The organism is Glutamicibacter sp. NPDC090743 (assembly GCF_044769125.1).
GTDB lineage: Bacteria > Actinomycetota > Actinomycetes > Actinomycetales > Micrococcaceae > Glutamicibacter.
Genome location: NZ_JBIVXE010000009.1, coordinates 1 through 55,554 on the forward strand (window position 1 = coordinate 1; position 55,554 = coordinate 55,554).

The following is a 55,554-nucleotide window of genomic DNA, read 5'->3' on the forward strand; positions in this document are numbered from 1 at the left end:
TAGAGATCAGCTTCTTCCTCGGATCTGAAATCGACACTGAACTGATCCTTGAGATTCATGAACCCGTCAATGTCCAGCGGCATCAACGGAATCGATAGGGGTGTACCACCAGGTGGTTCCATGAATGCGAAGGTTTCGACCTCGTCGTTTTCGGGTACGAAGTACCGAATCGCCCAAGGCGGATTCAGAGATTCTTCCACGTCTTCGGGTTCGCCCATGTTCTGGGTGTCGTGGAAGAACTGGATGATACCTTCGTTCGGAAGACCTGTGGGGATGAACCCAGGATCTCCCACGTTCATGGATTCGTATCCGAGGTCGACTTGGGCAATATGCGTGAGCGGTATCCCGTCGGAGCTTCTCGGCCATTCCCGTCCATTCTCAAAGGGTTGACCGCCGAACCAGGAGGCCCCAAACCGAGTAGGTTCCTTATCCAGTTCCTTGCGCATTTTCTTTGGGTTTTTGAACTCCATGATGCCAAGTCCAAGAGAAACCTTAGGTTCGATCTTGACGCTGGGGAATTTTGCCTGAATCAAGGACAGATATTCCTCGGGGTCATGCATTCGCTTGGTGTGCTTCGGTGTCGGGTCCCCAGGTGAGGTCTGCGCGGCGGGCGAGGTGTCCACGATCCAGCCGGTTGTCCTTATAGAGGTCGTTTCCCACTTGAACTTCGGCGGGGATGCGGGGGTCTGTGGTGAAGGTGATGCCAGTTCGGGAGAGCAATTGCAGGTGGGTGCCGTCGATGTTCCAACCCACCCAACGAGCGAACTTGCGCGACCGACTCAATGCCAGGGAGAAGTGGGTGTAGTCGATGACGGGGGAGCCGTCGATCTGTACGAGATCTTCGACAAGGTCAGTGTGGAGTGTGGGGAGGTCAATGGTCGTGGTGAGGAGGTGCGGGTTGAATCCCGCTGGTTCACTGGCTGATGCGGGCTGCTGGCTCATATGCTGGCGTCCTTCCCTATATCAAGACTGTTGAAGATTTATGCTCCACAGTAGGATCCCGACTAGTTCTTGCCTAGACACCGCGTCGCCTGAGGAGCCGCGTTCATCTGTTCCGGGGCCTTGGTAACGGCTCTTGCTGGTTGATTGGTGTTTCTTGCTTGTCGCAATTAAACACTGAAGCATCCCGTGGTGGTTACGGGATGCTTCAGTGCGAAAAGGCTAATTTTCAGTTATAAACAAGACCAGATTAACGCGCAACGCCGCAGGTCAGTCGATAGGTTCTGGATTATCCAGGGAATATTCAGACTCTGGTTTAGCTCATGTGCCTGGACGGATGTTGTAAGAAGTTCGATGTTCTCTGTCGCTGCGAACGTAGCAGGGGATTTCAAAGGTAATTGCACTGTACGCCCAGTATCTAACGCGAAACGTTCTCGCCCCATCAGGTGTATCCTGGCCGATGAATTCGCCCATAGTCTGTCCTTGAGGCTCGGTCGGCACGTTTTCCAATGCAGGGTTTGGCACCGAGACGAACCAGAGGATCAGATGGTCGGCGGCTTCGTCGTAGATCGCGACTACCGAGGATCGTCCGTGGACTGAGACCAGCCCCATGACGTCATCGAGTAGTTCGTCCGGTTCGGCCAGGACGATGGGCATCCCTTCTCTTCAGCCATAGGATGCCAGGTGAATGCGGGCTTGGCGGGAGCCAAGGATGTGTTTGACGTGTTCGGCTGTGTGGGATCGTTGTTGATGGGTGGACATGGCGGACCTCCGCTCTTGTGGCTCTCGCGGTATTTCCAGCTAGAGCCCTACCGCGATGCGTCCTCGGGGATTGTCCAGGTGTTTGGGCAAGCCACGGGTGTTATCGCGCAGTGTGCTTTAGAAGGTACGCGAGATCTTCCCCAAGGGATACCCTACGGTCAAGCAATGCCGTCTATGGAAAGCTAATTAGGAGTCGGGGTCCAGAGAATGATCAGCCTTTAGGAAATTCCTTCATGGGGATCTCACGACTGCGGCTCATGTCGTCAGCCTCTAGCGGTCGTGTTGGCGGTGTTCATCCAGGCGGTGTCAATCATGTCGATCAGGCGATGAATGCTGCGTAGTTCAGGCTGGTTGAGGCGCTCCTGTGCCGAAAGGTATCGACCGTAATGATTAAGGGCTTCAAAGAGGCAGTAGCTGTCGTCTTCGCGGTTAATATCGAGCACAACTTGGTAGGGGATAAAGTTTTTCTCTGAGCTCATGGAATCCGTCCTGAAATGTTCGACTGCCAAAGTTCCGAGGGAAGGCGGCTGTTGACTGAAGTGGACGCTTGGTCCCAGACAATTTTACGCGCTGATGGTGAGCAGTTCTTCACGCCGCGTGTGGGGCAGCGTCGGTGAGAGGGAACTGGCAAGCAAAAAATTCCGTTGCGAACGCTGCGCAAGGGGCATGACCGATCTATGGGTGATGCCATTACGCTTTGTGCACTAGGTGTTAACCTTTTGAATGTGTTGAGCGCTTAGTTGTGCAGGGTCCTGGTATCCGCAAACCTGGATAGAGGACCTAGACCAACCACTAGCCTCGACAAGAGGCCCGATTCTGGCTCACCAGCTGTCCACTAGGACTACTAGCCAGCCGGGGGGATAAGCCAGAACCGGGGGAACAAGGGGCTGATCAGTTTCAGCCTGTGGTGAGAGGTATGGCGGCGTGGCGGCGTGTTGGTAACGCGTAGCGGGTGGCTGCCGTAGTGTTCTGGGACTGCATCGCGGTGCATGTGGGGATCTTGTGCGCGACGGCGGTGTGATTCCAGAATTTCACACGGAACTCGGCGATGGTCGCGGATGACAGGCGCTGGAAGAACTCTCCCATAGTGAGTCGATCTGCGCAGGCCTTAGTGACTTTCAGGGCGACCTGCGGGGGAGTGATGTACAGCATGAGTAGCGCTTCGGTTTGTGGATCGAGCATGGCTATCAACACTGCGCGGCCGTGGATCGATGCCATGCCCATGGCATCGTTAAGGGATTCGGTTGGTTGGGTCATCACGATTGGCATTCCCGGAGCCCAGCCGTAGTTCGACAGGTGAGCTTTGCCTTCACGGGTGGCGAGAAAATCAGCGACTCTGACTGCGGTCTGGGTTCGAACGATTCGACCTGGCATTTTAGATACTTCCCTTTCTTGCACTGCTCATGAAAATAATGATGTCGAAACAGGACTGTGTAGCCAGATGCGCTACACGTCGGGTCCTGCGCCTTGGTGCCGCCGCGCGTCGCGGACGGAGGGTGTTGCAGGTTCTAGGCCATGCTCAAATCTGCCGGGGAGGCATCTGCTTCGCTTCCCGAATTGGTAGTTTCGAGATTCAAGCCAGCGGTAGGAGTGAGCGATGGCGCGGCGAAGGGGTGTTCTAGCCAATGGGTGGGGAGGTCGGCTTCGGCTGCGTGCTCTGGTGTAGTGAGAAGGTTTTCTTTGCCGGTGACGGCGAACTGCAAATTCCGCACCTCAAACTGGACACCGAGCGCCTTCTCCATCTGAGGCAGGAGGGTGTCATTGACGTACTGCATCAGCTCGGAGACGTGTTCCTCGGCCTTAGAGGTACACGCCAAGTTGATGACCAGCTGCTCCGGGGGCCCACTAATGGTGCAAATTGCTGAATGCACGGTGTTCTTGCTGCGGCACTGCTGCGAGCCGAAGGCGGCGATCTGATGGGTTCGCGTGGTCCACGTCTCAGCGGGGGATGTGGTGGTTTCTACGGGAACTGCTAAGGGTTTTTTCATCTTTCACTCCGGTGCTGGTAGCTGTTTCGTAGTACAATATGTTTAGACTGGCTAACTATTAGCTAGGCTACAGTATTGTTTTTTGGTTAGGCAAGCTGGACCTCGGAGAAAAGAGCCATGTGAGCTCGAGAGGTTCACGGACAGCGCGTCCGCATCCAGTGGAGGGAGTTCTCATGAGCAGGTATCAAGCCAGTGGGTATTGGTACGACGAGGGCCGTTCGGTGCCTGAAGCGGTGGATTTGTTGAATCTGATGCGCAGGTATCGTCAGGCGGAGCGGAAGATGCGAGCTGCGACCCGCGGTTCGATGGGAATGAATGAGAACGATATGTCGGCGCTGCGCTTCCTGCTCGCTGCGCACCGTAAGGGGTTGGTTCCCCGTCAGCGAGATTTTGCTGAGGAACTGGGGATCTCCAATGCTTCGGTGTCGGTCTTGATCGACCGTTTGTGCCGGGACGGGTATGCCGAGCGTATTGTGCATCCTGCGGATCGGAGGTCGGTGGGGATTGTGCCCACCGAATACAGTGATACGGAAGTTCGCGGAACGCTGCAGGGGATGCATGAGCGGATGATGGATGCTGTGGGCACGTTGTCCGAGGATGAGCGGGTTGCAGTTGCCAAATTTTTGGAATCCATGATCCGCAGCGTTCAGATCGGTGATGAGCCAAGCCAATCGACCGAAAGGAAGCCTCTGATGGCGCAGAGTGCCGTACCTTCCCGGTAAACGTATGACGCATAACATCTGCTTCACCCGCGGTACGTGAGCTGATTGGTGAATTAGCTAGCAGATCACGCCCGAGGGACCGTTCCTTACCTAGTTTCCTCCAGGGGTTTTTGACTCCTAACGATGTTTTAGCGGGTGATCGTCTGGCTTGCGAAGGGCCCTGTTCTTGAGTTTCTGAGGAAAACCTTGTGGCCGATGTCACGGATGACTCAGGCGCGTACTTTGGAGGAAACCAAAAAATTTAGCCTGTCAAACAATCGAGGATGGTTTAAATGCCCCGAAAGCATATTGATGTCAGTGTCAGTCATGACGAGTTCGAAGATCTGAATAACGCTCTGGAAGACCATCGGGACGGTTTCAATCAGATGGCCGAGGAGGCAACCAATGGGTTCGGGTTGGAGCCTGAATATTGGGCCGGGCGGGCCGAGGAAGTCGAAGGTCTTCGCGAGACGATACATGAGCACAGTAGCGAGGAACCCGAACAGGACCAGGCTGGCGGCGAAGACACACGCACGGGTACCAATACAGAGTCCGCCCGAGATCAGGACTTCGAATCTGATCCTCGTCAATGAACATCGGCACAGGCGCGCGACACATACTCCGAACGGACATAGCAACGGTCCACCACGATTCCGTGGTGGACCGTTGCTATGCGGTTGTGATTAGGCACGCTTGCGCGTGAGCAGTCCCCAGACGACCAGTACGATCAGCGAACCACCAATGGCCAGGAGCCAGGTGGACAGGGACCAGAACTGGTTTACGCCTACGTTGAAGAGTGCTGAGCCGATCCAGCCGCCTACGATTGCGCCGACGACGCCCAGCAACAACGTAGTGAGCCATCCGCCGCCCTGCTCTCCTGGCTTGATGGCCTTGGCGATGGCGCCGGCGATTAGTCCCAGAACAATCCAACCTAAGATACCCACGGGTTCTCCTTAACACGTTTGTGGAGTGCCTCGCTCTTTGGCGGCGACACTTGCTTCTGCTCCAGAAAGATACGCGCAGGTAAAAGTAACAGGCTTGAAGCTGGGGATTTCCTGACGGCCGTGGGAGCGCAAAAGGGAGCGAAAATGACTCTGCTCAGTACCATGTACAGTACATCGGAGGCAAAAGATCTCACACTACGTTGAGTCAAGGATCCGGTTGGCGGGGTAGCAAGGCGTTATTTTCGCCTTAGCGGAAAAGAAGGCCTTGCGTGAGCTTAGGGCGATCCCTTCAGACGAGGCATTACAAGCATGCCCTGGTAGATTGCCCATGCAGGGAACGAGCGGTGAGGCACGGAGTGAAAAATTCAGCTCACTCCCTGTTCTTTGATGAGGTTGTAATTCTGAGCGTTGCTCATGGCATCCTGTTCCGGATGCTCGGACTCGCTCACGACCTTCGACGCCGTTCCAGTGAACGATAGGTGTTCCGGACCCTTAGGAGAACCTGCGCCTTCGCTGGAAGCCCGTTGCGCTGTGTCCAGGGCCCGGTAGCGTGGTGTGGGTACCTGATGGACGAGTTCAAGGGGAGAATGCCGTGGCGCACGATAAAGCAACACACACCGACGACGTGGAAAAGCTCGTCGAGATCATCAAGGACACCAAGGTTGCGATGCTTACGACGCATGGGCCAGACGGGCTGGAAAGCCGTCCGTTGAGCGTCACCGAGGTGGGCAGCGATGCGGACGTGTGGTTCTTCGCCGCCGCTTCCTCGGATGTGGCCGAGCAGGTCTCCAAAGATCAGGAAGTCAACGCCGCATTCTCGGATGACAAGTGCTGGGTGTCGCTTAGCGGCAAGGCCAATTTGGTCACGGATGTCGCCAAGAAGAAGGAACTGTGGAATTCGGCGGTGGCCGCGTTCTTCAGCCAGGAGCCCGAATCGCCGGAGATCGTGCTCATCCAGATGGAATCCGACTCCGCGCAATACTGGGAAAATCCCGGCGGGGTACTGAGCTTGGCCGCCAGTTGGGTCAAGGGCAAGGTCACCGGAGAACCGGCCCGTCCAGGGGATTCAGCGACCGTGGATCTATAGCCAAGAAGGTGTAAGCGGCAAGGGCGCGGAATGTGCCTGAACTGCGATTTTTGCGCCCTTGGCTTTTGTGGGACGTTACGACTATGAGGCCGGCTGTATGTCGTTTTCGATCACCTACTTGTGGTTACGCATCTCCACGTTGGTCATGCTAGGTATGTGCTCGGCGATGGGGACTTCCTCAGTGCCCTCGGGCAGCGGCGCTGCTCGTGGATCCTTCAGGTCCTCGGGTGCGCCCCCACCTGTTGGTCCGAGACTGATTCGTCGCCGCCAGTCGGCCTTTGCGGAGCTGACCGTGTAGGCAGTGGTGTTGGAGGCGCTGGACCCGGTGATTTTGGCGCAGCAGCAAGCCTGAGCGAAAGGGCTGGAATCACTCTTGAGTATTCGTAGTAGCGAGGTTAAATGTGTCCCCTGAGCCTGGCGACTATCAGGCAACGTCAAGCCTGAAACGAGATGTGCTAGCGGTCGCTACAGTTTTTCTATCCAGTAATTCAATGAAAAGGAGTGCATCATGGGTTTGGGTGACAAGATTCAGAATAAGGCTCAGGAGATGGCCGGCAAGGCCAAGGAAGCAACTGGCAAAGCCACCAACGATCCTTCGTTGCGGGCCGACGGAGTCAAGGACCAGGCTGAAGCTCGCGCGAAGCAGGCCGGCGAACACGCGAAGGACGCAGCGAAAGACATCACCGGCCAGAAATAATTTTTGACGGTCCGGACCTTGCTTTGCAAGTCCCGTCACGAGGTCCCGATAGTGTGGTCCATTCTTTGAATGGACCACACTTTTGTTTTAGGAGCGGGCTGCAGTGGTGAGAAACCTTGCCCGCAGTTTGGACCGAGACGCTGCGATGCCTGGTGAATATTCGTAGGTCTGGGTACCACCCGATATTGCCTTCGGGGACCAGGAATATTGCCGTTGGGAGCCCGGAAATTTTCAAGTCAAGTGAGACCAATGGGTGCTAAGCCGACAGCATTTCTTCTCCTTCTTCCTGCTTCACCGGTTCGTTGATCCACGCAGCGTCAGGCAGCTGCAGCTTCTTCGGCAGCCGGGTTTTGCCAAACCTTTCAGGATGCTCATCCCAGGCTTTTTCCAACGCTGCTAAGCGTTGATCATCCACGTGACCAGTCATCCCGAAATGTACGTCTGCCGGAGTATGAAACCCCAGCCCTGAATGATGATGCTCCGTGTTGTATGCCTGAACGAACTGAGCCATGAAGTCCCGAGCATGCTCCAACGAACCGAACCGCTCGGGGAACGCCGGCATATATTTCAAGGTCTTGAACCAGGCCTCCGAATAGGGGTTGTCATTGCTAACTTTCGGCCTGGAATGAGACCGCAACACATCCAAATCCGATAGCAGCGACGTGACCGGCTTCGAAGTCATTGAGGTGCCGCGGTCAGCATGCACCACGCACGGGACTTGATGCACTGCGAAGACGTTCTTCATGAACGCTTCCGCCAACAATCCTGACTCGCGTGCGTGGACTTCGCGGCCCACGATATAGCGGGAGTAAATATCAATCATGACGTACGCATCAAAATAGGTTCCCTTCGATGGGCCAGCAAGCTTCGTGATATCCCAGGAGAACACTTCACCAGGTTGATACGCGACCAGTTCGGGGACTTTCCGGGCTGGATGACGTGCCTACCGGCGGCGTTCAACGACTTGCTTCTCCCGGCGAAGTAGCCGATACATGGTCGAAACTGAACACAAATAGGTTCCCTCGCTCAGCAGGACCGCGTAAACCTGCTCTGGCGTTTGATCTACGAACCGGTCGCTGTTCAACGTGGCAAGGATCCGTGTTTCTTCCTCCTGGGTGAGTTTGTTGACCGGGGCTGGGCGTGGTGCATCCTGTGGTGTTCGTGGATGCTGTCCTGCTCGTTTTTTCCTGGCCATCGAGGCGCGGCTGACCCCAGCTAGGACACTGGCCTGCCTCGTGGTGACCCCTGCAGCGGTGAGCTCGGTGAATACTTGGCTCATGAAGGCTCGGGAGTCTAGTCGGAATCCGCGCTCTTCGAGATCTGTTCCAAGAGCGCGTGTGCTTTTCCCATGATTTCCAAGGCGGTTTGGGTAGTGGCTAGCTTCTGCTCGCTGGCTGCTAGCTGTTTCTCCAACCGGGCGATCTCGGCTTGTTCTTTACTGGGCTTGCCCAGTTTGCTCCGAGTCGTGGCAACAGTATCCGTGGTGCTGTTGTCAAGGATGCCCGCGTCGCGCAGTTTGCGCCATTCAGCGATCTGAGAGGAGTAGATCCCGTTGCTACGCAGGTAGGCACCGCCCTCGTTGGTTTCGATAGCTAGTTCGTACCCATTGAGGTAGACGAGTTTCTGGGCGGGGCTGATGATCCGGCGTCGTGGCTGTTCGGGGCGTGAGGCAGTGGAATCCATGACTCCATTCTCGGACACCATTGGCTCGTCCGTCTGGTCATGGCGGGTTTGGCGCAGGGTGGTGATGCTCATGATCTGCGAGGGTTTCCTTGTTCTCGCCCTGTCTGGGGTGAGGTGGTGTTGCTATGAAAGGGTGGTCTCACTCAAGCCTGACAGACAGGGCCCCCGGATCATTGGTTGGACAGGGGCTAGACACCATGCCGAGGCTGGTGGCTGAGAGTCCCTATGTTCCTCTTGTAGGGGCTGTCAAAAAGATAACGAGGTTCTCCATTTTTCGACAAAGTGCAGGAAATGCACCTTGTCTTTAGTACTTTACATAACGTCGGTTATCGGCGAACGAATTCCGTCCAAAGAAACGGTTGCAGAGGTAGATAAGATCAGCAAAATAGCATGTCAGTAATGATATTAGTGAACACAGTTTTGGATCTAGAGATCTTCCTGGCAAGAGCGCATTTAGATGGATATAGTTCTCTAAAGGCCGTTGCAAGGACAGTCTGTTAGCTGTTTTTCCTGGCACGAACGCGACGCTGATATTTCTGCTGATACATTAAAGCATCAGCCGCGGCAATACACTGATCAATGTTGGTACTACCTGGCTGAGCTGAATAGAATCCCATGGCTGCAGGAATCCCTGCCTCTTCCAAGGAATCTCTGAATACTGAGAAATAAGCCTCTGTCTGGGATGGAGCTACTCCGTTGGCCAAAATCATGAACTCATCACCCCCATATCGAGCGACGCGGCAGGACTCACTGCTTTTGCCTCTCAGGATCTCACCAGCGCGCCGCAACAATAAATCTCCAGCTGCATGACCTTGGCTGTCATTGACCTGCTTAAGCCCATTGAGGTCTATCACAGCAACCGAGACGGAATCGCCAAAAGCATCGAGACGTTCTTGCGCATCGCTGGTGATCTTGTCCCAGCCACGTCGGTTCAACAGACCAGTCAAAGCATCTGTTTGCGCTAGGGCATCGGATAGCTCACAATTTCGCCGTTCTCTATCAGCTACTCTTGCTAACTTCAATTGGGCAGATAGAAGTGAACTGATGAGGGCGACGAGTTCTTCATCTATTTTCTCTCCTTCAGTGAGCGGATCGGTGCGCACCCCGCACAGGACACCAAACATCTCATCCCGGTCATCATTGATGGTGTACCCGGCATAGGCCCCCACCTCGGCTGAAAATCGCATACACGAATAGTCAGGATCTTGTTGCGTATTTTCCACAATATGAGCAGCGCCGTTGGCCATTCGACTGCATAAAGATTCCTCCCACTCAACACGTTGACCAGTTTTGAGCAACTGATCCGGCTGCACGTGCAAGTGGATCTGCTCTCCATCGATTACGCGAGAAACTGACCAATCTGTCAGCGGAGTATGCTTTTTAAGGTAAGAAATAGCCTGTTCGGCCGAATCGGTGAATATCTGAGCACCGTTAAATTCCTGTGCATCTTTCGCAATGCGTGTCATCTTAGGTTTTAACCTCCATGCAGCTCAGGCGATAATACCCTCAGAGCACCATTCGAAATTAATCAAACTTAAATCCTCAACGAGAACAGCGATCTGGTGTGAAACCATTTCCTGCTGAACAGCATAACAACCGTCAGATGCTGAATTGATAACTGCTGAACAGAGATACTGCTGAACCGCGAATTCCACCCTAAACAGAGCGTATCCCGTATAGCACCATGAGGAATTTTGATTCGCTACGGTGTTCTTGTTCATCCTGCTAGCCAGAAAATCTTTGATTATCTCGTCGAATGGGGGAGGGATCTCGACTGGCGATGCCTTGAAAGTAACACTCAGACGTCCGTCATCCGAGTACTCGAACTGGTCTACCTGCAGCGCGGTGATCCTGGATAAAGGCTGCTCGAAAACGAGCAGAAAAATCGTTGCAGCTCGGTCACCCGCGCAGAGCTCGAGGCCCTGCAATGCGTCAAGTATCAGTTATGCCCTTGATAGGTTCGTACGGTGCCGTGGGAGAGGTTTTGGACAGCCCTGGCATGTGAGAAGGAGTCATCAGCGTCCCCGAGAGTCCATTCCCATGAATAGCTGCCGGCGAAGTCAACCAAGTTCATCACGACGTTTCGCCGGGTCCGAATCGTGGCTGGAGCGAAGTCTTTTTGCTCTTTGCTGTTGGGCTCAGGCGTCCAAGACTGTGCTGAGGAAAGCGTCCGGGTCTGATCTTTCTCGCCGAGCCCTGCAAATAGAACATTTTCGTTGTTGCCCATCGACCGTCCTCAGCGCTCGAACTGGATTGCGATTCTTGCACATAATTTGCAAAACTCGCAATAGCTGGCGCGGAAATAGCACGTCAACGCAGACATTTTCACTGAAGTTTTTGCGGCGTCTTGGTCAAGCGACTGCGCCAGACCAATGGAGGCGATTACTGATAAACCTCAGGCCAAGGGAGGGTTGGGGATCGATGCGAGGCGTTACCCCAAAGGTCATTATGTGCGGTGAAAGCAAATAAAGTCTTTTATACTTTACATAAGATAGGTTATCGGCTGATAACTCAGGGGAGCAGAAATGCGGGAAGTGCAACGGGCTGGCCTGGAAACTCAGGTGTGATTGGAATTCTAGGCAGAAATCTATATAGTTTTTGTATGACTACTCTGAGCATCACCGAAGCCTCGCGCTCCGGCCTTTCGGCATTGGTGGCAGCAGCTGAAGAAGGCCAAGATACGGCGTTGTCGCGCCACGGCAAGGTCGTGGCCGAAGTGGTGTCAGCCAAGGAGATCGCTCAGCTGCGCCAGGACCGGGAAACACTTCGCGATGCCGCATTGGTCATGGCGCGCTTCGCCACCGATAGCGGCGTACGCACAACCCTTGATCAAGCCATGGAATTCTTCAACTTAGACCGTGCAGAGCTTGAGGCTGAAAATGCCGAAGAAGCTAAGTCAGAGGATTCGTGAATCCATCTGAAGGCCGGGTGTGCATTGTTCGCCTGACTGAGGACGCAGTGTCCGACCTGCATCGTCTTCACAAGAAAGACCCCCAGATCGTCCGTGCGGTGTTCAAGAAAATGCTGCTTCTGGAAAAGTCGCCAGAAGCCGGCGAACCCCTGCTTGGCGCTCTGGTTGGTTTTCGCAAACTAGTTGTCGGTGACCGGGATTGGCGCATCGTTTGGCGCATCACCGAGGACGCCTCCGGGGTGCCCATTCTTGATGTCTCCGAAATCTGGGCCGTAGGTGCCCGTTCGGATGGCGAAGTCTATGATGAGCTCAACTCTCGGGTTGCGCGCTTGGGCAACAACCCGAAAATTCGGCCTTTGAAAGACGTCATCGTTCAAATGGGCCGGCTCTACGAATCGGTTGAGGCAACAGCAGAGCCCGACCGCACATCCTCCCTGCCTGCCTGGATGATCAGTGCATTAAAAGATCAGCTACATCTATCTGATCAGGAAATCTCGAAGCTCAGCGAGCAGCAAGGCCAGGAGCAGCTCATGGCGTACTGGTCCCGCACGTCCGAGAGCTAAACCGCCTGCCACCACTGCGCTACCTACGTCAGACTGCGTCAATCCCCGGCAGTTGGTGTTGCTTCCCGATGTATAAGCCCAGCTATGATTCCGCCCTTCGGCGACATTCTCGATCATCGCTAAATTACCCACATCTTGGTCGCTGGCACCGGCACCCTCTGAGACCAGCACTCCTCAAAGGAGACTATCGCGCCGGACGGGCATGCAGAATCCTGGAAAATACAACATCACCAGTTGCCAAGAAGTCGCTCCCAGTGCTCGTCGCGTGCGGTATCTTAAGGCCATGACCAGCTGGAACATTTCAAGGCACCCCGAATGGGACCAGCTGCTGCTCGCCGGGATCACCGTGCGGGAAATCGCCGAACTTTGCCACCGCGGTCCTGCCACCATCCATTACCACCTGCGACGACGCGAACATTATGAACCGGGTTTCCGTGCCAAGCACGAAGCGGCAGTGGCCACACGCAACAACCACAGGCCCTCCAGCACATGGCGGCGGCAGGCTAACGAATTAGCAGCATTCCACGCTGAGCACACAAGGCTTCCGCGCAGTACCGGCGACCGCGCCGAACGTTCCTTGCACCACTGGCATCCTGGGTAATGTCCGCTTTGCCGGGGGATCTTCGATGCCGCTACCACGTAATTGCGGGACCGAGGCAGATGATTTCAGACTAACCAGGGCAAATGATGACTAGTTCATTGATTTTTCAATAGTCCTCGTGAAGAGTCGACCTCATGCGCACCTACATGATTGTCATCCCCAGCGTCATTGTCGCGTTTGCCGCCAATGTGGCGCTGGATATTCTTACCGATATCCCGATGCTTCTTCGATGGGTCGTGGCCATCGCCGCTGGCTTGGTCGTGACCCATGTGCTCAGCACCATCGCAAACCGCAGGCAACGGTCAATCAATAGCGATCAGGCGAAGTAACCGCGCCATCAATGCATGCCATGGCAGAGCAGGGCTCAAGGTTCTCCGGGTGTCGAGGAACGCTGGGCCTTCGCCTTTGGCGGGGCAAAGCCTTCCTCCTCGTCGAGCCCATGCGGGGTTTTCTCCCAGACATGCGGAGTGTGTGCCATTTGGTACGCAGCACGCCAGGCAGCGATGGAGTGCAAGACCCAATAGGCGGGGTTCAGCACCGCGAAAACGGCCACTCTGGCCCCGTAGCGGCGCCAGGACACCAGCCCCGAAACCAGAATCATCATGGCATTTCCAAAGAGCATGGTCGCCCAGCCCAGCCCCAGCAAACCTGTGGGAAGTTGCAGCCCTATGAACCGGACACCGACATAGGTGAAGATCGTGAACCCGAGAACCAGCGGATAGGACAAGAATGCCAGCGGAGTCCCGGCAATCAGGCCGATCATGCCCACTACTCCCCCGAGCCCGGTACGCTGAACGAATCGCAGGGGACGACGCATATTGACGGCAGCCGTGATCATGTAGCCCTTGATCCACCGGGTGCGCTGCTTGATCCATGCTGGGACCTTGGAGCAGGCTTCCTCCCAAGTCGTCGAGTCGATGATCCCCACCCTAAATCCCCGCACGCTGGCGCGCAGCCCCAGATCCGCGTCCTCGGTGACATTCCACGGATCCCAGCCGCCGAGCTCACGCAATTGCGCAGAGCGGAAATGATTCGACGTGCCGCCCAACGGCAGCGGGATGCCGGTGCCCTCCATGCCGGGCAGCATGGAGTCGAACCAGTGCGAGTATTCCACAGCAAACATCCTGGTGAGCACGTTGTGCTCGGCATTGAAGTAGTTCAAGGCCGCCTGGACGCACACCAGGGGTCGGGCAGTGGGATCCACGTCGCGCCGAATTCTTTCATCCTCGCGGAAAGCAGCAATGGCCAGTCGCAGCTGGTCCGGTTCGGGGCGGTCCTCGGCATCGTAGATCACGCAGAACTCGCCCCTGGACAGCGCCAACCCGTAATTGCAGGCGCGGGGTTTGGTCTGCGGCACGCCTCGGGGCACCACCAGGATCCGCACGTTCATTGGCGGGGCTGCGGCCTTGGCGGCCGCGATCGTTTCCGCGTCATCTTCCTCCAGCAGCAGCAGGACTTCGAGTTTGGAGCGGGGGTAGTCCAGCGCCCCGATATTATCCAGCAGCTTCGCGATGATATTGGCCTCGTGGAAGGCCGGGATTAAGATGGTGTAGACCGGCAATTCATCATCCGGGATGCGTCCACCGCTATCGACGGCGACCCCCAAATCCTTCCGCCACCGCTGTAGCATCCGCGCGCCCAGGCGTTCGCGGGCCCGTTGGATCGGGGCGTTGACGCTGGCCAGCGTCTTGAACAGGACGCTGGAGGCAAAACTGATATTCGCGATGAACAGCACGACGATCAGCGTAAGCCGCACATCAAGTAGCAATCCGGCGGCCAGCGCCGCGGCCAGCAGCGCCGGCAGCACTTTCTGCCAGGTCGTCAGCGCCACGCGCGCCGACGCTGAGGGCTCCTCGGCGGAGAGCTTATCGGAGGCGTCATAGAGCATTTCACGGCGGAACGCGGACTGCAGCGCCTGCTGCATGTCCCAGTCGGTGGCCGCCACAACCCGCACAGGTGTGCCCAGGAGTTCTTCGGCTTCGGCCACCATCAGCTCGGTCGGACGCTCGCAGGTGACGATGACCGTGCTCTCACCCTCGCGACGGTAGGGTATCCATGCGGAGGACAGTGCCCAGGTGTGGTCGAGTTGCACAAGCAGATCCAGTTGCGGCGGATCTGCCACCAGATCCACCAATTCGGTCTGCCATTGCGCGGCAAGCACCCGGTACATCGCGCGGCGGTCGACCGAGCCGTTGAGAAGCAGGTGGCGGCCCAGCTGGCCGCCTTCGCGGCGCTGGTCCGCCAAGGCGCGGTCGATCGCCGCTTGATCCACCAGACCATGCTCGATCAGCAGCTGCCCCAGGGGAATGGAGGAAGTATTCATCAGTCGTTCCTTTGCAACACGGCATGCGTGGGTGAGCTGTAGACGATGTGGTACTGCGCCCGGACTGACGGCAACCTGGTCAACGCCTGGTCCACAAGATCCACCGGGCCCGAGTTGATGGCGGATCCTTCTTCCTCGACATTGAGCAGTACCCAGCGTGCGTGCGCTGCCGGATTGGCCAGGGCCTGGTCGAACAAATCCCCCGAGGCCCTCAGGTAGATCTGCGAAATGTCGATCCCCAGCAGTGGAATGACCGAATTGCCGCGCGCGCTCTCATCGATAAGCACCGAGCCGCCATCGTAGTGCTCGGAGAGCCAGCGCGCGGCCGCGGTGGAGTAGCGGGTCGAGTCGCGGCTCATCTGCGCCTCGGCCAGCACGGGAGCACGAGCTATCGGCCCATTGGCCCACCAGTTGGCCTGCAGCACGGTCGCGACCAGCAGCATCCCGACCAGCACCCCCCTTGCAGGGCGCGCCGGGAAGCGCGCGAATACCTGGTCCACGGCCAGCGCGGCGGCCACCAAGTACAGCGGCATGGCGGTCATCGCAAAGCGGTTATTCCACCAGGTGCTCGGCAAGGAGTGGGCGTTGTTAATGGCGGTCTGGCCCATGTACATGCTTAGTACCGCGAAGACGTAGGCGCTGGCGGTAAGCCAGAATACCAATCCGGCCGTGGATAAGCGCCAGCGGTAGGCGGCCACGAGCAATCCAGCGCCCGCCATGACCAGCAGCAGAGTCCCCGCGGTTCCCAACACCGAGGCATGGAAGGTCACCAGGGTCAATCCGAGGTTTCCCTTGGTGGGCAGCAGACCGCTGCCACTAATGGAGGACTGCTGCGCGCTGGCCGAATACTGGCCGAACATGAACTCCAGCGGATCGCCGTAAATGCCCCAGTTGTAGGCCAGCCACCAGAGCACCGACAGTGCCGGGATCCAGGCGAATCCGGCGCCCATGATCATGACCTGGCGCACCGAGCGGGTGCGCCTGATGGTCACCAGGATCACGAAAATGGTTCCGGTCAGCGCCAGCATCCAGCCCTCGTAGCGAGAGAGTATGGCCGCGGCCGTCGGCAGGCCAGCGAAGATGGCCAGCTCCCCTGCGCTCATGCGCCGCGTGCCCAGCGCCCATCGGGTGAGACCGGAGAGCGCCGCGACGAGAAACAGCAGGAGCACAGGTTCAGTGAGTGCGGTGGTGTACAGATACAGCACGCTGGGGTTCGCCACGAGCATCAGAACCATGCTCAGCCGCCCGGCACGCCCGATACCGAGCCTGGCCACAATGCGGTAGAGCCCTGCTGCGGTGCCGGCCAGCGAGAAGCTGCCCAGCAGCGCGGCGGCCCACCCCGAATGGAACAGCGGATCGAACTGGACCAGCGGCACCAGCAGCAGGTGCGGCACCGGGAGCCATACAGTGCCCAGCTGGGCAAAGCCCGGAGCCATGGAATCAACGATGCGCCGGGCGATGGTCAGATGGCTTTGCGCATCCGAATAGGCCAGCGCCCACCCGGTGCTGACGGTATATACGCTGGCCCCAAGGGACACTGCCAGCGCGAATCCGGCAATCAGCAGCGTGCCGGGAACCTTGCGGTCTTCCGGCGGAGCATCCAGCAGCTGCCAGGCGCGCCGCCAGCCGCGCCGCCAGCCGCGCAATGCGGGCCGAACTGGCGCCACCGGTGCGGCAGCCGCGGCGGAACTAGAGCTCATCGCGGGCAGCAGATGGGGCGGCGGCCTTCGCCTCGGCTTCTGCCTGCGCCCGTGCCTTGCGGTTGGTGCGCCGGTATACCAGAGCGCCAGCGGCACCGAGTGCTACCAGCACGGCCAGGCCGCCGACGGCCCACCACCCAAAAACCCGGTAGTCATCGGTGCGCGATGACTGGGGCACGACGGAATTGCTCTCCAGCAGTACCGGTTCGGCATCCGGCTGGGCAATGAGCAGATTGCGCGAAAGCGCGGACCATCCGCCTTCGGAAGCGAGCACCTGGTGGGCCAGGTCGGCGTAGAGCGAGCCGCCACCGGCCCGCGACGACTCGGCCGCGCCGGTGGCATCACCCGGGCCCCAGCCCCCGGCGGCCAGGATGGTGCGCGAGTTGCTGGTAAATGCCTGCAGTGCCGCGTACGGCGCCTCGGTGCCGACCCCAGCGGAGAGCATCCCCGCATCGATGGTGCGCATTTCCTCCAGGCGCAGTGGCGCACCCAGCTCATTGATGGTGGCCGCCGAGGCCCCGACAACAATAGCGCTGAGCGGAGAGGACGCCACCTCCTCTTCCGGCAACAGCGTGACCTGCAGCGGAACACCACTGGCCTGCTGCAGGGAGGCCAAGAGCCCCGTGGCCAGCAGGTAGGCATCGGATGGTTCCGCGGACTGGCCAAGTGCCAAGCCGATCTGGCCCGAAGCGGCCTGGGGAAGCATCTCGAAGCCTTGGGTCGCGCTGGTTCCATAGGCCGGGGTGATCGAGCTGGCCGCGCCATCAAGATGCACCTGGACCGGCAGTGATCCGGCGGTGCGGCATTCGGCTCCGACGGCCGCGGCATCCAGCTGGATCCGCAGGCCATTGCGCCCCTTCACCAGGCTTTCGGGCACAGCTATATCGGTGTTGATGGAGGTGTCCTGCGCATCCAGCACATAGGAACCCACCAGGCTGTCGTTCCAATACACGTTCAATGCAGCCTCGGCACTGCTCGGAAGCGCGCTGTGCGTTCCCGCGAGGTGGATCAGCACGCTTTGCACGCTAGCGCCGAAGACGGCTTCGTCAACCCCGGCATACAGCGAGGACTGCCCGTAGCCTTCCAACCGGGGATTCTCAAGCCCCAGATCCTTCAGGCTCAATTCCTCGGGTGGCGCCCACCGCACCGGCTCATCCGGCGTGGCTTTGGCGGTGGCCTCTGTGCCGGTGGCAAGGCTGATGGCCTCCGTGCGCAGCACCGAGTCCAACCCCGCAAATTCCTGTGCATCCCCGGACACGGTCAGGGTCGTGCCCGCCCGGTCTAGCTTCAGCTTCAGCTTCCCGCCAGATGCGTCGAAGCGAACCGTCAGATCAGGGTTCTTGGCCTCCCAAGACACATCGGCGTCGCTGAATGCCGTGGCGATCGCCGGGACGGCGGTCATTGCGGCTGCTGCGGATTGGTCGGTGGCCTGGATGGCAACTCGTTTCGGGGACATGTCGAAGAATTCAGCGATCGACTGCGGGGCGGCCGCCTCGCCCTCGACCTTGATGCGCAGGCCGGATAAGCTGACCTCTTCGGGTTGCGCGGCCAGGCAACGCCCGGCAGAGTCCTCCGGGACCCATCTTGCGCCCACACTCAGGCGGCCGCCGTTTTCCGCGTCCGCCAGCAACGTGCGCGCCGGCTCATCCAGGTCGATAGCGAACTCTCCTGCCTGCTGCGCCGGGAAGGTCTTGAGAATCTTCTGGCCGGCGCGCAGCTGGATTTCTCCACTGCTGGCTGTGGTTTCGATCAGCCCCTGCACCGAACGCGGGCTTTGCCCTTCGGGAATAGCCACGGAACTCGAAGCCCACGCCCCGGTATCACTGGTGGACGCCGGGTTGGGAACGGTCAATGTTTCGTCGGCTGCAGCAGGTCCCAGCGGCTGCAAGACGAGGAGGGCGCTGGCTGCCAGGGCCAGCGCGTAATGGGAACGGGGCAAAGCTACTCCTGGGTTTTCTGCCCGGGCGTTTTGGCCCGGGCTGGCAGATGGGTCCTGGGCAGAGGGGCGGTATCCAAGCGCGCCGGCAATCGTTGCTTGTCGTCATTTTGCGGCGCGACAAAAGTGTTGAGGGTCGAGCATCGGTAGTTCGTAGCTTCCTTGTTCAAGGAAGCAGCAGGACCCTAGCTCCAGAACAGTGCTGTGGTCAGCGACTCGCGTTGGGTCTGCGGTCTCATCCTACCCTAGTCAGCAGCGCGTTCAGGCCCATCCAGCGCTGGCCATCGGACGGGTGCCGCCAGCTGTGGCGTATAGTCGCCGACGAACTCACGCGGCGACGCCCCTCTCGGGTTGCGCGCTTGGGCAACAACCCGAAGATTCGGCCTTTGAAGGACGTTATCGTCCAGATGGGCCGGCTCTACGAATCGGTTGAGGCAGCAGCAGAGCCCGACCGCACATCCTCCCTGCCTGCCTGGATGATCAGTGCATTAAAAGATCAGCTGCATATGTCTGATCTGGAAACCTCTAAGCTCAGCGAGCAGCAAGGCCAGGAGCAGCTCATGGCGTACTGGTCCCGCACATCCGAAAACTAAATCTCCAGTCACCACGGTGCTACCTACATCCGGCTGCGTCAATCCCCGGCAGTTGGTGTTGCTTCCCGATGTATAAGCCCAGTTATGGTGCCGTCTTTCGGTGACATTCTCGATCATCGCTAGCTTATTCCAGCCTTTATCACTGGCCTCGCGACTTGATGGGACCATCGCTCTTCAAAGGAGACTATTGCAGTGGGACAGGAATGCAGAATCCCCAACGAGAGAACATCACCACTTGCCAAGACCCCGCTCCCAGCGCTCGTTGCGTGCGGTATCTTAAGGCCATGACCAGCTGGAATATCTCAAGGCACCCCGAGTGGGATCAGCTGCTGCTCGCCGGCATCACCGTGCGGGAAATCGCCGAACTATGCCACCGCGGTCCTGCCACCATCCATTACCATCTGCGACGGCGCGAACATTATGAACAGGGTTTCCGCGCCAAGCACGAGGCGGCAGTGGCCTCACGCAATCACAACAGGCCCTCCAGCATATGGCGGCGTCAGGCTACCGAACTAGCAGCCTTCCACGCTGAGCACAAAAGGCTTCCGCGCAGCACAGGCGACCGCGCCGAACGTTCTTTGCACCACTGGCTGACGGTACAACGCAAAGAGTTCCAGTCCGGCCAGTTGCCTGCAGCTAAGATCATGCTTCTGCAAGATGTTCCCGACTGGCATATCGACCCTCGTCAACGCGAACTCGACGAACGGTGGAGCGACCGCTTCCAGGCTCTCGTCCAGTACGTTGCAGAGAACGGTCAATTCCCGCGCTACCGGACCTACACATCCGCAAAGGAACACTCCTTGGGTATCTGGCTGCATAATCAGCATCAACGCCGCACCGAAGGAAAACTTGCAGCCTGGCGGCGTGATGCCCTGGATCACGAGTTAGCCGGATGGCGAAGTTACTCTTGATCGCGCCACGGGCTGCTGGAAGTCGATCCCACGGCACTAGATCCAGTCAGTTTTGTATATGTTCCTCAGACAATGGTCGTGTTGGCTGCCTAGCGCCGGCAAGGCATCGGGCAAAGTTCGAGATGAACCCATCATTTAATCCAAATTATGGTTATACTTCTGCTGTTAGCACAGTCACATTTTGGAGGTATAGCCATGATCAGGAAATCCCTTATGCGGATCGCTATGTCAGCCTCGGCGTTGGCGCTTGCTGCTGGAGGTCTAGCCGTTGCAGCATTGCCGGCCCAGGCTGGATATTCCTATCTCTATCCCACTGACTACAAGACGTTCGATGCTTGCAATGCCAAGCGTCTGACGATGAACTCTTCGTGGACGCGAGCGAGCCAGTGCTTTATCTACTACGACACTGATCGCAACGGGAATCGCGTTGGTCCGAACGTCTGGAAGTTCTCAGTAACGGTCAAGAGCTACTAATAGGGCTCCCGAACCGATCGTCCTGCAGGGGCAAGGTTGTCATGGGAATGTTCGACCGCGTCGCCGCCGATATTCCTTTGAGATCTTTTAGCTGCGGGGCCCCGATTTCGGTGCGAGGCTAGCGGACAGAGGAAACGTAGTCGCGGATCTTGTACGGTTCGGTGTCGGTGAAGGTGAAGTAAAACGTCTGCTTCCCTTCACCGGCCCAGGATTCCCCGTCCTTGGTGACCCATTGCCAGGTGGCGGTGACCGCAACCGTGTCTTGCTCGTGGTGCTCGGTCATGAGTTTCACCGTGGGCTTGCTGGTCGCTTTCTTCTCTGCTGCGGTCAGCCATTCCACGCCGGTCGCTGGCCGCTCCGGGGCGATGACTTGTTTGGCCCGTTCGCTGGTCATGAGCTTTCGGGCGCGCATCTCGGCGGCGGTGCGGTTGAAGTCCTTGTTCGGGTCCCAGGTGGTCATGATCGTGGCCGCTTGCTTCGCCAGCTCGATTTTGGCTGGATCATCCACAGCATCCCCGTGCTCGTGGCTGGCACTAGATGACGGCGGGCTGGGGCTGGCCGTGGTGGGGGCAACGCCCGGGATGCTGCTTGGTTCGGTCTCGGTGCTGGCGGGGGTGCATCCGGCTAGGCCTGTTACGAGTCCTGCCGCCAGGGCCATGGCGAGGATTTTGGGGTGTTTCATTGGATGTTCACCTTTTGCTGTCGGAGGATCGGTGCCGGGTCATAGGTTGTGCCGTTGTTGATTGCTGGGCGGTCAAACACGCTGGTTTTCGGGTTGTTGATCTGGAAGTGAACGTGGATGCCGCTGGAATTGCCGGTAGCTCCTGGCTTGCCCAGCGGGGTTCCCTTCTTCACTACGTCGCCGGTTTTCACCAGCAGGGAGTTGTCTTGGGCTTCGTGGAATTCGAACACCAGGTAAGGCGGCTCGGTCATCTGCGCGAAAATATAGTTGCCGTAGGAGCCGTAAAGCTTGTCGATGTTCCCGATGCTGGCATAGGTGATCTTCATGTCCGTAGGAGCGTAGAAGTAGGGGTCTGATCCGGCCAGGTCGATGCCTTCGTGCTTCAAGAGGAACGGCATGCCAGCGCAGCTGGCCAGTGGGCAGGCGCGTGGCCCGAACGGCGAGGTCATGCGTGAATTGGGCATGGGGTGTGCCCATTCATCGGCTTGCAGCTCCCCGAAGTCGAAGCCACCGGGCGCTTCACAGGTGGAGGAATAGTCCATCTGGGCGTTGGCCATGATGATTTCCACGTAGTGGCGGGTTTCTTCGAAGGGCGGGATGCCCCCGTATTTTTGGACGTTGCCCGCTCCGGCGTTGTAGGCGGCCAGGGTGAATTGGATTTTTTCTTTCTCGTTGCTGGCCAGATCCGTGATTTGTCCGGCGAGATGTTTCATGTAGCGGCCTTGGGCATCGAGGCTAGCGAACGGATCGAACTGGTCTTTACCGTTGCCCCATTCCTCCCAAGTTTCTGGCATGAACTGGGCAATGCCTCGTGCTCCCACTGGGGAGACTGCCTTGGGGTTCCAGCCGGATTCCTGCTGGATTTGTGCGGCGATGATACCCACCGGCAGCCCAGCAGTATTGGCGGACTTCTCCACGGCTTCACGGTACTGTTCGGGTATCTTCACCATGGATTCTCCCTTCTCGCCATCGATGGGGGTTCCTTCAATGACACACGGGGCGTTCGGATCGGCTTGTTCACTATCTCCGGCGCCCAGGAAGAGGATGATCGGGGTGATGACCAGTAAAAGAAGGACACCGAGGATCGCCAGAACGATTTTGGCTCCTCCACCCTGTTCTTCCATGACCAGGCCTCCCTACTGGTGCGCGCTGTCGCTGGTCTTGTTGGATCGATAGACGGTGGTGTTCTCCAATTGGGTTGCCACCACATACACCGCGTCATCGGTGACCAGCGCCGGGGCTGGATCTTCGGCACGGTAGTTCGCCCACGTCTTCGGCTCAGCCTCAGAGCTGCCCAGATCCAGGGTGACTGGCCCGTTGTTGCTGTTCGCATAGATCAGGGTGCCGTGGATTGCCGCCAGATCAGCCGCAGGAAGGTCAATGAGTGCCGCCTGGTCGCCGTAGCTGATTCCTACGGTTCCGATAGCTGCGGTTTCCGCTTCGTTGTCCACCAGCAGGGGTTCGGTGGTGTTGGGGATCGCCCGTGGTGCGCCGGAGAAGAGCATTGAACCGGTGCTGGTGTTCAGCACTCCCATGATGCGTTCGGTGTCATCCCAGGCCAGTAGGGCATGGGTGTCATCGAGCGACCACACTCGTGCCGGGTATTTCGTGGCACCTTCTGGCGCGGTGAAGTTCTTCTCTCCCAGGATCGTTCCGGTGTTATCCAGGGTGTAGATGGTGGTGGCGCTGATTGTGGTGATGGTTCCATCGGCTGCCACGTCCAGCACGGTCGATCCGGGCGGGATCATCACATCATGCAGTGTGCCAGCCGTATCGGGGACCCGGATGTACCAGTCCCCCAGTTCGATGTAGGGAGTGTGTGTGTCGGTGCGCGCTGTTTGCCCTGGTTCCAGCCCGATGCTGGTCGGCGCCACGCTCGGGGTGTCGTAGGGCATGTCTACCGGCCATAAGCGCAGTTCGTTGCGTTCTGCAGCGGCATAGACCGGTTTGCCGGCCCAGGTGCCCTGGTGAATGCTGGCCAGGTCTTCCGGGGCTTTGTCCCCGCGCCACACTGGCTGGCCAGTGTCCGGGTTGCGCCCGGTGACGGTGCCTTCTGGATCGGCGGTGAGCAGCCGGTCGGGGCTGATCATGTTGACCGTAGCGCCAGCGAGGGTGGGATGGCTCCACGCGGCGGTCGCTTCGTGTTGCGGTGGCGGCGCGGCTGGCAGCGTAGCCCCGACCCCTTGCGGGGTGTAGACCGGCGCGGTGGCTGCGGGCTGGTTGGCGATGACCACGGCGGTGCCGATGCCGCCGAGGGCGAGCACCGCCAGGGTGCTCGCCCCGGCAATGAACAAGTGTTTTTTCGTGCGCTGCGCGCGTTCGATTTTCGCTTGTTCGGCTTCCTGTTGCGCGGAGAGATCGAGCACTTCCCCATCAGCGGAGATGATCATGTCCCAGGAGCTGTTCGTGGACGCGTCAAGTGCACGCACACGAACGGCCCCGAAGTGGTGGGTGGTGAGTTTGGCGATGACCGCGTTTTTCCCTGCCTCGATGAAATCTTCCTCATCGAGCACGGGGACCGGTGCCCCGTCCAAGGTCAGCATTTGGCGGTCTTCGCTGATTTGCAGCGTATAGACCGGAAAGGCCGGGACTTTCTGGGGATCGATCAGCGTCATCTATTTCGCCACCCGTAGCTTCCTTGGGTTAGTCGGAGGCCTCATCGCTTTTCAGCAAGAAGTCCCGCACGTCTTTCTTCCTGTACCGGCGTACCCTCGACCCGATAGACACCGACTTCAGGCCGTATTCCTTGTTCCATTTCAGAACGGTCTGCGCTTTCACCCGCATCACGTCTGCGATCTCCTCGGTCGTTGCCCACTCCGGCAAATCCGCGATGAGATCTTCAACGGCTTCTGGATCGTTCATGGTCACACTCCAAATGTGCTTCAGTACGAAAACCATGTCAACCCTGTTACGTTATGTTTCCCCATAAAACTATGTTTTACATGTTTTCACAATGTAACCGCTTTACAACATTGACACTGTTTTCTATGCGAGTTAGCGTAAATAGCGAATCACTACATACGGTTGATTACTTTACTGAGGTGAACCCGCATATGTCAGGGATCCCAAACCCTTTTGCGCCTACAAGACCAAATAAGACGCCTGATAGCGGTCATGACGTCCGAGATGACCTTCTCGGCCACGAGCTCATCGTCACCGGGCCCACTGCACCAGGATTGTCTCCCGCACTGGAAGCCCCATCTTCCCCGTGGCCGCAAACGGTCATCGGTCCCTTCGAAGGCCTAGCCGTCATGGGACTGCACGGCGGAGCAGGCGCCACCACCCTCAGCACCCTCCTCGGCGAATCTGCCCTGGATGTAGGCAGAGCATGGCCACTCTCGCAAAGCACCCGAACTCAAGCCCCCTGGCCGCTTCCGGTGATCGCAGTCGCTCGCACCGACCACACCGGCCTGTCCGCCGCGGACCGTTTCGTCCGCTCCTGGGCCAATGGTCAGCTGACCGGTTCCCAGCTTTCAGCCCTGGTGCTGATTGAAGCAGGGCCACACGCCAGTGACGCTCGTAAAAAGGCCACTAAGCGCCTGTTGCGCATGGTTCCCCGAGGCACCCATATCCCATGGATGGATCCCTGGCTCGATGCCCCGCCAGATCCTGCCCGGTTGCCCGGGCGCATCAAGCGAATCATCAAACTCCTGAACACTCCCACCAAATAGAGAGGCACACAAATGTTGTTGCGAACCCTGGCTTTCGGTATCGATCTGGCCGCCACCATTCCCAACCCAACCCCTGAACAGCCACCAGGCACCGAAGGGTTCACCACGATCCTGAACTGGATCGCCTGGGCCGTCATCCTGCTCGGTGTGGCCGGATTCCTCGCCTCAGCCGGGTTTCTGGCCTTCGCTTCCTTCACAGGACGTGAAATCAACGGCTTCAAGGGACTGGTCATCTCCCTGATCGTCTGCATTTTGGCCATTAGCGCCGGAACGATCATCAACGTCTTCGTCTAAGCACCGGTGAACCGTCTAAGAGAAAGAGAAGAATCCTCATGGCTGAAACTGATCCATTAGGCAAGAACTGGAAACTCTGGGGCGGTGTCCTCGCCTTCATCGCTGCGGTGGTGATTGTGGGGTTGATGTTCTTCCCACGCACCACCCCGCAGCCAGAAGCGAATCCTACCGACCCGGCACCCTCGGTGCCGGTGGAATCCGCTTCGGCCCCTTCCTCCCCGTCAGCGTCGGCTTCCAAGCCAGCGACCGGGGATTGCCCTGCGTTAAGCACTGATAATTCATTCCCGAATGAGGCACCGGCCAGTGAATGGAAACGACACCCAGCCGGAATGCTGTTGCCGGTGAATGCTGATCATGGCCCAGCCAAGATGGACGGCGATTTCTGGCGTTGCTTCAGCCACACACCGACCGGTGCGGTACTGGCAGGGTTCACCCTGGTTATTGATTTCTCGGCCGGTGGAGAGATTGATGCTGCCGTTGAATCGATGAATCGCCAACGCCTTTTCGAGGAACAAGGTTCTAGCACGAGCAATGAGAACTTCCCTCCTATGCTCGGATTCCGGGTTATGAATAGCAGTGATGACAGCGCCATTGTCGAATACCTCTCCAAGACCGGCGAGCAGTATGCGGCCATGAGCGTGAACCTTGCTTGGAGCGACAAAGACCATGACTGGCGTTTAGATCTAGCCTCCAGCCCTCCGACATGGGGCGAAGTCAGCGATCCTAGTTCATACACAGAGTTCAAGTAGGCGATTATTGTGGCGAACCAGGATAGTTGTGCATGGTGGCAGGTGAATTGCAACATTGGTGAAGGTCTTAAAAACCTTGCTGATAGTGCGATTACGGACTTCGTGCAGTCGCTCTACGACGGTGCCGTGGCCTTCGTTGCCCAGGTTTCTACTTTCTGGATGGATACACCCAGCCCCGACGTAGACAACGCTGCCGTGGCCAGTCTGCGGGCTGACATGTCTTGGTACGTGGCAGGGTTCGCGATCCTCGGTTTCCTCATCGGCCTAATCAAACTGGTCATGTCCCAGGACGTGAAAAGCAGTCTCATCGGATTGGGCACCCCGATTGTAAATCTGATTCTCGCTGCCACCGCCTATGCAACAGGTATTGGCTTGCTGCTCACCGCTTCGGATGAGTTTTCCAAGTGGATCGTTGAACGCTCTACCGGTGGGGATGTGGATCTGACCCAAATGCTGACCGCTGGCACTGCGCTCTTAGCTAGTCCCGGCACTGCGTTTTTGCTTTTCATCTTGTTGTTGCTCGGTGCGGTCATCAATTTGTTGTTCATGTATTTCCGTGACGTTATGTTCCTGATCCTCTCCGCCTTCATCGTGGCGCTGGCTGCGGCCAGTGGATCAGAGCAGGGCCGGCAAGCATGGCGCAAAGCTAACGGTTGGCTGATCGCGCTGCTGCTCTATAAGCCGGTCGCAGCGGGCATCTATTCTTTGGGATTCCGCATGCTGGTAGATGGCAGTGCCCCTGAAGGTGAGGAAGCCACTGTTCCTGAGGCGATGCACTCCACGCTCATTGCGTTGCTGATCTTGTTGCTGGCGGCGTTGGCGTTGCCCGCCTTGATCAAGTTCATTGTTCCTGCTGCCGGTGTTGGTGCTGGCGCATTCTCCGGTGGCGCGGCGCTGGGCGCTGGTGTCACGCTCGCAGCCGGTGCGGCTGTTGTCGCGGGTACGGGTGGCGCGGCGGCTGCTGCCGGTGGTGCCGGTGCGGCGATGGGCGGCGGCGCGGGTGCCGTCGGTGGTGGCAGTGGGGCCGCCGCTGCTGCGGCTGGTGGTGGGTCAACAGCTGCGGCTGCCGGTGGGGGATCAACTGGCAGTGCAGCTGGGGGTGGCGCGGCCGGTGGTGGATCGACTGGCGGTGGTGATTCTGCTGCTTCAGAAACCGTCAGTGGTACCGATGCTGGTTCCTCAGCTTCGGGTGCTGTCTCTGGTGAGGGGAGCTCCGGTTCTGGTTCTGGTTCTGGTTCTGGTTCTGGTTCTAGTGATCGTGGTGGATCTTCTACCAGTAGTTCTGGCAGCTCCACTTCCGGCGCAAGCTCTAGCAATACTCCTGCGGCTGGTAGCGGTTCTAATTCTGCTGCCAGTGGATCGGATGTTGGAGATGCGGCTCCTGCATCAAGTAGTTCGAGTTCCAATCCAACCGGTGCCGGTGCATCAACTTCTCCTGGTTCTTCTGGCTCCGGTAGTTCGGGTAACAGCGCTAGTTCCTCAGGCTCAGCCCAGAACAGTGCCCCATCCAATGGCCCATCCGGTGCCAAACCCACGAACAAAGCCAACGAGGCAATGCAGAAGATGGGCGACATTAAAGGCATCGCCAACGGGGCGAATCCCAGCAAGCTTGTAGACGAGGACGGCGAATAATCATGGCAACCACCGATGTGCGGATCGAGCCGAATACTTTCGGCAACCTCACCGTGCCCCGCCGCTCAGGTTTGCTGGGCCTGTCGATGGGCCAAAGCCTCATGCTGGTGCCCGTTATCCTCATCGTCATTGTCATGGCAGCTCGCGGCTGGATCATGGCCGCAGTCATCATCGCCCTGGCCACTATCCTCGGGGCGATGCTGTTGCTGGTCACGAAGAAACAAGGCCGATCTATCTACGGGAGATTCATGCTACGTCTAGCGCAGCGGCAGAAAGTCGCATCCAAAAAGCACGTATACCTTTCCGGCCCCACGGGGTTCACCCCCGACGGGCAAGTACGCTTGCCGGGGCTGATGGCCAAATCGCATTTGACCGAATCCATGGATTCCTACGGCAACCCGTTCGGCCTGATCCGTCTCTCATCCCGTGGCCACCACAATTACTCCGTGGTGCTTGAATGCTTCCCGAACGGGGATAACCTCATTGACCAGGCAGACGTGGATAACCAGGTAGCGCACTGGGCGAACTGGCTGACCCAGCGCGGGTTGGATGAAGGAATCCGCGGTGCCTCCGTCACCATCGAGTCGTCCCAGGACTCGGGCCTGCGTCTGCAAAAGCTGCTGGCGGATAACCACCGCGAGGACGCTCCCGAGTTCGCCCAGCGTGTCGTTGAACGTATCGCGCAGACTGATAACTCCACCGCTCCTGAAGTCGTGGCCCGCATTACCCTCACCTTCGACGGTCGCCGCCTCGATGGGAAGGCCGGGGATCGGGGCATGGAAGAAATGGCCGAGGAAATCGGCAACAAGCTCCCCGGCATCATCTCCGGTCTGGCGAACACCGGGGCCGGAGCGGTACGCCCTAACACCGCCCAGGAAATCATGGACTTCACCCGCGTCGCCTATGACCCGACAGCCGCTGTAGCAGTGGAGGAAGCGCAAGCCGCTGGCGGCACCGGCCTTGCCTGGGAGGATGCGGGGCCGTCCTTCGCCTTGGACGCGTTCGATCACTACCGGCACGACCGGGCGGTGTCCAAGTCCTGGACGATGTATGAAGGCCCGCGCGGCGCATTCATGTCCAACTCGCTGGCCCGCTTGACTGCACCAAGTGAAGGCGCGCTGCGCAAGCGCGTGACCTTGCTGTATCGTCCGATCCCAGCGGATCAGACGTCAACGGTAGTGGAGAACGAGCAGAAGGATGCGATGTTCTCCGGCTCGCAGCAGCGCGTTTCCGTGCGTGCCCGCCAGCGTTTGGCGGCAGCGCAGAAAACCGCCCAGGAAGAAGCCTTGGGTTCCGGGTTGACCCGCTTCGGGCTGATCATAACGATCAGCGTCAAGGATGAGGCGGAACTGAAGAAGTTCGACCGCACCGTTCCCGGCTTGGTGTCCCACGCGAAACTGCGGGTACGCGAGGCGTTGGCGAACCAGGCAGTGACCTTCCAGGCTGGCTTGCCTTTGGGCATGGTGGTGCCTGATCACATGATGATCCCCGACGAGCTGAAGACGTGGTTCTAATGACTCCACTGATCCAGAAAAAGCGCCAGCACCCCTCCCCAAAGGACTTGGAACAGTCCCATAGCCTCACCCTGTCCAAGCGCGACGTGGCCCGTTTGGAACGCGCTGCGAAGAAGGCAGCACCCAAGCCAGCCAAGGAACCAGGCTTGCTTTCCCGACTGCTGGCCGAAGGTGCCCAGTCCCGGCATGTTCCAGGCGATGCAGGGTGGAACCGCCGTGGCGGCGGGCCGGTGAACTACATCGAAAACCCTGTGGAGATTCAAGGCTCTGCCGTGCAGGTGTGCGGGTTCTGGCCCTTCGTCAACGGTGCCGGGCTACCGACCATTGGCGCACCTCTGGGCCGCCATCTGCTGCGCAACACCCTGGTGACCGGTGACCCGATTTCCTGGTTCCTCAACGGCATCATTTCCAACCCTTCCGCGTTCATCCTCGCCCAGCCAGGACTAGGCAAGACCTCGCTGGTGCACCGCCTCTTGGCGGTGCTCTCAGCCTGGGGCGTGGTGCCGATGATCCTGGCTGACTCGCGCCCCGACTACGTGCCGCACATCCGCGCCCTGGGCGGGCAAGTCATTACCTTCTCTCCTGGCCAAGGACACCTCAACCCCTTGGATCTTGGCCCGCTGGTGGCCAGCCTGAACGAGATTGAGAACGAGAAGGCCCGCGAGATTGCGATCCAGGAAATGATCAGCCGCCGCCGCTCGCTCATGGAAGGCATCGCCTCCATGATGCTGGGCCGGCCTCTGAAACCGCACGAGTCCACCTGCCTGTCGGTGGCGATCAACGAACTCGACCCCGAGCTGCGTGATGCCCCGTTGATTGGTGAGCTGGTGGATTTCATCCGTTCCCGCCCTGAGGTGCTGCGCCAGAACGTGCTCGCCTACGATGATGACCACGAATACGACCAACGCCTCCAAGCCCTGCTGGACGCGTTGATCAACCTCGGCCCCTCCGGCGCTTATGGGGATATGTTCGCCAAGCCTTCGGATGCTCATATTACCCCTGGGGTGCCGGTGGTGTTCGATATTTCCGGGGTCAACGAAAACGACTCCGTGCTGGTCGCGGCCGTGCAGTCCTTGTGCTGGAACCTCGGATCAGCCACCGTCTCTGCCGAGCAGCACCTGGCGGCAGCGGGCAAACGCCAGCGGCGCACCTACTTCCTGGTCATGGACGAGCTCTGGCGCATCCTCAGAGCATCAGATGACATGGTGCACTTCATCGATACGATCACCCGCCTGAACCGTGGGCGCGGCATCGGGCAAGTCATGATCACCCACACCATGAACGACCTCAGGCTATCCAAAGAACACCTGACAGCGACCGCCTGGGGGTTCGTGGAACGCTCCGCGCTGGTGTTCCTCGGCGGCTTGGCGCCCTCGGAGATGGGCAACCTGGAAGAAGTGTTCGCCCTGTCCTCCAAGGAAAAAGCGTTGATGACTGACTGGACCGGCGAAGCCGTCGTTGATCCGAAAACCAACAAGGCCTCCCGCCGCCCCGGGGCCGGCCACTTCATCATGAAAGTCGGCAAGAATCCCGGTACTCCGTTCGTCACGCAGCTCACCGATCTGGAATTCGAGATTTCGGATACCAACCGGGCTTGGGAGATGGTCAAATAATGTTCAACGCTGATCCGCGCTCAGGGCGCAAAAACCAGCCAGCCAACGACGAAGCCCTATGGATCATCGGCGGCGGCATCCTCACCCTTGGCATCATGGGGGTGCTGTTGTGGACGTTCGGCGCGATCCTCGACCCGAACGTGCCACAGTCCTCGAATAATCCCGTGCAGATCCTCATGGATCAGTCCCGTGGCTTCCTGCCCGTCGGCGGGCTGCAAATCGCCGTGTTCGCCCTCGGGCTGCTGCTCCTGTTGGCGGTCATCGTGATGCTGGTGGTGGTGTGGCGGCGCAGCCGGGGCACCAGCAGCCGCATTGATCATCTGGCCAAGGAGATGGGCCACGCCAAAGACTTCAAGGCCTTGGAAGAACCAGCAGCCCGGGCGGATGCTGAACGCCTCGGAGCCACCAAGGCCGGCATTGGGGTGCCTCTGGCCAAGCTGGTCAACAACCGCAAGTCCTTGTTTGCTTCCTATGAGTGGGTGCAGATCTGGTTGATGGGGCCACGCGCCGGCAAAACCTCATGTGTCTGCGTCCCGCAGATTTTAGAGACCGGTGGGCCGGTGCTGGCCACCTCGAACAAGCGCGACATTGTTGACATGACTCGTGGCCCGCGCGCCCGCGTGGGCACCGTATGGGTGCACGATGTGCAGGGCATCATCGGTGAAGAGCCTTCCTGGTGGTGGAACCCCCTGTCGTTTGTGACCGATATGAAAACTGCGGTCAAGCTGGCCGATGTGTTTATTGCGTCGGAAACCTCAGCCGGTGCCAAGTCCGACGCGTACTTTGAGTCGGATGGTAAGCGCCTGCTGTCCCATTTCCTGTTTGCTGCGGCGATTGCCAACCGGCCGATCACCGACGTGTTTGCGTGGGCGCAAGATCCCGAGGACAAAACCGCACGAGACCTGCTGGACGAGCACGGGTACCAGGATTTCTCCTCCGCTCTATGGCAGATCCAGGGACTGACCCCCAAGCAGCGCGACGGCGTGTATGGCACGATGCGCCCGTGGATCACGGTGCTGTCCTATGAGGAAGTCACCCCGTGGATACGCCCGAACGGGAACTTCGCACGCCCCGAATTCGATCACCGCAAATTCGCAACGAGCACCGACACCTTGTATCTGGTGTCCAAGGAAGGCGCGGGCACAGCCCGCGCCATCACCGCCGCATTGGTGATGGCCGTGATGGATTCCGCCGAAAAGACTGCCGCCGGGCTACCCGGTGGACGGTTGACAACACCGATGATGGCCGTGCTGGATGAGGCCGCAAACGTGGTGCGCTGGCGCGAACTGCCCGACGTATATTCGCACTACGGTTCCCGGGGCATCGTGGTCTCCACGTTCTTCCAGTCTTACAAGCAAGGAGTGGAAGCCTACGGGCAAGACGGCATGGATAAACTCTGGGGCGCATCCAATATCCGTGTTGCCGGCTCTGGCCTGTCCGATGATAAGTTTCTGCCGTATCTGGAAAAGCTCGTGGGTGCCCGCGACGTGCTCAAACGTTCCTCTAGCACCAACGGCCGCAACGGGCGTTCGGTATCCAGCTCGATGCAGCGCGAGTCGATTCTGGAAGTCTCCGACCTGGGCGCACTGCCGCGAGGCCGTGCCATTGTCACCGGCTCAGGTATTCCGGCAGGACTGCTGGAACTCGTGCACTTCTCCCAAAAGCCCTACGGGCAAGATGTGAAGCTCTCGCAGGAATACTACGAGAAAGTGCAGCGCGAGAATCGATAAGGCGAAAATATGCCGCGCCTTTAATGAAAGTTCCGTGTATGACCCACCGTATTCATGCGCGAGATCATTCCCCAGTTCACAGCACAGGTTGAACGCATACTGGGCTGCCCGTTCGGGCAGCAATCGTCGGAACCTTCAGTCCAAGAGCTGGATCCAAGGCAGCCACCGCAATAGTGTCCGATCTTTCATGAGCAATAACTAGAGAGTCTGCTCGAAGTGCAATGAACCGCGGGAAAGCACCGCCCGCATCCACGACTGAACTGCGCGTTGGATAACCACCGTGGTCAATTGAGAAGACTGCAATAGAGTCATGCCCTCGGTTGGACACCAACACGTGTGCACCAGCGATCGCAATACCGGCAGCGCTCATGTTGTCCAACACTTGTCCGGGAGGCAGCGTCGAGCAGCTCCCAAGAAGTTCTAGCTTATTGTTCTGGGCAAGCCGATAATGCATCAAGGTAGCATCAAGTTCTCCCACAACGTACACCGCATCAGGAAAATCAGGGCTAATGGCAGCGTGCCTCGGTCCGCTACCGGGTTTCGTCCGGACGATGTCGATTACCCGCAGATCTTCGCCTTCTATGTCGATCACGAATAAAGCGTCTAGACCCTTGTCCGGGACAAGGATTCTGTGCCGATCTGGAAGGATCAAGATTTGATGTGGGTGGGAGAATTGATTTCCCTCACTCGGGAATCGGTTCAGGTACTGCTCTGCTAAATAGATCACTTTGCCGTTGCACTGTAAGGTCCCATCTGAATCGATATTGAACGCAGCGACAGTTCCCGTCGCGTAGTTGGCAATGATCAACCGTTCATCATCTGTCACTGCAGCGTGGACAGGGTTCATACCTAGACAATCGATGGTCTGCCGGTGAACGATTCTTCGCTTCTCCGAGATGCCAACAGTCGAGACTTCTCCCCCATCCCCATGCAGCACGTAATATGTGGAGTCGTGCCCAGCGGTAATCCATGAGGGATTAGTCATCGGCAATGTGTCAAGCGTCCGCCATTCAGATTTTGACGCATCCCAAAGGGTAAGCCCGTTGCCTCTGGCATCGCGCTCTTTCGTGGTGCGAGCTCCAACCAGCACAAGATTTTCGTCCACCGCGCTGTATCCTTTCGTTTTGTGCGTTGCTCTACCGCAGCACCAGGGCAAGCCCGAACGCTACGAGTAGGCCGATGGTGGAGGCCAGTGCGGTCAAGAATGTCATTGATTTCAGCGCGCCTCTAGTGGTGACCCCGAGCAAAGATTGGAACATCCAGAAGAAATTGCTGTTAAAGTGCACTGCGAAAAGTGCTCCAGAAGCGATAGCAACAGCAATCACTAATGGGGAGACACCCAATCCGGCAACGACTGGGCCGATAATTCCAGCGGCGGCAATCGCTGCCACATTAATGGAACCAATGGCAACGTGAAGCACCACAGCAATCACCCACGCAAGGGCAATCGCGGCGAAAACATTGATTCCAGCGTCGGCAGCGAAAAGGTTCTTCAGCACATCGCCCAAAGCAGTGGCTTTGATAACTGCAGCCAGAGATCCACCGAGGCCGGTGATGAGCAAGATGTTTCCGGTAGTGTCCAAGCCTTTCTTGATTGCTGTATCTCTGGTCTCTGATCCGACACTCGTTTTCGCTAGGATCATCGCCAGTACCAGGCCAATGAACATAGCCAGCAGTGGTTCACTGAGGAAATCGACGATAGGATTCTCTACTCCAAAGGTCCGGGCGATCGCTCCTCCACCGACTAACAGGATGGGGGTCAGCACTGGCAGCAGTGAGACGCCCAGGGGCGGTAGTTTGTCCCCGTATTTTTCGGCGGCTTCGCGTCCCAGTTGTTCTTCGGCCGCTAGCGCGAAGCCTGTCTGTTCATCCTGCTCAGTTTTCCACCACCCACGGCGCAACAAGAGCGAATAGATGAACAGGGAAACTAGCGCAATCAGCGGGGCGACGATCACACCGCATAAGAGCATGGTGCCTAATGGAATGCCGAGCAAACCGGCAATGGACACCGATCCTAATCCTGGGACGACGAGCACTACCCCGACGGGGATTCCAACAACCAACGCCCCCGCCATAATTCCCAGACCGTTTTTCCCGAGTTTCTCAGCCGATGAGCGGGCCAAAGGAGAGGCCAAGACTAGTTGCACATCAGGATAGATCGAAGGGAAGAAGAGGTTGAGGGTCGCGGCCATAACGTAGGGCAAACGCTTAGGACCAGCGACACGGAATAGAAGCTGAACTGTTTTTTCTAATGCTCCCATGGAGTTCAGCAGTGATCCGATGAGTACGCCGAAACCGATCAGCAGTCCAACATCAACCATGATGTTGCCGAAGCCTTCGGCAATTGTCGTGACGGTGTTGACTAGACCCAAGCCGCCAGCAATACCCATATAGAGGGAACCGACCATCAGGGCGATGATGGGGTCTACTTTGACCTTGATAATGAGTAAAACGATGAGTGCGATGCTAATAACCGCGTGAAGAATGATCATGAGGAGGGGTCCTTCCCTGAGCGTGACGTCGTTGTCAGTGGGTAAGGTGCTGCTTTGCGCAGGATTGTATGGGACCGGCCGCTACACAAAATGCTTGCAACGGCCGGTCTTGGGTCGTAAATCAGCGGTTAGAAACCGTTGAGAACATGTTCTGTATGAACAACAGCTGGTGCACCGTCAAGGTGCTCGCCGATGAGCTCTCTCCACTGTCCAAAAGCTTCAGAGCTGCGGAAAGTTTCGGTATGGTGCTCCACCGTTTCCCATCCAACTCGTAGTTCATACGTTGAGGTGGACTCCAGGACTCGATTCAGTGTCATTGAGAGAGCGCCCGCTGCTTGCTGAAACAGTGGGTAGGCTTTCAACACAGCTTCTTCAAAGGCACCTTCATGGCCCGGCAGGATCTTGATCGTTGCGATTTCAAAGATCATTAGTTCTCTCCTGCTCCTGCTGCCTCGGTGGCCCGTTCTTCATCGATCCTGTGCCTTTCGGTGGACCCGGCCATAGTTCGAGTGGCATCGATCGATGCGTAGGTCCAGAAAATTTTCATTTCCTCAGTATCCGACGCATTGCGGAACCTGTGGACGATATTTGCTGGCACGAATGTGGTCTCGTAGGTTTCCAGAAAGTACTCGGTTCCATCGATATCAACGTAGGCAGTGCCTTCAATAACCATCACTGATTCGATGCAGTTATGGCTATGGTGGCCAATTGCTGCTCCAGGCGCGAAGGTTGTAATGCCATTGAGGAAGGTTGTCGATCCGACGTCGGCGGTGACTAAGGGAACGGTGGACGCACCATTGCCCCGATCTTTCTTAGGCAGCTGCGAGGGCCGCAAAATAGCGGCCGGCAGCGAGCTGCACTCAGTCTGGATTTTCGTCATCAGTTCTCCCTAGCCGTTGTAGTTGGGGCCGTACCAAACGGTCTTGATATTGGTGAATTCCCGGATTCCGTAGGAGCTCAGCTCGCGTCCGTATCCTGACTTCTTGATGCCGCCAAAGGGGAGGCGAGGATCAGATGCGACCATGCCATTGACGAATACGGCGCCTGCATCGAGTTGGGAGACCACCTGGCGGGCCGCCTCACGGTTCTCGCTCCATACGGTGGCCGCCAAACCGAACTCTGTTTGGTTTGCCAAGCGGATGGCTTCTTCAGTTGAGCTCACGCGAATTACTGCCGCCACAGGTCCGAAGGTTTCTTCGTCGAATGCCGCGTGGCCTGGCTTCACATGGTCAAGGACGGTTGGTGCATAGTAGAAGCCTTCTCCCTCGAGGACGGTGCCTCCAAGCTTCAGGTCCGCGCCAGCTTCAATGCTGCGCTGCACTTGGCCATCGATCTCTGCACGCAGGTTGGCGCGAGCCATGGGTCCGATCTGCGTGGCCTCATTGGTTGGATCCCCGACTTTCAATGCAGCTACCCCGTCGGTGAAGTGCTTCACGAATTCGTCAGCAATGGAATCGTGCACAATGAAACGCTTGGAGTTCACGCAGCTTTGTCCGCCGTTGGTGAACCGTGCCTTTACGGCTACTTCGGCGGCCTTCTGCACGTTGGCGTCTGACAGTACGATGAACGGATCTGAGCCGCCCAATTCCAGTACCTGTTTTTTGAGGCTATTGCCTGCCTGTCCGGCGACAATTGCGCCGACTTCGGTGGATCCGGTCAGGGTTACTGCAGCGATACGGTCATCAGCAATCATCGCTGCAACCTTCGATGAATCAACCAGCACGGTGGCGAACAGGCCTTCGGGGACCCCCGCGTCACGCAGAATTTCCTCTGCGGCGATGGCTGCTTGCGGCACGTTGTTTGCATGCTTCAGGATTGCGCCATTGCCAGCAGCCAGGGCTGGGGCCGCGAATCGGAAGAACTGCCAGAACGGGTAGTTCCACGGCATGATCGCCAGGACAACGCCTAGGGGTTCGAAGACAACGCCGCTTTCCTCAGCCTGGGTTTCGATGGCTTCTGGTGCCAGGTATGTTTCGGCATTCTCTGCGTAGTAGTCCAGGGTGAGTGCGCATTTTTCAATTTCTGATCGTGCCTCGGCAATGGGCTTACCCATCTCCAACGTGATCATTTGTGCGTACTGCTCCTGCCGTTCGCGCAGTACTTTCGCAGCGCTAGTAAGGTAAGTGACTCGCTCTTCCAGAGGTACAGTGCGCCACTGGGTTTGCGCCTTTGCAGCAGTAGTAAGGATTTGGTCAACTTCTGCATCAGTGTGTGCTTCGAAAGAAGCCACCTGCTGGCCAGTTGCTGGGTTCACAGTGGTAATCATCTGTTGCTCCTTTTAGATTTTTGAACCGATTAGAAGAGTGGGTAGGCGGCGAACAGTCCGCCAACAATAAGCATGGCCAAAGCCACAAGGAAGCCGCGCCAGATGACCTTTCGGAAGTGCTCTCCCAGCTGGACGTTGGCTAGGCCGATTAGCAGAAGGAAGGATGCTACTAAGGGGCTGGACTGGTGCAGTGCCTGGCCAACGAGGGAGGCACGAGCCATTTCTACTGGGGCAATACCGAAGTGCCCGGCAGTCTCGGAAAGAATTGGGAGGACCCCGAAGTAGAACGCATCGTTGGTCATCACAAACGTCAGGGGAATGCTCAAGACACCTGCGATGGAGGCCATGTACGGACCGAGTGAGGTTGGCAGGATCGAGACAAGCCATGCGGCCATGGCGTCAATCATGCCGGTACCGTTCATCACCCCGGTCAGAACGGAGGCGGCGAATACCATGCCCACCACGGAAATAACGGATGATGCATGTGCTTGAATCTGCTCAGCTTGTTCGGAAACCTTCGGGAAGTTGATGATCAATGCGAGGCCAACAGCCACCATGAAAATCAGGGCAGGCTCAACGATGTCGGCTACTAGAAGCACCATGACAGTCAAGGTCAGGATGAAGTTGACCCAGATCAGCTTTGGACGAGCATTGGCACGCTGGATGAACTTTCCATCTTCACTGAATGACGCCGAGAAATCCGAGCTTTGCGCTGTGCCCTGGGTTGCAACGGCAGGCTGGGTGCCTTCTTTGGACTTGGACCACCCTCCGCGGACGAGTGCTTCTTCCATAACACGCTTGCCCGTGGAACGTTCGTCTAGGAAGACCAATCCCAGACGCTTCTTCTCCGAAAGACCCATGAAGTAGGCGAAGATCAGGACCGCGACCAGTCCGGTAACTATCGCTGGGATCATCGGTACGAAGATGTCGATTGGGGAAAGGCCCAGGGCAGCAGCGGCACGGGAAGTCGATCCGCCCCAGGGGACCGTGTTCAGTACACCGTTGGACATTGCGGCAACCACGGTCAGCACCACAGGGCTCATTCCCAAGCGCAGGTACAGAGGTAGGAATGCCGAGGTGACGATGATGAACGTGGTCGATCCGTCGCCGTCGAGCGAAACAATTGTTGTCAGCAGCGCGGTGCCGACCACCAGTTTAGTCGGGTCGTTGCCGGAAAACTTCAAAATGGCGCGGATCAGTGGATCGAACAAGCCGACGTCGATCATGGTGCCGAAGAAGATGATGGCGAAAAACAGTAGAGCAGCAGTCGGCGCAAGCTTGGCGACCGATTCAATCACCATGTCACTGACTCCCAGCCCAGCTCCAGCGAATAGGCCGAAGATCAGCGGGATCAGAATCAGGGTTGCGATCGGTGTAAGTTTCTTGGCCATCACCAAGTACATGAAAGTGGCAATCATCAGAAAGCCGAGGAGAACAAGCATCGTTGACGTTTCCTTGCGGGTGAAAAATCAGGTTGAAAAGTGATCGGTGCCACTTACTGTACTTGTATACCTGACAGTACACAAGATTGTACATACACATGTGCACTGATGCGAAGTACACTGGATCCATGGACAAGGAACGCAGCCCCCGCACCCCCGGCAAGTCTGATGCCGTATACCTTCAGCTCAAGTCCGACATTGAGGATGGAGCGTTCCTTCCCGGGGAAACGCTGCCGGAAATCATGCTGGTTGAGCGCACCGGAGCGTCTCGAACCCCGGTGCGCGAGGCCCTGCGCCGGCTCGCGGCCGATGGGCTCGTGGAGATCGCTCCGCGACGCCCAGCAGTGGTTTCTCGCATTTCGCTCAGGACCGTGCGTGAATTGTTCGATTTCCGTCGCGTCGTAGAACCAGCAGCCATCCGACTCGTTACCCAGGAAGCACAGGATTCCACTGCGGTGCAGGAGAGCTTCCAAGCCCTAAAATCCGATTTCGAACAGATTCTCAACCTTGATTACAGCGAGGGTTTCGCGGAGAAATTCCGCTCCAACGCTCGCCGCTTCGACGACCTCTTGCTGCAATACACGCCAAATGGCCACCTGGGCCGTTCCATCTCCGAATTGCGCACCCACACCGCTCGCCTCAAGCGCATTGCGCACACGGACCACCAACGACTCAACGAATCAATATCGGAACATATCGCAATGTGCCAAGCTATCATCGATGGGCAAGGGCAGCGCGCTGCCGCAATTTTGGATGAGCATCTCAACCATGTCGATCGCGCCATTTTCGCTGCGCTCCTGGATCAGCAGGAATCCGGTCGGAGCCGCAGCCATGTAGACCTGCTGGGCTAGCTGAATGCAGGATTACTCGTACCAGCTGAACGAGTTAATCAGGTCGCCAGTCACGTTCACCTGGCTGCCAGGTACAACAACCCTTTGCGAGATCTCCCGGTAGGCGAAATAGTGTGCCGCCTTCTTGTGCTCATTTTCAAAAGCATCCTGGTCTCGGTATACCTCGTAGAAGGCAAATCGGTTGGTACCAGCACCCAGTTCGATCACGTCGAAACGGAAGCAACCGGCTTCATCGCTGACTGATTTGCGACTGTTTTCTGCAATCGCTTCCAGGAATTCCTCTCGGTGCTCGGGAATGACTTCAAGGGTGACCCATAGGGAGAACATTCTTAATCGCTTTCGTTCCGGCATGTTATTTGCCTCGCTTTTAATGTACATTTTATTGTATACCTGAGTGTGTACAAGATTCCCAGATCGGAGCGAGACATCGTGGCTCTCAATCAAGACACCCAATCCCCAGTAAAAATTACTGACCTAGTCAACTTCGTCCAACTAGCCCTCGAAGCCGAGAGCCTTAGTTCGGAGCATGCGCATCTCGTCGCGGACTCCTTGGTCCAAGCCGATTTGTGGGGGCACCAATCGCACGGGGTTCTGCGCCTCCCGTGGTACATAGCCCGTTTGCGCACAGGTGCAATGAAAGCATCCAGTGAAGTAGCTACGTTGGTTGATACTGGGGCGATGTTGCTTCTCGATGGCCAAGACGGGGTCGGCCAGGTACTCACGGATATCGCGCAGCGGGAAGCAGTGCAACGAGCAAGAATTCATGGTGTGGGAGCCGTGGGGGTTCGGAACTCCAATCACTTTGGGACCGCAATGTACTACACTCGTCGAGCCGCAGCCGCAGGCTGCGTCTCGATCCTGACTACCAACGCCTCCCCAGCTATGGCACCTTGGGGTGGCAAGGAGAAAGGCATCGGAACCAACCCCTGGTCTATCGGCGCACCCTATAAAGACGGTGCCGTAGTCATGGATATTGCCAATACCGCTGTTGCTCGGGGAAAAATCTATCTCGCTCGCCAGCGTAACGAGCCGATTCCTGATTCTTGGGCGCTAACCGCTGATGGGTTACCCACTACCAACGCAGCCGAAGCCGTTGACGGCGTGATCCTGCCGATGGCCGGGCACAAAGGCTATGCCATCTCATTCATGATGGACGTGCTTTCCGGCGTGCTCACGGGAAGCGCCTCGGGCAGAGGAGTTAACGGACCATACCGTGAGGCCGAACGCTCTGGCTGTGGCCACATGTTCATCGCTCTGGATGTTGCGAGCTTTGGCTCCCCGGAAGAATACAACGATCGTTTGGAACAGCTCATTGCCGAAGTCAAGCAAACACCGCTAGCTCATGGCGCAGCGGAGATTTTCATCCCAGGGGAAATCGAAGATCGGCACGAGGCTGCGCGGAAATCCGAGGGAGTCATACAACTTCCTGAACAAACCTGGATCGACCTTGCAAAGTTGGGTGAAGAGACCGGTACAGCGCTTCCGCCTCGCGCCTAGCCGACAACAGATTCCCGCTAACGTCCGCACCCTCCAACAAATGCGCCTGCGGCTATCACGCACGCAACCGATCAACAGCTTTCTAGATGTGGGCGTACCGTGGGCATGCTTGTACCTCCTGATTTCCAGGCATGCTCCGGTCCCCCAATAGAGGATGAGCACCGTTGTTGAGATACGGTCTTCTCTCTATCCACCCTGAGCGGCTGACACGCACCGCGTGTCAGCCGCTCAGACCCATGTCAACAAATGGCAATTCAACTATTTAAGTGCCAGATCCATTTCGGCACGGCTTCACGCAGAAAACGACTCGCCATCTCAGGTCCGCCTCCGAAATCACGGTCAAGGCAACTGATCGAGCTCGTAGCTCCGTCTTGATACAACCGGAATCGTTAAAAAGCTGTCCGGACCAGCACGCACCAAATCATGCGGAGGCAAACATCACTAACCGCGACAGCGGCCGTGTCATCTCCTAACCAGGGGAAACTAAACAGCGGCTTCTCGTAGCGCCGCGGGCATCTCCTGGGCTGGCCACTGCTCAGGTACACCCTGGCGCACCGGGGGATCATAATCCCAGAACGGGCCATCCGGTGAAGTCAGTTCCCCCATCAACGGATAGAAGTAGTCACGCATGTAGGAAGCCATGCCGGTGGCTCCCTCCCACCGCATCTTTTCGAAGCTCAACCACAAGGCAGTGACCAGCGTGATCGCTTCCTCATAACGCCACCACTCTGGATCCCAGCGGAATTCCCCTTTGTTCAGCTTCCGCCGGAAGTTCGGCAAGGCCCACTGGGTCAGCCAATCTTCCTCCGTTTCGAAAGCCAACGGCTGCTCAGTGTCCTTACCTGATTCCGCAGCTACTGGTTCGTCGGTTTCCAGGTCATCATCATTGATGAAGCTCATCGGGTGACCTCCGCGCTCTGGCCACGCTTGCGTGCCTGGCTGTTGCCGCGCTGCGCTGCCGGCCTGGTGGATTTCCCGAAGCGTACTGCTTCACCAGGCTTCGAGGGGAACCCTTGGCCAGCCCTGGCACGAGCGAGCACCGCAGCTGCTGATTTAGATCCTGGCCCAAGATCATCTGGGTGCACGTTCGCACCCAACGCGTGCTGTGTCTCTGGTTTCCCAAGGCTGGGGGCGTTGACTGCTTCGCGGCTCTCAGCAGCGTCGCGATCCCGTGCATCAACCTGAGTTTCACCTTCAGCCTGTTCAACCTTCGCCAGATGCCCTTCGGCGGCGTCTTCCCGCTCCTGGGCTTGTTCTTTCTTGACCTCGGCCTGCGGTGTCGCTTCTGGCCCGTCCTGCCCGCGTTCAAAGGCCGCTTCCTGGTTCAGGCGTGCGCTGCCGTGGTAGTCATCAATGGCGTTGCGCAACGCGTGATGGCGTTCCTCAGCCGATTGCGGGTGGTTCTTGTAAATGTCCTCGATGTTGATTCCCAGCTCGTTGCGCAGCCGGTCAGATCCAGACATGAACGCTTTCGACGCATCACGGTGATTAGCTGACAGTTCAGAAGCCACGATCATGCGGTCAGCTATTTGCTGGGAGGACATTTTCGTGAAATCTGGCGACGCCACATCCTTCTTCAACACCGCTGCAAGTTGCTGCTGCGCCTGGTGCGTCTGCGCTGCCGGGTTCTGGTTCGCGGCACGCCGATCAGAGGCTTCCTTGACCTGCATCGCAGCGCCCAGGCTCATGCGCAGCACACGGCCGAACTCCATCGAAATATCTGATTCTTCGTCGTTTTCCATGTCCTGCACTCTCCCTTGACTGTTCGGTTACCGGCCTAGGCCGTGATCCCGATCTTTCTTGGTCATTCGCGCACCTGGTGATGCCACAGTGTGCATCGGTTCCCGTCGCTCGGCATCACGCACGATTTTCTCAGCCATAGCCACCACTTCTTGCGCTGCACGGGTCAGTTGCGGGCGCTCGGTGGCCATGCGGCCACGCAGCATAGTATGCGACAGTCGGTTTGCTTGGCGTAGCACGGCCATCCATCCTTGCTCGGAAGAACGTGAAGCGAAACGTGCTGACAATCGTGCAGCATAAGCACGGTTACCCGCACCCTGGCCAGCCCTGGCCATATGATGACAAAGCCGTGCCAGGCTGCCTGGACGGTTGCCTTCAAGCTCCAAAGACAATCGCGCATAAACATTCGCTAACGTGTCAGGGCCAAGCTGGCCAGCGTCCAGCTTCCTGGACGTGGACTGCGCCAAGTCGAACGCCTGGTATCCAGAGGATCGTTGCAGTCGAGCGCTGCTGTGCTGGGAAGCAAGGAACTGCTCGGCCTCATGCACACCGGCCCCGTTGAAACGTGCCTTGATCGACGGCCACCCCAGGCTGCGATCCAGTTTGGAAGGCGCGTACCAAACGGCTTGATCCTCACCTGTTTTCGTTCCCAGGGATACCTTGTACCCGGTGACCCTGGCGTTGGAGTCCTTGGCGAAATGCGGGGCGACCTGCACACCCATTTGCGGCAGCTGACGCACAAACTCATCAGCACTAGCAGAACTCGACAATGCCGCGCGCATCCTGCGTGAGAGTTCCACCCGATCAGACACCGCGTAGCTCTCGCGCTCCGCCCTGGCCCGCTCCGCTGGCTTCTCCCCTGACAATCCTTGTTGCTGTGTGACCGAGGATTCCAGCGACTGCAAGCCGTATTCATTTTCCAGCTCACGGCACGCAACCTGGGCGCGGTGGAAATCATTGTGCGTGCTCGCCTTGGTGCCATCTTCACGAACCATTTGCACCACCAGATGAATGTGGTCATTGCCGTTCTTAGACGCTCCGTGATGCACTGCCACCCAGCGCGATGACTTCGCACCATCGGGGTCTACGAAGCCCATCTTCTCGACGAAGGATTCAGCAATGTTCTTCCACTGCGCATCCGAGATCTTGCCTTCGGATTCAGCCAGTGACAGCGAACAGTGCCACACATGTGCAGGTGTGGAATCGACTTTGATCTTCTTGCCGTCTTCATCAGTCAAGAAGCCTCCGGATTCTTCATCCTTGGCATACACCGGCTTAGCTACTTCAGTACCGTGCAACTTGCGTGGAGCATCCAGCATCTCCGCAATCTCGAACGCATCGTACTTCGACAACTCGGTGCCAGGAGCGTAAGCGAAAGTTACTCGGTCATCCCCGGCAATCATCCGCTGATTCTCGTGTTCATTCGAGCGACCTGGGCCGACCAGGTAATTCATCAAACCAGCCATGCGGCCGCCTCGAGTAACGTTCGGGATCATGCCGGATCACCTGCAATCTTCAGAGATTCCAAGACCACATCAATGCGTGTCACCGTCGCACGCAAATGACTCAGCGACGCGTTCAAGTCGCCCTGAATCTCGCCCGTCGCATTCGCAGCACGCGCAATCTGGTTGATGTTGTTCCCTGCAGCAGCAAGACCACGCTGCAACAAGAACAGTGATGTAATCAGCTCATGCCTTTCAGCAGCAGTCTCACCACGCAACTGAGACAAGGTAGACTCCACCAGAAGGCGCGGCACCGACACGCCTATTTCATCGGCCATGACTTGCAAGGCAAGATTCTGATCCACGGTCAGCTTCACCTCGCGGCGGACCGAACGGCCACCGGCAGCATTCGACTGACGCTTGCGCGAATCAAAACGACCCATGCGAATCTGCCTCCCGCCCAGTGCAACGCCAAATGATCTAACAGGTCAATTGTCCCACCAGAATAACCACAGTTCAAGGGGACAAGCCACTTAGCCGTGCTAAGTCTATAGCTTGCTCCGTCTCTTCGGCGGGGCACTTCGCCTTTAGCAGGTGCAACAAGCGTTGGCATAAGAAGATGCCCGCGCTACGCTGGAAGCATCACAATTTCGCCAGATCGGCCTCACCGATGTGGCGCAGTCCTATCGGAAGGTTCAAGCCATGAGTGACGCAGCAAGCCGCATCCTAGAACAGCTCCAAGCGCAAAACGAACTGCGCATGCAAGCCGCCAACGACATCGCACAAGCCGTCGCCGCGCGTGTGGAAGCTGAACAGCAGCTAGACCAAGCCAAGGCCGCAGAAAAGCAAGCTTTCAACGCTGCACTCAAGAAGGGATGGACGCAAACCGAGCTGAACAAAATTGGCTCACCATCCCGTCGCCGGCCTCGCAAGAAGGCCGACCAAACCACCCCAGCAGCAGAGAGCTAAACGCGCACATAGCAATGGGCCGGCACTCACCCAAAGGTGAGTGCCGGCCCATTTTTTACACCTGGTTACTTGGGTAGCCTCCTGCCCACATGGGCACGAAAAAAGCCCTCCCGCTCCGCTGCTTTTTTCGCACACATGATGGACAGCAGGAACCAATCGAACGCCCGCACACAAGCCACAAGCTGCGGTACCTGAGTTCACTTACGACGAGTGATCGCGGCCCGTGCACGGCCTCTAGTAGATGTGGCTTAGGATCTTGAGTCAATCTCCAAGGATTCCAAGTTGAGCACCTCAACTTGTTCGCTTTCCAACCGAATGTGAAGAGTCATTATCACTCGACGCTCCCACTGTGCCACAGCCATATGGTCGTTCCAATCACCATCTACTACAGCTGCTTTTCCGTCCTCTATAAGATAGGGAAGTTCGCTCTTAAAAACGTAACCCTCAAGGATCACATCCATAGAAGCTTCAACGCGTCCGAGCTCTGTACCGTGCTCGTTATAGTAGCTGTCCCAGATAACTGAATCATTATCCACTTCGGCGTGCTGAATATATGGATTCTGAGCTTCCGAAGGCAGATCATATCCTTCTATAAGAAGCCCGGACTGCATTTCATAGTCAAGATCAGAACCACACACTTCCTCGTAAACTAATTCTGACTCTGCATAGCCTCTGATTGCTTCACGAATGATGTTGTAATCAGACATGAGATCAGTTGGTTCGGGCTTAGGCAATACGGCCTCAAACTGTGAACGGTGCTCAGACAAGAACGATTTTATCTCGCTCCACAGTTCCACTTCGCAGCGTCCCGAAAGATCACCTTCCAGTTCGTCGTAGAGTTTTTTCTCTTTGCCGAAGTCTTTGGAATTGTTAGTGATAAATATTATCCGTGTCCGAGCCTTCGTCTCCGCATTTTCTGCATGATCCACTACAGTGCGCCACAATAAATAGTCCGCTAGCCCTTCGCCTTTATCTTCTTTGAATGGCTTGCGACGAGCTATGTAGTCCTCAAAAATGTTCCGGCTGTCAGCGATGGGCAGCGGAAGAATCTTAACTTCTTTAGCCTGCAACCGATCGGTTAGATCAGCACTCAGTTTCTTCACGGGAGGAGCCACTTCATCAACTTGCTTACGTAGTGCCTTTATGTCGCAATTAGGTGCACCTGGCATCTGTAACCTACGCAGTTCTGATTGCACTCCTGCTAGCTTCGTTATGTTCGCTTTGAGAGCGGAGCGATGTTCTCTCTCCTGTTGCCGAGATAGCTCTTGCACCACTACCTCTGGGACATAGACACACAGCACACCTTTTTCCTGGAAAGTAATCAGTTCTCCAAAATCTGCCGACTTTAGATCGAAGTCTTTCCATAGGGCGTTGGTGTCTAGGATGACATGGATCTGCTCTTCCAGGTTCAAACCGTCACTGCTCAATGTTTCTTACCCTCTCGTCAGCATTGTTAGTTAATGCTCGTGCAACGCTGCTTTTACCCACACCCAGCACCTCCGCAATCTGCACCAACGTCTTACCCTCCTCGCGCAGCTTCACCGCCGCCTCAATACGCGCTTCGTTCATCACCGTAGGCCGGCCACCGACCCTCCCCTGGCTACGCGCATGCGCCAGCCCGCGCATCGTATTCTCACGAATCGTAGACACCCGCAACTGCGCCATAACCGTCATGATGCCCACAATCGCTTCACCCATCGGCGTCGACGTATCAACATCCAAAAACGGCTCCGACAAACTCTTCAACCGCACCCCACGCTGACCCAAATCACGGATCGTCTCAATCGCCATACGCTCCGTGCCCGCCACACGATCCAGGGCACGAATGACCAACGTATCCCCCCCGCGCAAATGATCCAGACACGCCACCCACTGCGGCCGCTCAGAAATCCTGCTGGACTCGCCCCGGTCAACATAAACACGCGTCGCACCAGCGGCGCGCAGCTCCGCTTCCTGCGACTGCGGGTTCTGCTCCCGAGTGCTCACCCGGGCGTAACCAATAACCTCGTTCAACGTTCCATCCCCTGATCTTTGCCACGCGGAATATACGGCTTCGCCACGTCAACAGACGGCGAACCAGTTGGGCCTCGCCCCGGCGCATAAGCAATATTCGGATTCCTCACCCTGGCACGCTCCGTACCGGCCTCGGAGCTAGCCGAGGCAGGGGCACGCTCAACTGCGATCTTCATAAACACCGGTACCAAAGACTCAGGAAAAACCGGATAGCTCCCCAGATCAGGCGCACTCATCGCCGAGGCGTGATTCCACTCCAACGGCGACACCCGCGCATAATCCAACGTGAACGCCGACCGCTGTGCCACGTGCTCCATAAACACCTTAGAAGTGCGCCCGTTTCCTTCACGGAACGGATGAGCCTGATTCAAATGAGCGAAAACATTCGCTGCTGCTTGCCCAAACTCCACCCGATCAAGCTTCGCCCACTCAGTGCCTTGCACCAACCGGGACACATCCCCCAAATAGCGATCAATCTGGTTCGATCCAACATCAGCAAAACCACCCGGTGAACCACCCTTAGACATGTTCACACGGCGGTACTCCCCCGCCCAATCAAACACGTCCTGAAACAAATGCGCGTGGATCTGCTGCATGTGCGCAGCATCGAAAGTCTTATCTACCGACGCGACCCCCGCCATGAGCTCGAACTGTCGCGCCTGAACCGCCGCATACTCAAACCTGCGCAACTTATCAGGATCACGCAAACCCTCTTTATTCCGAAGCGTGCCCTGATCCGGCGGCGGATACAGATACGACTCCCAAGAACTGAAACCAGCCATGACCTAGCCTTGCGGGTTCGCCATCGAACGTCGCAAGAACTCCGCCCGGTCAATCACACCCGTCACGAAATTCACCAGGTTAGCCACATCAGTTTGGTTTGGCTCCCAGCCCTCATGCCAAGATGCAGCCAATGACTGAACTACGGCATTGCGCTGCCCTGGTTCCAACCCGGCGAACAACTCCGGCCACCGCTGCTCAACATCTAAAACACGATCCACAACAAGAATCCCCCTAATAGATACCCACTATCTATTTTACCCATTTTCCCAAAATCGGTATATGGGTTATGGGAATTTTTTGATAGAACCACTCTTTCGGTCTGCCAGCTTCCAAGTATCGCGCGGGTCACTCAGAATCATTACATGAGCAAAATGAATCTCGAATGGGCCATAGAACAGATCAACCGATTCCTGCACCTTACCGATCAGGTTGGATACAACAATTCTGGTGGCGTGTTCATAGTAGGTACCCACATGCGCGGTTCATCCACAGAGATCTCCGAGCAACAGCTTGTTCTCGAAATGGTCTTAGAACAGACAGTCCCAGGCTGGTCGCGCGAGCGACCAGCAAAGGACAGGGAATTTCAGTGGTTACGGGATCAGGCAGTGCGCGCGCGAGTACTTATTCAACGAGGCGAAGAACTCAGCAAGCACCTGGGAACTGATGCACCAGACATGGATGCCTCAAATTTGCACCCTTGGGCCTGGGAACGAAGCAAATCTTTGTGGAATAGCGGGCACTACCACGAGGCTGTGATGGAGGCAGCTAAAACTATCAATCACGAAGCACAGCAGAAGCTTGGACGCATGGATCTTTCGGAGCGAAAGCTCTTCAACGACGCATTCAGCACCAACCCGGCCAAGCCAGGCGCGCCAAAACTTCGACTCGCCAAAAATGACGGTGGGGACACATATGCGAACCTGCACCAGGGCGCGCGTGCATTCGCCGAAGGGCTCTATGCGGGCATCCGCAACCCAGGCATGCACAAACCGCAGGAAAACCATGGCGGGCAACAGCAACTAGTCCTCGAACAGCTCGCAGCATTCAGCCTGCTAGCCCGCTGGATAGACCAAGCAGAAGTGGAAACAGCTCCCGCCAATTAGCCGGCACTCAATGAGCGTTCCCATAAACGATAAAACCACTTTCTGGGAAGAATCTATTTCGGGAAGCAGTTTCGGGAAAACAAGAACATTGAAAAACCGCCGATCCTGTCAGTTTCCGAAGTCCTCAGCATTTCTGTCCATAGTCCACAGCACTGCCGCCCGCAAGGGGAACCTCTTGCGGGACACCGGACCGATGTGACGAAGGGAAGATGCAGATCATGCTGCTCTTCGGGGAGACACAGCGCCATCTACTAGAACCAGAATTCGTTCGTCAGCCGCCGCGGTTTCAATCGCTTCGATGACGTGAACAGAAAACAACCTCCAACGTCCATCATCCTCAGTATCAATTGTGGGATCCCACAGCGGTACGTCCTCGAAAGCTAGAACGTGATGGAGAATCGCGGAAGGGGAGTCCGCGAATTCGAAGTGCTGACCGCCTTCATTAGCAATGATGCGCACGTGTGTTCCATCAGTCCGTTCGACACTAGTCACATGCGCATAGATCTTTAGGAACTGGGTCAATTTATCGAGGATAACTTTCAGATTTTCACTCAGCGCACTGTCTCCTTTGCTCTTGCCCTGATCTATTTGGAGTACGGTATCAGGAACCGCTACCGGGACGCTGATTACCTGCTCGGGTGGTCGAAGGTAACTAGTGAGACAGGATCTCCCAGTAGCGTACTGGTGCATTCTTGTATATTGGTCCCATGCGCGCCATAGAAACAGTTCACGCGGGACCACACGACTCGGTTGATTCACCCTGTTATCGAGTCAATTTTTGGGAACGACCTCGTCCTGGATACGGCTGGAACCTAGATGCTTTTGTACTGGTTGAGGTGCAGGACGTATCAGAGGCGCTCTGTTGGGCAGAGGAGCACGCGAATGGGCGGCCCTTCGAACTGTTTGTAGAAATGGACTCCGAGCCCGAGAAGCCGTTCGGTGATTCGCGAGAAACTGCTCTTGTACGTTTGTGCGGAAACAATCCCAATGCCGGCTCGGACTGTGAAGGTATCTAGGTTCGGCTTTTTGCAGTAGCCCTAAATGATGTTTCGAGCGACTCCCGCAGGGGAAGGTCTATCGAATAGTCCGGATCGTTTCGAGCCAAAGGGACTCGTTGTTCCTCACGAACTTGGTCACAGCGTTCCAGTGGTCACCGTGGCCAGTCGTGAACATCGTCCCCCACGGTTCGATTCCCCTGGCATGGGAATTTTTGAGCAGTTCGTGCATAGCTGTTGTCCGTTGCCACATCGTGGAGGGCAGCGCTGCCCGGAGCTCTTCGTCGGCGTCGTAGCCGTCAATGAAGGCTGCCAGTGCTTGTGCGGCCATATGAGGGTCGGCCGATGCGTCGTTTAGTGTGAATGACTGCGCGGCGTATGCGAGATCCCATAGGCGTGTACTTGGTGCGGACGCGTCCCAATCGATGAATACCCATCGGTCTCCGATGAGGAGATTCCACGGGGCCAGATCGTTGTGGCAGATCAGGTCGGCTCCGGGTGCCGGAATGTGTGTGATCCAGGTTGAGCCGAAGTCCGGCACATTGGCCGCACTGGCGTCATGGATAGCGCGCACTAGGTGACCTGCCCGGGAAAGTTCTGAGAGCGACAATGGTCCAGCGTCCATGGCAAGGCGACCCGGGACAAACTCTGTTACTTGGGGTCTGGGGAAGAAACGCCCGGAAATTCACGCTAAGGAGTCAGAGGCCTGTTGAATGGGTTCCATGGCGGTCGATTTTCTAAGTGATGAGCAGGCCGCAGGGTTCGGCGGATTCCCCGACGAGGTATCGGCGGAGGACCTGGAACGCTTCTGCTGGTTGGACGACGCCGACCTGTCGGTGGTTGGACGACGCCGGGGAATGCACAACCGCCTGGGATTCGCTGTCCAACTGATCACGGTGAGGGTTGCCGGACGTTTTTTGACGGATCCATTGGCTGTTCCGTGGCCGGTGGTGGAATCCCTGGCCGGACAGCTGGGCATTGCCGATGCTTCCGTGCTCAAGCTGTACGCGCAGCGGGAACAGACCGGGTATGAGCATGCAGCGGAAATTTCCACCGTGTATGGGTATGCGGATTTCTCCGATCCGGCCAGCCACGCGGAGCTGAGGCTGTTCCTGGAGGCCCGGGCCTGGACGTCGTCCGAGGGACCGGTGCGTTTGTTTGAACGGGCGGCGCTCTGGCTGCGAGAGCGCAAGGTCCTGCTCCCCGGGGTCTCCACGTTGACACGACTGGTTATAGAGGTCCGTGCCGGAGCAAATGACCGCCTCCATTCCATGCTGGTTGACGCGGCCGGCCCCGCCTTGATCCTGGAATTGGAAGGCCTGCTTCGCGTTGGGGAGGGATCACGGCTGACCGCGTGGGAAAGGCTGCGGACCGGGCCCTCGAGGGTATCGGTGCCAGAGTTGTTGCGGCAGTTGGAGCGGCTGGGTCGCTTGCGGGCACTGGGTGCCGAGTCCATCGATGTGGAGATGATCCCCGAGGGTCGGATGAATGCCCTAGTCCGCTACGGGTTGGCGGGCAAGACCTCATCGCTTCGAGAACTATCAGACCAGCGGCGGGGTGCGACACTGCTCTGTGCCGTGCGCGCCTTGACGTCAGAAGTTGCCGATGATTTGTGTGATGCCCTGGATGCCATTGTCACCGAACGCGTTCTTCGCAAGGCAACCAGGGAATCCAGTGCCGCCCGGTTGAAGTCCCTGCCCCGCTTGTCCAAGGCCTCACTGCAATTGGCGAAGGCCGCGAAAACACTGGTCGAGGTCCTAGGCAATACTCAATATTCCGGCGCAGAGGCCGCCTCGGTGCTGGCCGATCAGGTGTCCTTGCCCGAGCTGCGCGCCGCGCTGGAGGTGGTGAACGAAGTGGTGAATCCCGACGGAGCCGAGGCTGACACCGCAGCCGAGATGATGCGCCGGTTCGCCACCGTGCGCTCGTTCCTGCCGGCGTTGGCAGCGGCGGCACCCTTCGGGGCCACCGCGGGCGGAGCACCAACGTTGGCGGCGCTGACGGCACTGCCGGAGGTTCTGGACGGCCGCAAAAAGGACCCGGCCGAGGTTGATCTGTCCGTGCTCTCGCCGGCTTGGCAGCGCATGGTCACGGTTACGGAGGAGATCGATCGCAAGGCCTACACGGTGGCAGTGATGGAGGCCGTCCATAAGGCACTGCGGCGCAGGGACATTTTCGTGGTGGGTGGGCGGCGCTGGGGAGACCCCCGGGCGCGGTTGCTCACCGATCCGGCGTGGCAGAAAACCAAGACTGAGACCTTGAGGGCGCTCCAGCTGCCGGAAGAGCCAACGGAGCATCTGGCTGGTGTGCGCCACCGCCTTGATGCCCGTTATCGTGCGGCGGCCGAGCAACTGGCCGACAATCCCGCGGTACGCATTGATGATTCCGGCAAGGTCCACCTTTCGCCCTTGGAGGCCAAGGCGGTCCCTGAATCCTTGACGCAGTTGCGGGGGTTGGTCTCCGGGATGCTGCCGCGGGTGGATCTGCCCGATGTGCTGCTGGAAGTGGATTCCTGGACGGGGTTCCTCTCGGAATTCAGCCACGTCTCGGAGGCCTCCGCAAGGATGGGCCAGCTCAGCGTTTCGGTCGCCGCCATCCTGGTGGCCGAGGCGCGCAACGTCGGGCTGACACCGGTGGTCAAGGACGGCCACCCCGCGCTGACGCGTGGACGGCTGACGCACGTCGATCAGAACTATGTGCGCGCCGATACGCTTCGCGCGGCCAACGCCCAACTGATCCAAGCCCAGTCCGGTCTTGGACTCGCGCAACGCTGGGGCACCGGCTTGTTGGCGTCCGTCGACGGGATGCGGTTCGTGGTGCCGGTCGCCACCGTCAATGCCGGGGCAAATCCCCGGTACTTTGGCCACGGTCGTGGATTGACCTGGCTGAACTATCTCAACGACCAGGTCTCCGGGCTGGGTGCCGTCGTGGTTCCGGGAACGGTCCGCGATTCCCTGCATATTTTGGATGGGCTGCTCGATCTTGATGGCGGCCAACGCCCCGAAATGGTCGCCACCGATACGGCCTCCTACTCGGACCAGGTCTTCGGGCTCTTCACACTGCTCGGATACCGATTCTCGCCCCGTCTGGCCGGGTTGCCGGACCAACGGTTCTGGCGCATCGACGCCACGGCGGACTATGGGAAGCTGAACGCGGTGGCCGGCCGCAACCGGATCAACCTGGAGCTCATTACGGCGAACTGGCCGGACATGCTTCGCATTGCCGGGTCCTTGACTGGCGGAACCGTGCGCGCCTCGGAAATCCTGCGGGTCACCCAGGGCGGCGGGACACCAAGCCTGCTCGGAAAGGCGTTGGCGGAGTACGGCAGAATAGCCAAAACGGAGCATCTGCTGGATTTCATTGATGTTGACGAGGGATACCGCCGGCAGATTCATACCCAGCTGACTGTGCAGGAATCCAGACATGCGCTGGCCAGACTCGTCTTTCATGGCAGGAGGGGGCAGATACGCCCTACCGGGAGGGCCAGGAAGACCAGCTCGGAGCCCTTGGCCTGGTCCTGAACGCGGTCATCCTGTGGAACACCCGCTACCTGGACGCCGCGCTGACTGGGCTGCGGGACCGGGGTGTCGACATTGCCGACGAGGACATGCAACGCCTGTCGCCGCTGGTTTCGGAACACATCAACATGCTGGGCCGCTACTCTTTCACGGCTGGTGCCACAGGCGCGGAACTTCGGCCATTGAGGAACCCCGACGAGGACCTGGAGACCTAAATGAGGCAACGTTGCCCTGAGCATATCCCCGCCCGCAGGGGGAACCCTTCGCGGGACATTAAATAATGCCAAATATTGATCTGTCATTCTCTTGAAAAGTTTAAGACGATCGCTAGGGCGTCTTCGGTAGTAGAGCAGCCTAGATTGTAGCCTCGTGATGGCGTATTCCCACGATCACTCGTCGGTAGCGTCTGCGTCGAGCCAGGATGCAAAAGGTACCGAACCGAGCTGTTCGACGGCGGGAAGCAGCCTATCTGGAGCGTCGAAGGTCATGTAGTCCACCGAGTGAAGGACCCCGTCTGGCGCCCAGAGATTCAGATGCCCCAGGAGAACTTCATCTTCGTAAACCTCGAGGCTCGCAAATGGCCCACCTGGATGCGGGGGAATCTTCTCCAGATTCAGACCTTCGGAAATTTCAATAAGGAAATCCTCGCAATCATCGAACTGGAGTCCGCCCCAATGCGCATGAACCGCCTGTTGGCGTGCTTGTTTTGCTCCAGGCCAGTCTCCTGAGCACAAGCGCTGCAGCAAGATGCGCTCGTGCGGACTAAGTGGGTTACCTGGTATCCGTCGCGTGTAGTGGTCCATTGGATCAGTATCCCAGCCTTGCCATCGGCTCGCCCCATGAGTTTCGAGTTGCATGAAGTAACGGGAGCTTTCGTCGTCCTAAACGAGGTCGCGCACTACTTTATTTGCGACTGAGCAAATGACGACCATTCCGCAAGACGGTCCGTCTATGGACTAATTGCGCGTCCGCAAGGGGAACCCCATCCGGGCATCCAGTGAGGCTTTTGGCCGCATTCTCACAGGCATGAGTAACGCTGATTGACCCCATAAGTATTCACTGACAGGCTTGTTGCTCCATCCGGCGTTGGCTGTTTGTGGGTGCAATTACTAACGCTTTGGTTGCCAGAGGTCTAGGTCCATCCAGTTCTGCGGGAAGCCCATGCTTGCCTCCGGGGAGATGAGCATGGACCCGTCTGGGGCCTGAAGCTGTATATTAAGCTTTTTGACTTGCGTCTTGAAAGTCATATTCCAGCCCGAGCTGCTTGAATGAGACATGAGCATGAACGCCAGTGTCGCTGCATAGATATACAGCCTTTGCTGCGGCTTTGGTGTGGCCGTGAAACCCGGCGCAATCAAGTGCTCAAGTAAACCGCCCGAAGTTTCGTGGGCTCGGATTATAAGTGTCCGCTTGAAAGCTCGATTAAACAGGCGGGAGCCGTGAGCGCAGGTGTTGCGGAAATCGACCATCATGCGAAGCACGGCTCCGAACCGACGCGGGTGCGCAAATCCGAACATGCGTGCTACTTCGCGAGCATCTGGGGTCTGCATCAGCTCGAACAAGTATGGGAGTTTCCCGAAGCTCAGCACTTCTGTCAGTGCCCAAATCGGAATTGGCTGATTCGGATACTTCAGCAGATGATGCGCAATGAAGTCCTCGTCTTTTGCTCCGGTTTGCACTGCCTCCTGGCATGTTTCCATCCATGCATCAAATTTGGTCCGTTCGCCGCTGAGTTTCCCGCAGGC

At 57.7% G+C, this 55,554-nt stretch carries 58 protein-coding genes and 2 pseudogenes (1 of these 60 only partly in view); 23 read left to right on the forward strand and 37 right to left on the reverse strand.

Annotated elements, in window-relative coordinates:
- From ACIQTS_RS16660 to ACIQTS_RS16685, 6 genes are all read right to left on the reverse strand, one after another.
- Positions 1-560 (reverse strand): DUF1963 domain-containing protein (locus ACIQTS_RS16660; protein ID WP_402473933.1); only part of this gene is annotated, 560 nt, incomplete at its 3' end.
- Positions 553-942, reverse strand: a complete 390-nt coding sequence (locus tag ACIQTS_RS16665; protein ID WP_402473934.1) for a DNA/RNA non-specific endonuclease — start codon at positions 940-942, stop codon at positions 553-555. The genes ACIQTS_RS16660 and ACIQTS_RS16665, both read right to left, overlap by 8 nt.
- 318 nt (positions 943-1,260) lie before the next feature.
- Positions 1,261-1,596, reverse strand: coding sequence for a hypothetical protein (locus tag ACIQTS_RS16670; RefSeq protein WP_402473935.1), 336 nt, complete (start codon positions 1,594-1,596; stop codon positions 1,261-1,263).
- A 368-nt stretch (positions 1,597-1,964) separates the two neighbouring features.
- Positions 1,965-2,180, reverse strand: coding sequence for a hypothetical protein (locus tag ACIQTS_RS16675; RefSeq protein WP_402473936.1), 216 nt, complete (start codon positions 2,178-2,180; stop codon positions 1,965-1,967).
- Positions 2,181-2,598: 418 nt separating this feature from the next.
- A complete protein-coding gene (locus ACIQTS_RS16680) occupies positions 2,599-3,075 on the reverse strand; it encodes a hypothetical protein (RefSeq protein WP_402473937.1) in 477 nt (158 codons plus the stop codon).
- Between the two features lie 134 nt (positions 3,076-3,209).
- Positions 3,210-3,689, reverse strand: a complete 480-nt coding sequence (locus tag ACIQTS_RS16685; RefSeq protein ID WP_402473938.1) for a hypothetical protein — start codon at positions 3,687-3,689, stop codon at positions 3,210-3,212.
- Between the two features lie 173 nt (positions 3,690-3,862).
- On the opposite strand from ACIQTS_RS16685, the gene ACIQTS_RS16690 reads away from it, so the two are divergent.
- Positions 3,863-4,411, forward strand: coding sequence for a MarR family winged helix-turn-helix transcriptional regulator (locus ACIQTS_RS16690; protein ID WP_402473939.1), 549 nt, complete (start codon positions 3,863-3,865; stop codon positions 4,409-4,411).
- Positions 4,412-4,683: 272 nt separating this feature from the next.
- Positions 4,684-4,983 (forward strand): hypothetical protein, encoded by a 300-nt coding sequence (locus tag ACIQTS_RS16695; protein ID WP_402473940.1) that lies wholly within the window; start codon positions 4,684-4,686, stop codon positions 4,981-4,983.
- A gap of 90 nt (positions 4,984-5,073) precedes the next feature.
- On the opposite strand, the gene ACIQTS_RS16700 is transcribed toward ACIQTS_RS16695, so the two are convergent.
- Positions 5,074-5,334, reverse strand: a complete 261-nt coding sequence (locus ACIQTS_RS16700) for a GlsB/YeaQ/YmgE family stress response membrane protein (RefSeq protein ID WP_402473941.1) — start codon at positions 5,332-5,334, stop codon at positions 5,074-5,076.
- A gap of 592 nt (positions 5,335-5,926) precedes the next feature.
- Between ACIQTS_RS16700 and ACIQTS_RS16705 the strand changes: the two genes are divergently transcribed.
- Positions 5,927-6,421, forward strand: coding sequence for a pyridoxamine 5'-phosphate oxidase family protein (locus tag ACIQTS_RS16705; protein ID WP_402473942.1), 495 nt, complete (start codon positions 5,927-5,929; stop codon positions 6,419-6,421).
- Positions 6,422-6,929: 508 nt separating this feature from the next.
- Positions 6,930-7,118, forward strand: coding sequence for a CsbD family protein (locus tag ACIQTS_RS16710; RefSeq protein ID WP_402473943.1), 189 nt, complete (start codon positions 6,930-6,932; stop codon positions 7,116-7,118).
- 256 nt (positions 7,119-7,374) lie between these two features.
- On the opposite strand, the pseudogene ACIQTS_RS16715 reads toward ACIQTS_RS16710, so the two are convergent.
- The 4 genes and pseudogenes from ACIQTS_RS16715 to ACIQTS_RS16730 all read right to left on the reverse strand — a co-directional run bounded on the left by ACIQTS_RS16715 (position 7,375) and on the right by ACIQTS_RS16730 (position 11,028).
- A pseudogene (locus ACIQTS_RS16715) lies at positions 7,375-8,822 on the reverse strand (IS3 family transposase).
- A gap of 476 nt (positions 8,823-9,298) precedes the next feature.
- Complete coding sequence (locus ACIQTS_RS16720) at positions 9,299-10,267, reverse strand: GGDEF domain-containing protein (protein WP_402473944.1); 969 nt, start codon at positions 10,265-10,267, stop codon at positions 9,299-9,301.
- A gap of 24 nt (positions 10,268-10,291) precedes the next feature.
- Positions 10,292-10,729 (reverse strand): hypothetical protein, encoded by a 438-nt coding sequence (locus ACIQTS_RS16725; protein WP_402473945.1) that lies wholly within the window; start codon positions 10,727-10,729, stop codon positions 10,292-10,294.
- A gap of 11 nt (positions 10,730-10,740) precedes the next feature.
- Positions 10,741-11,028 carry a hypothetical protein gene (locus ACIQTS_RS16730; protein WP_402473946.1) on the reverse strand — a complete coding sequence of 96 codons (288 nt, stop codon included), beginning with the start codon at positions 11,026-11,028 and terminating at the stop codon, positions 10,741-10,743.
- Positions 11,029-11,403: 375 nt separating this feature from the next.
- On the opposite strand from ACIQTS_RS16730, the gene ACIQTS_RS16735 reads away from it, so the two are divergent.
- From ACIQTS_RS16735 to ACIQTS_RS16750, 4 genes are all read left to right on the forward strand, one after another.
- The gene (locus tag ACIQTS_RS16735; protein ID WP_402473947.1) at positions 11,404-11,712 is read left to right on the forward strand and encodes a type II toxin-antitoxin system Phd/YefM family antitoxin; all 309 of its coding nucleotides are present in this window, start codon (positions 11,404-11,406) and stop codon (positions 11,710-11,712) included.
- 17 nt (positions 11,713-11,729) lie between these two features.
- Entirely contained in the window at positions 11,730-12,275 is a 546-nt protein-coding gene (locus ACIQTS_RS16740) for a type II toxin-antitoxin system RelE/ParE family toxin (RefSeq protein WP_402474049.1), read from the forward strand.
- A 283-nt stretch (positions 12,276-12,558) separates the two neighbouring features.
- The gene (locus tag ACIQTS_RS16745; protein WP_402473948.1) at positions 12,559-12,876 is read left to right on the forward strand and encodes a hypothetical protein; all 318 of its coding nucleotides are present in this window, start codon (positions 12,559-12,561) and stop codon (positions 12,874-12,876) included.
- 134 nt (positions 12,877-13,010) lie between these two features.
- Complete coding sequence (locus ACIQTS_RS16750) at positions 13,011-13,205, forward strand: hypothetical protein (protein WP_402473949.1); 195 nt, start codon at positions 13,011-13,013, stop codon at positions 13,203-13,205.
- Between the two features lie 35 nt (positions 13,206-13,240).
- On the opposite strand, the gene ACIQTS_RS16755 is transcribed toward ACIQTS_RS16750, so the two are convergent.
- Genes ACIQTS_RS16755 through ACIQTS_RS16765 form a run of 3 tightly spaced genes read right to left on the reverse strand, consistent with a single transcriptional unit; the run spans position 13,241 to position 18,838 of the window.
- The gene (locus tag ACIQTS_RS16755) at positions 13,241-15,199 is read right to left on the reverse strand and encodes a glycosyltransferase (protein ID WP_402473950.1); all 1,959 of its coding nucleotides are present in this window, start codon (positions 15,197-15,199) and stop codon (positions 13,241-13,243) included.
- Positions 15,199-16,899 carry a hypothetical protein gene (locus ACIQTS_RS16760; RefSeq protein WP_402473951.1) on the reverse strand — a complete coding sequence of 567 codons (1,701 nt, stop codon included), beginning with the start codon at positions 16,897-16,899 and terminating at the stop codon, positions 15,199-15,201. The genes ACIQTS_RS16755 and ACIQTS_RS16760 overlap by 1 nt, the downstream gene beginning before the upstream one ends.
- The gene (locus ACIQTS_RS16765) at positions 16,889-18,838 is read right to left on the reverse strand and encodes a cellulose biosynthesis cyclic di-GMP-binding regulatory protein BcsB (RefSeq protein ID WP_402473952.1); all 1,950 of its coding nucleotides are present in this window, start codon (positions 18,836-18,838) and stop codon (positions 16,889-16,891) included. Before ACIQTS_RS16765 ends, ACIQTS_RS16760 begins: the two co-directional genes overlap by 11 nt.
- A 383-nt stretch (positions 18,839-19,221) precedes the next feature.
- On the opposite strand from ACIQTS_RS16765, the gene ACIQTS_RS16770 reads away from it, so the two are divergent.
- From ACIQTS_RS16770 to ACIQTS_RS16780, 3 genes are all read left to right on the forward strand, one after another.
- The gene (locus ACIQTS_RS16770) at positions 19,222-19,428 is read left to right on the forward strand and encodes a hypothetical protein (RefSeq protein WP_402473953.1); all 207 of its coding nucleotides are present in this window, start codon (positions 19,222-19,224) and stop codon (positions 19,426-19,428) included.
- Positions 19,429-19,712: 284 nt separating this feature from the next.
- Entirely contained in the window at positions 19,713-20,339 is a 627-nt protein-coding gene (locus ACIQTS_RS16775) for a helicase associated domain-containing protein (protein ID WP_402473954.1), read from the forward strand.
- A 195-nt stretch (positions 20,340-20,534) separates the two neighbouring features.
- Positions 20,535-20,813, forward strand: a complete 279-nt coding sequence (locus ACIQTS_RS16780; RefSeq protein ID WP_402473955.1) for a hypothetical protein — start codon at positions 20,535-20,537, stop codon at positions 20,811-20,813.
- Positions 20,814-20,931: 118 nt separating this feature from the next.
- On the opposite strand, the gene ACIQTS_RS16785 is transcribed toward ACIQTS_RS16780, so the two are convergent.
- The 4 genes from ACIQTS_RS16785 to ACIQTS_RS16800 are packed head-to-tail and all read right to left on the reverse strand — an operon-like array spanning position 20,932 to position 24,357.
- A complete protein-coding gene (locus tag ACIQTS_RS16785) occupies positions 20,932-21,495 on the reverse strand; it encodes a hypothetical protein (RefSeq protein WP_402473956.1) in 564 nt (187 codons plus the stop codon).
- Positions 21,492-22,619, reverse strand: a complete 1,128-nt coding sequence (locus ACIQTS_RS16790; protein ID WP_402473957.1) for a transglycosylase SLT domain-containing protein — start codon at positions 22,617-22,619, stop codon at positions 21,492-21,494. The genes ACIQTS_RS16785 and ACIQTS_RS16790 overlap by 4 nt, the downstream gene beginning before the upstream one ends.
- 12 nt (positions 22,620-22,631) lie before the next feature.
- Positions 22,632-24,110: a hypothetical protein gene (locus ACIQTS_RS16795; RefSeq protein ID WP_402473958.1), complete on the reverse strand. Its 1,479-nt coding sequence runs from the start codon at positions 24,108-24,110 to the stop codon at positions 22,632-22,634.
- 28 nt (positions 24,111-24,138) lie between these two features.
- On the reverse strand, positions 24,139-24,357 hold the full coding sequence (locus tag ACIQTS_RS16800) for a helix-turn-helix domain-containing protein (RefSeq protein WP_400343852.1): 219 nt from the start codon (positions 24,355-24,357) through the stop codon (positions 24,139-24,141).
- Between the two features lie 314 nt (positions 24,358-24,671).
- Between ACIQTS_RS16800 and ACIQTS_RS16805 the strand changes: the two genes are divergently transcribed.
- From ACIQTS_RS16805 to ACIQTS_RS16835, 7 genes are read left to right on the forward strand one after another with little or no spacing between them, the layout of a single operon-like run.
- Positions 24,672-25,166 carry a DUF6668 family protein gene (locus ACIQTS_RS16805; protein WP_402473959.1) on the forward strand — a complete coding sequence of 165 codons (495 nt, stop codon included), beginning with the start codon at positions 24,672-24,674 and terminating at the stop codon, positions 25,164-25,166.
- 12 nt (positions 25,167-25,178) lie between these two features.
- Entirely contained in the window at positions 25,179-25,460 is a 282-nt protein-coding gene (locus ACIQTS_RS16810) for a hypothetical protein (RefSeq protein WP_402473960.1), read from the forward strand.
- 38 nt (positions 25,461-25,498) lie between these two features.
- Positions 25,499-26,209: a hypothetical protein gene (locus ACIQTS_RS16815; RefSeq protein WP_402473961.1), complete on the forward strand. Its 711-nt coding sequence runs from the start codon at positions 25,499-25,501 to the stop codon at positions 26,207-26,209.
- Positions 26,210-26,218: 9 nt separating this feature from the next.
- On the forward strand, positions 26,219-27,841 hold the full coding sequence (locus ACIQTS_RS16820) for a hypothetical protein (RefSeq protein ID WP_402473962.1): 1,623 nt from the start codon (positions 26,219-26,221) through the stop codon (positions 27,839-27,841).
- Positions 27,842-27,843: 2 nt separating this feature from the next.
- Entirely contained in the window at positions 27,844-29,355 is a 1,512-nt protein-coding gene (locus tag ACIQTS_RS16825; protein ID WP_402473963.1) for an SCO6880 family protein, read from the forward strand.
- Entirely contained in the window at positions 29,355-30,968 is a 1,614-nt protein-coding gene (locus ACIQTS_RS16830) for a hypothetical protein (protein WP_402473964.1), read from the forward strand. The genes ACIQTS_RS16825 and ACIQTS_RS16830 overlap by 1 nt, the downstream gene beginning before the upstream one ends.
- Positions 30,968-32,698 carry a type IV secretory system conjugative DNA transfer family protein gene (locus ACIQTS_RS16835; RefSeq protein WP_402473965.1) on the forward strand — a complete coding sequence of 577 codons (1,731 nt, stop codon included), beginning with the start codon at positions 30,968-30,970 and terminating at the stop codon, positions 32,696-32,698. The genes ACIQTS_RS16830 and ACIQTS_RS16835 overlap by 1 nt, the downstream gene beginning before the upstream one ends.
- A 76-nt stretch (positions 32,699-32,774) precedes the next feature.
- Here ACIQTS_RS16835 and ACIQTS_RS16840 read toward each other — a convergent pair whose 3' ends face one another.
- The 6 genes from ACIQTS_RS16840 to ACIQTS_RS16865 form a co-directional block, all read right to left on the reverse strand.
- Entirely contained in the window at positions 32,775-33,803 is a 1,029-nt protein-coding gene (locus ACIQTS_RS16840; protein WP_402473966.1) for a lactonase family protein, read from the reverse strand.
- A gap of 31 nt (positions 33,804-33,834) precedes the next feature.
- Positions 33,835-35,190, reverse strand: a complete 1,356-nt coding sequence (locus ACIQTS_RS16845; protein ID WP_402473967.1) for a GntP family permease — start codon at positions 35,188-35,190, stop codon at positions 33,835-33,837.
- A gap of 128 nt (positions 35,191-35,318) precedes the next feature.
- Entirely contained in the window at positions 35,319-35,618 is a 300-nt protein-coding gene (locus ACIQTS_RS16850) for an antibiotic biosynthesis monooxygenase family protein (RefSeq protein WP_402473968.1), read from the reverse strand.
- Entirely contained in the window at positions 35,618-36,070 is a 453-nt protein-coding gene (locus ACIQTS_RS16855; RefSeq protein WP_402473969.1) for a cupin domain-containing protein, read from the reverse strand. Before ACIQTS_RS16855 ends, ACIQTS_RS16850 begins: the two co-directional genes overlap by 1 nt.
- 9 nt (positions 36,071-36,079) lie before the next feature.
- Complete coding sequence (locus ACIQTS_RS16860; protein ID WP_402473970.1) at positions 36,080-37,456, reverse strand: NAD-dependent succinate-semialdehyde dehydrogenase; 1,377 nt, start codon at positions 37,454-37,456, stop codon at positions 36,080-36,082.
- Between the two features lie 29 nt (positions 37,457-37,485).
- A complete protein-coding gene (locus ACIQTS_RS16865; protein WP_402473971.1) occupies positions 37,486-38,898 on the reverse strand; it encodes a CitMHS family transporter in 1,413 nt (470 codons plus the stop codon).
- Positions 38,899-39,026: 128 nt separating this feature from the next.
- On the opposite strand from ACIQTS_RS16865, the gene ACIQTS_RS16870 reads away from it, so the two are divergent.
- Positions 39,027-39,749: a GntR family transcriptional regulator gene (locus tag ACIQTS_RS16870; protein ID WP_402473972.1), complete on the forward strand. Its 723-nt coding sequence runs from the start codon at positions 39,027-39,029 to the stop codon at positions 39,747-39,749.
- A gap of 12 nt (positions 39,750-39,761) precedes the next feature.
- Here the strand turns inward: ACIQTS_RS16870 and ACIQTS_RS16875 are convergent, their stop codons facing one another.
- Complete coding sequence (locus tag ACIQTS_RS16875; RefSeq protein WP_402473973.1) at positions 39,762-40,100, reverse strand: putative quinol monooxygenase; 339 nt, start codon at positions 40,098-40,100, stop codon at positions 39,762-39,764.
- 78 nt (positions 40,101-40,178) lie between these two features.
- On the opposite strand from ACIQTS_RS16875, the gene ACIQTS_RS16880 reads away from it, so the two are divergent.
- A complete protein-coding gene (locus ACIQTS_RS16880; RefSeq protein ID WP_402473974.1) occupies positions 40,179-41,246 on the forward strand; it encodes an Ldh family oxidoreductase in 1,068 nt (355 codons plus the stop codon).
- A 483-nt stretch (positions 41,247-41,729) separates the two neighbouring features.
- Here ACIQTS_RS16880 and ACIQTS_RS16885 read toward each other — a convergent pair whose 3' ends face one another.
- Genes ACIQTS_RS16885 through mobC form a run of 4 tightly spaced genes read right to left on the reverse strand, consistent with a single transcriptional unit; the run spans position 41,730 to position 44,871 of the window.
- Positions 41,730-42,146, reverse strand: a complete 417-nt coding sequence (locus tag ACIQTS_RS16885) for a DUF4913 domain-containing protein (protein ID WP_402473975.1) — start codon at positions 42,144-42,146, stop codon at positions 41,730-41,732.
- Complete coding sequence (locus ACIQTS_RS16890; protein ID WP_402473976.1) at positions 42,143-42,988, reverse strand: hypothetical protein; 846 nt, start codon at positions 42,986-42,988, stop codon at positions 42,143-42,145. The genes ACIQTS_RS16885 and ACIQTS_RS16890 overlap by 4 nt, the downstream gene beginning before the upstream one ends.
- A gap of 27 nt (positions 42,989-43,015) precedes the next feature.
- Entirely contained in the window at positions 43,016-44,452 is a 1,437-nt protein-coding gene (locus tag ACIQTS_RS16895; protein ID WP_402473977.1) for a relaxase/mobilization nuclease domain-containing protein, read from the reverse strand.
- Between the two features lie 26 nt (positions 44,453-44,478).
- Positions 44,479-44,871, reverse strand: a complete 393-nt coding sequence (mobC, locus tag ACIQTS_RS16900) for a plasmid mobilization relaxosome protein MobC (protein WP_402473978.1) — start codon at positions 44,869-44,871, stop codon at positions 44,479-44,481.
- Positions 44,872-45,130: 259 nt separating this feature from the next.
- Between mobC and ACIQTS_RS16905 the strand changes: the two genes are divergently transcribed.
- A complete protein-coding gene (locus ACIQTS_RS16905) occupies positions 45,131-45,397 on the forward strand; it encodes a hypothetical protein (protein WP_402473979.1) in 267 nt (88 codons plus the stop codon).
- A gap of 248 nt (positions 45,398-45,645) precedes the next feature.
- Here ACIQTS_RS16905 and ACIQTS_RS16910 read toward each other — a convergent pair whose 3' ends face one another.
- The 4 genes from ACIQTS_RS16910 to ACIQTS_RS16925 are packed head-to-tail and all read right to left on the reverse strand — an operon-like array spanning position 45,646 to position 48,411.
- Positions 45,646-46,809: a PIN domain-containing protein gene (locus ACIQTS_RS16910; RefSeq protein WP_402473980.1), complete on the reverse strand. Its 1,164-nt coding sequence runs from the start codon at positions 46,807-46,809 to the stop codon at positions 45,646-45,648.
- Positions 46,810-46,813: 4 nt separating this feature from the next.
- Positions 46,814-47,410, reverse strand: coding sequence for a recombinase family protein (locus tag ACIQTS_RS16915; protein ID WP_402473981.1), 597 nt, complete (start codon positions 47,408-47,410; stop codon positions 46,814-46,816).
- The gene (locus tag ACIQTS_RS16920; protein ID WP_402473982.1) at positions 47,407-48,192 is read right to left on the reverse strand and encodes a Fic/DOC family protein; all 786 of its coding nucleotides are present in this window, start codon (positions 48,190-48,192) and stop codon (positions 47,407-47,409) included. The genes ACIQTS_RS16915 and ACIQTS_RS16920 overlap by 4 nt, the downstream gene beginning before the upstream one ends.
- Before the next feature lie 3 nt (positions 48,193-48,195).
- Entirely contained in the window at positions 48,196-48,411 is a 216-nt protein-coding gene (locus ACIQTS_RS16925; protein ID WP_402473983.1) for a hypothetical protein, read from the reverse strand.
- A gap of 144 nt (positions 48,412-48,555) precedes the next feature.
- Between ACIQTS_RS16925 and ACIQTS_RS16930 the strand changes: the two genes are divergently transcribed.
- Positions 48,556-49,296 (forward strand): TIGR02391 family protein, encoded by a 741-nt coding sequence (locus ACIQTS_RS16930; protein WP_402473984.1) that lies wholly within the window; start codon positions 48,556-48,558, stop codon positions 49,294-49,296.
- Positions 49,297-49,512: 216 nt separating this feature from the next.
- Here the strand turns inward: ACIQTS_RS16930 and ACIQTS_RS16935 are convergent, their stop codons facing one another.
- Together ACIQTS_RS16935 and ACIQTS_RS16940 are read right to left on the reverse strand one after the other, a co-directional pair.
- A complete protein-coding gene (locus ACIQTS_RS16935) occupies positions 49,513-49,755 on the reverse strand; it encodes a hypothetical protein (protein ID WP_402473985.1) in 243 nt (80 codons plus the stop codon).
- A 615-nt stretch (positions 49,756-50,370) separates the two neighbouring features.
- The gene (locus tag ACIQTS_RS16940; RefSeq protein ID WP_402473986.1) at positions 50,371-50,865 is read right to left on the reverse strand and encodes a phosphotransferase; all 495 of its coding nucleotides are present in this window, start codon (positions 50,863-50,865) and stop codon (positions 50,371-50,373) included.
- Between the two features lie 148 nt (positions 50,866-51,013).
- Here ACIQTS_RS16940 and ACIQTS_RS16945 point away from each other — a divergent pair.
- Positions 51,014-54,024, forward strand: a pseudogene (locus tag ACIQTS_RS16945) (Tn3 family transposase).
- A gap of 174 nt (positions 54,025-54,198) precedes the next feature.
- Here ACIQTS_RS16945 and ACIQTS_RS16950 read toward each other — a convergent pair.
- Positions 54,199-54,612, reverse strand: a complete 414-nt coding sequence (locus ACIQTS_RS16950; protein WP_402473987.1) for a hypothetical protein — start codon at positions 54,610-54,612, stop codon at positions 54,199-54,201.
- Between the two features lie 306 nt (positions 54,613-54,918).
- A protein-coding gene (locus tag ACIQTS_RS16955; RefSeq protein ID WP_402473988.1) for an Abi family protein crosses the window boundary here: on the reverse strand, positions 54,919-55,554 show its 3' portion. It continues 387 nt past the right edge of the window; only the last 636 of its 1,023 coding nucleotides appear in the window; the start codon falls outside the window, past its right edge — the gene reads right to left on this strand; the stop codon is at positions 54,919-54,921.

What these genes read in the sequence shown, in the direction of transcription:
- ACIQTS_RS16780 (WP_402473955.1), top strand. Translation starts at nt 20,535, where the DNA reads ATGATCAGGAAATCCCTTATGCGGATCGCTATGTCAGCCTCGGCGTTG.
- ACIQTS_RS16825 (WP_402473963.1), top strand. Translation starts at nt 27,844, where the DNA reads ATGGCAACCACCGATGTGCGGATCGAGCCGAATACTTTCGGCAACCTC.
- ACIQTS_RS16930 (WP_402473984.1), top strand. Translation starts at nt 48,556, where the DNA reads ATGAGCAAAATGAATCTCGAATGGGCCATAGAACAGATCAACCGATTC.
- ACIQTS_RS16750 (WP_402473949.1), top strand. Translation starts at nt 13,011, where the DNA reads ATGCGCACCTACATGATTGTCATCCCCAGCGTCATTGTCGCGTTTGCC.
- ACIQTS_RS16735 (WP_402473947.1), top strand. Translation starts at nt 11,404, where the DNA reads ATGACTACTCTGAGCATCACCGAAGCCTCGCGCTCCGGCCTTTCGGCA.
- ACIQTS_RS16665 (WP_402473934.1), bottom strand. Translation starts at nt 942, where the DNA reads ATGAGCCAGCAGCCCGCATCAGCCAGTGAACCAGCGGGATTCAACCCG.
- ACIQTS_RS16885 (WP_402473975.1), bottom strand. Translation starts at nt 42,146, where the DNA reads ATGAGCTTCATCAATGATGATGACCTGGAAACCGACGAACCAGTAGCT.
- ACIQTS_RS16830 (WP_402473964.1), top strand. Translation starts at nt 29,355, where the DNA reads ATGACTCCACTGATCCAGAAAAAGCGCCAGCACCCCTCCCCAAAGGAC.
- ACIQTS_RS16775 (WP_402473954.1), top strand. Translation starts at nt 19,713, where the DNA reads ATGACCAGCTGGAATATCTCAAGGCACCCCGAGTGGGATCAGCTGCTG.
- ACIQTS_RS16720 (WP_402473944.1), bottom strand. Translation starts at nt 10,267, where the DNA reads ATGACACGCATTGCGAAAGATGCACAGGAATTTAACGGTGCTCAGATA.
- ACIQTS_RS16815 (WP_402473961.1), top strand. Translation starts at nt 25,499, where the DNA reads ATGGCTGAAACTGATCCATTAGGCAAGAACTGGAAACTCTGGGGCGGT.
- ACIQTS_RS16745 (WP_402473948.1), top strand. Translation starts at nt 12,559, where the DNA reads ATGACCAGCTGGAACATTTCAAGGCACCCCGAATGGGACCAGCTGCTG.
- ACIQTS_RS16920 (WP_402473982.1), bottom strand. Translation starts at nt 48,192, where the DNA reads ATGGCTGGTTTCAGTTCTTGGGAGTCGTATCTGTATCCGCCGCCGGAT.
- ACIQTS_RS16670 (WP_402473935.1), bottom strand. Translation starts at nt 1,596, where the DNA reads ATGCCCATCGTCCTGGCCGAACCGGACGAACTACTCGATGACGTCATG.
- ACIQTS_RS16680 (WP_402473937.1), bottom strand. Translation starts at nt 3,075, where the DNA reads ATGCCAGGTCGAATCGTTCGAACCCAGACCGCAGTCAGAGTCGCTGAT.
- ACIQTS_RS16950 (WP_402473987.1), bottom strand. Translation starts at nt 54,612, where the DNA reads ATGGACCACTACACGCGACGGATACCAGGTAACCCACTTAGTCCGCAC.
- ACIQTS_RS16905 (WP_402473979.1), top strand. Translation starts at nt 45,131, where the DNA reads ATGAGTGACGCAGCAAGCCGCATCCTAGAACAGCTCCAAGCGCAAAAC.
- ACIQTS_RS16895 (WP_402473977.1), bottom strand. Translation starts at nt 44,452, where the DNA reads ATGGCTGGTTTGATGAATTACCTGGTCGGCCCAGGTCGCTCGAATGAA.
- ACIQTS_RS16810 (WP_402473960.1), top strand. Translation starts at nt 25,179, where the DNA reads ATGTTGTTGCGAACCCTGGCTTTCGGTATCGATCTGGCCGCCACCATT.
- ACIQTS_RS16875 (WP_402473973.1), bottom strand. Translation starts at nt 40,100, where the DNA reads ATGCCGGAACGAAAGCGATTAAGAATGTTCTCCCTATGGGTCACCCTT.
- ACIQTS_RS16690 (WP_402473939.1), top strand. Translation starts at nt 3,863, where the DNA reads ATGAGCAGGTATCAAGCCAGTGGGTATTGGTACGACGAGGGCCGTTCG.
- ACIQTS_RS16795 (WP_402473958.1), bottom strand. Translation starts at nt 24,110, where the DNA reads ATGACGCTGATCGATCCCCAGAAAGTCCCGGCCTTTCCGGTCTATACG.
- ACIQTS_RS16710 (WP_402473943.1), top strand. Translation starts at nt 6,930, where the DNA reads ATGGGTTTGGGTGACAAGATTCAGAATAAGGCTCAGGAGATGGCCGGC.
- ACIQTS_RS16675 (WP_402473936.1), bottom strand. Translation starts at nt 2,180, where the DNA reads ATGAGCTCAGAGAAAAACTTTATCCCCTACCAAGTTGTGCTCGATATT.
- ACIQTS_RS16760 (WP_402473951.1), bottom strand. Translation starts at nt 16,899, where the DNA reads ATGAGCTCTAGTTCCGCCGCGGCTGCCGCACCGGTGGCGCCAGTTCGG.
- ACIQTS_RS16695 (WP_402473940.1), top strand. Translation starts at nt 4,684, where the DNA reads ATGCCCCGAAAGCATATTGATGTCAGTGTCAGTCATGACGAGTTCGAA.
- ACIQTS_RS16785 (WP_402473956.1), bottom strand. Translation starts at nt 21,495, where the DNA reads ATGAAACACCCCAAAATCCTCGCCATGGCCCTGGCGGCAGGACTCGTA.
- ACIQTS_RS16870 (WP_402473972.1), top strand. Translation starts at nt 39,027, where the DNA reads ATGGACAAGGAACGCAGCCCCCGCACCCCCGGCAAGTCTGATGCCGTA.
- ACIQTS_RS16835 (WP_402473965.1), top strand. Translation starts at nt 30,968, where the DNA reads ATGTTCAACGCTGATCCGCGCTCAGGGCGCAAAAACCAGCCAGCCAAC.
- ACIQTS_RS16800 (WP_400343852.1), bottom strand. Translation starts at nt 24,357, where the DNA reads ATGAACGATCCAGAAGCCGTTGAAGATCTCATCGCGGATTTGCCGGAG.
- ACIQTS_RS16730 (WP_402473946.1), bottom strand. Translation starts at nt 11,028, where the DNA reads ATGGGCAACAACGAAAATGTTCTATTTGCAGGGCTCGGCGAGAAAGAT.
- ACIQTS_RS16890 (WP_402473976.1), bottom strand. Translation starts at nt 42,988, where the DNA reads ATGGAAAACGACGAAGAATCAGATATTTCGATGGAGTTCGGCCGTGTG.
- ACIQTS_RS16855 (WP_402473969.1), bottom strand. Translation starts at nt 36,070, where the DNA reads ATGACGAAAATCCAGACTGAGTGCAGCTCGCTGCCGGCCGCTATTTTG.
- ACIQTS_RS16850 (WP_402473968.1), bottom strand. Translation starts at nt 35,618, where the DNA reads ATGATCTTTGAAATCGCAACGATCAAGATCCTGCCGGGCCATGAAGGT.
- mobC (WP_402473978.1), bottom strand. Translation starts at nt 44,871, where the DNA reads ATGGGTCGTTTTGATTCGCGCAAGCGTCAGTCGAATGCTGCCGGTGGC.
- ACIQTS_RS16790 (WP_402473957.1), bottom strand. Translation starts at nt 22,619, where the DNA reads ATGGAAGAACAGGGTGGAGGAGCCAAAATCGTTCTGGCGATCCTCGGT.
- ACIQTS_RS16845 (WP_402473967.1), bottom strand. Translation starts at nt 35,190, where the DNA reads ATGATCATTCTTCACGCGGTTATTAGCATCGCACTCATCGTTTTACTC.
- ACIQTS_RS16860 (WP_402473970.1), bottom strand. Translation starts at nt 37,456, where the DNA reads ATGATTACCACTGTGAACCCAGCAACTGGCCAGCAGGTGGCTTCTTTC.
- ACIQTS_RS16755 (WP_402473950.1), bottom strand. Translation starts at nt 15,199, where the DNA reads ATGAATACTTCCTCCATTCCCCTGGGGCAGCTGCTGATCGAGCATGGT.
- ACIQTS_RS16685 (WP_402473938.1), bottom strand. Translation starts at nt 3,689, where the DNA reads ATGAAAAAACCCTTAGCAGTTCCCGTAGAAACCACCACATCCCCCGCT.
- ACIQTS_RS16865 (WP_402473971.1), bottom strand. Translation starts at nt 38,898, where the DNA reads ATGCTTGTTCTCCTCGGCTTTCTGATGATTGCCACTTTCATGTACTTG.